At 54.7% G+C, this 57,671-nt stretch carries 38 protein-coding genes (1 of these 38 running past the window's edge); 34 read left to right on the top strand and 4 right to left on the bottom strand.

The features are described 5' to 3' along the window. From ACFFK0_RS29895 to ACFFK0_RS29875, 5 genes are all read left to right on the top strand, one after another. Positions 1-676: the final stretch of a YncE family protein gene (locus ACFFK0_RS29895; RefSeq protein WP_377474965.1), read on the top strand. It extends 905 nt beyond the left edge of the window; only the last 676 of its 1,581 coding nucleotides appear in the window; its start codon lies beyond the left edge, outside the window; the stop codon is at positions 674-676. Further along, positions 673-4,161, top strand: coding sequence for an S-layer homology domain-containing protein (locus ACFFK0_RS29890; RefSeq protein WP_377474996.1), 3,489 nt, complete (start codon positions 673-675; stop codon positions 4,159-4,161). Before ACFFK0_RS29895 ends, ACFFK0_RS29890 begins: the two co-directional genes overlap by 4 nt. Positions 4,162-4,517: 356 nt before the next feature. After that, positions 4,518-5,384 (top strand): hypothetical protein, encoded by an 867-nt coding sequence (locus tag ACFFK0_RS29885; RefSeq protein ID WP_377474963.1) that lies wholly within the window; start codon positions 4,518-4,520, stop codon positions 5,382-5,384. Between the two features lie 22 nt (positions 5,385-5,406). Then, entirely contained in the window at positions 5,407-6,579 is a 1,173-nt protein-coding gene (locus tag ACFFK0_RS29880; protein WP_377474961.1) for a hypothetical protein, read from the top strand. A gap of 487 nt (positions 6,580-7,066) precedes the next feature. Continuing rightward, entirely contained in the window at positions 7,067-7,738 is a 672-nt protein-coding gene (locus ACFFK0_RS29875; RefSeq protein ID WP_377474959.1) for a Crp/Fnr family transcriptional regulator, read from the top strand. Between the two features lie 331 nt (positions 7,739-8,069). Here the strand turns inward: ACFFK0_RS29875 and ACFFK0_RS29870 are convergent, their stop codons facing one another. Beyond that, the gene (locus ACFFK0_RS29870) at positions 8,070-9,377 is read right to left on the bottom strand and encodes an S-adenosylmethionine decarboxylase related protein (protein WP_377474994.1); all 1,308 of its coding nucleotides are present in this window, start codon (positions 9,375-9,377) and stop codon (positions 8,070-8,072) included. Between the two features lie 198 nt (positions 9,378-9,575). Between ACFFK0_RS29870 and ACFFK0_RS29865 the strand changes: the two genes are divergently transcribed. From ACFFK0_RS29865 to ACFFK0_RS29795, 15 genes are all read left to right on the top strand, one after another. Beyond that, positions 9,576-10,097, top strand: a complete 522-nt coding sequence (locus tag ACFFK0_RS29865) for a DinB family protein (RefSeq protein WP_377474992.1) — start codon at positions 9,576-9,578, stop codon at positions 10,095-10,097. Between the two features lie 148 nt (positions 10,098-10,245). Then, positions 10,246-10,809 (top strand): PadR family transcriptional regulator, encoded by a 564-nt coding sequence (locus ACFFK0_RS29860; RefSeq protein WP_377474957.1) that lies wholly within the window; start codon positions 10,246-10,248, stop codon positions 10,807-10,809. 25 nt (positions 10,810-10,834) lie between these two features. Next, entirely contained in the window at positions 10,835-11,992 is a 1,158-nt protein-coding gene (locus tag ACFFK0_RS29855; RefSeq protein WP_377474955.1) for an MFS transporter, read from the top strand. A gap of 375 nt (positions 11,993-12,367) precedes the next feature. Further along, on the top strand, positions 12,368-13,069 hold the full coding sequence (locus tag ACFFK0_RS29850; RefSeq protein WP_377474953.1) for an HAD family hydrolase: 702 nt from the start codon (positions 12,368-12,370) through the stop codon (positions 13,067-13,069). Between the two features lie 50 nt (positions 13,070-13,119). Further along, a complete protein-coding gene (locus ACFFK0_RS29845) occupies positions 13,120-13,620 on the top strand; it encodes a GNAT family N-acetyltransferase (RefSeq protein WP_377474951.1) in 501 nt (166 codons plus the stop codon). A 561-nt stretch (positions 13,621-14,181) separates the two neighbouring features. Next, a complete protein-coding gene (locus ACFFK0_RS29840; protein WP_377474949.1) occupies positions 14,182-18,795 on the top strand; it encodes an endo-1,4-beta-xylanase in 4,614 nt (1,537 codons plus the stop codon). Between the two features lie 138 nt (positions 18,796-18,933). Then, on the top strand, positions 18,934-19,656 hold the full coding sequence (locus ACFFK0_RS29835; protein ID WP_377474947.1) for a DsbA family oxidoreductase: 723 nt from the start codon (positions 18,934-18,936) through the stop codon (positions 19,654-19,656). Between the two features lie 87 nt (positions 19,657-19,743). Continuing rightward, positions 19,744-20,679 carry a cysteine synthase A gene (cysK, locus tag ACFFK0_RS29830; protein WP_377474945.1) on the top strand — a complete coding sequence of 312 codons (936 nt, stop codon included), beginning with the start codon at positions 19,744-19,746 and terminating at the stop codon, positions 20,677-20,679. 178 nt (positions 20,680-20,857) lie between these two features. Continuing rightward, on the top strand, positions 20,858-22,003 hold the full coding sequence (locus ACFFK0_RS29825; protein ID WP_377474943.1) for an ABC transporter substrate-binding protein: 1,146 nt from the start codon (positions 20,858-20,860) through the stop codon (positions 22,001-22,003). A 173-nt stretch (positions 22,004-22,176) separates the two neighbouring features. Then, on the top strand, positions 22,177-23,031 hold the full coding sequence (locus ACFFK0_RS29820; RefSeq protein WP_377474941.1) for an ABC transporter permease: 855 nt from the start codon (positions 22,177-22,179) through the stop codon (positions 23,029-23,031). Then, positions 23,028-23,834 (top strand): ABC transporter permease, encoded by an 807-nt coding sequence (locus ACFFK0_RS29815; RefSeq protein ID WP_377474939.1) that lies wholly within the window; start codon positions 23,028-23,030, stop codon positions 23,832-23,834. Before ACFFK0_RS29820 ends, ACFFK0_RS29815 begins: the two co-directional genes overlap by 4 nt. Then, positions 23,831-24,970 carry an ABC transporter ATP-binding protein gene (locus ACFFK0_RS29810; protein ID WP_377474937.1) on the top strand — a complete coding sequence of 380 codons (1,140 nt, stop codon included), beginning with the start codon at positions 23,831-23,833 and terminating at the stop codon, positions 24,968-24,970. The genes ACFFK0_RS29815 and ACFFK0_RS29810 overlap by 4 nt, the downstream gene beginning before the upstream one ends. Next, positions 24,967-25,773: a DeoR/GlpR family DNA-binding transcription regulator gene (locus ACFFK0_RS29805; protein ID WP_377474935.1), complete on the top strand. Its 807-nt coding sequence runs from the start codon at positions 24,967-24,969 to the stop codon at positions 25,771-25,773. Before ACFFK0_RS29810 ends, ACFFK0_RS29805 begins: the two co-directional genes overlap by 4 nt. After that, positions 25,770-26,627, top strand: a complete 858-nt coding sequence (locus ACFFK0_RS29800; protein ID WP_377474933.1) for an alkaline phosphatase family protein — start codon at positions 25,770-25,772, stop codon at positions 26,625-26,627. Before ACFFK0_RS29805 ends, ACFFK0_RS29800 begins: the two co-directional genes overlap by 4 nt. Then, positions 26,624-27,646, top strand: a complete 1,023-nt coding sequence (locus tag ACFFK0_RS29795) for a PHP domain-containing protein (protein WP_377474931.1) — start codon at positions 26,624-26,626, stop codon at positions 27,644-27,646. The genes ACFFK0_RS29800 and ACFFK0_RS29795 overlap by 4 nt, the downstream gene beginning before the upstream one ends. A 300-nt stretch (positions 27,647-27,946) precedes the next feature. Here the strand turns inward: ACFFK0_RS29795 and ACFFK0_RS29790 are convergent, their stop codons facing one another. After that, positions 27,947-32,242 carry a galactose-binding domain-containing protein gene (locus ACFFK0_RS29790; protein WP_377474929.1) on the bottom strand — a complete coding sequence of 1,432 codons (4,296 nt, stop codon included), beginning with the start codon at positions 32,240-32,242 and terminating at the stop codon, positions 27,947-27,949. 542 nt (positions 32,243-32,784) lie between these two features. Between ACFFK0_RS29790 and ACFFK0_RS29785 the strand changes: the two genes are divergently transcribed. The 12 genes from ACFFK0_RS29785 (at position 32,785) to ACFFK0_RS29730 (ending at position 49,822) form a co-directional block, all read left to right on the top strand. Further along, positions 32,785-33,660, top strand: a complete 876-nt coding sequence (locus ACFFK0_RS29785) for an ABC transporter permease (RefSeq protein WP_377474990.1) — start codon at positions 32,785-32,787, stop codon at positions 33,658-33,660. Positions 33,661-33,684: 24 nt separating this feature from the next. After that, positions 33,685-34,572 (top strand): carbohydrate ABC transporter permease, encoded by an 888-nt coding sequence (locus ACFFK0_RS29780; RefSeq protein WP_377474927.1) that lies wholly within the window; start codon positions 33,685-33,687, stop codon positions 34,570-34,572. An 85-nt stretch (positions 34,573-34,657) separates the two neighbouring features. Then, positions 34,658-36,358: an extracellular solute-binding protein gene (locus tag ACFFK0_RS29775; RefSeq protein ID WP_377474925.1), complete on the top strand. Its 1,701-nt coding sequence runs from the start codon at positions 34,658-34,660 to the stop codon at positions 36,356-36,358. 329 nt (positions 36,359-36,687) lie between these two features. Then, positions 36,688-38,391 (top strand): extracellular solute-binding protein, encoded by a 1,704-nt coding sequence (locus ACFFK0_RS29770; RefSeq protein ID WP_377474923.1) that lies wholly within the window; start codon positions 36,688-36,690, stop codon positions 38,389-38,391. Between the two features lie 5 nt (positions 38,392-38,396). Continuing rightward, positions 38,397-39,971 (top strand): response regulator transcription factor, encoded by a 1,575-nt coding sequence (locus ACFFK0_RS29765; RefSeq protein WP_377474921.1) that lies wholly within the window; start codon positions 38,397-38,399, stop codon positions 39,969-39,971. A gap of 8 nt (positions 39,972-39,979) precedes the next feature. After that, positions 39,980-41,752 carry a cache domain-containing sensor histidine kinase gene (locus ACFFK0_RS29760; protein WP_377474919.1) on the top strand — a complete coding sequence of 591 codons (1,773 nt, stop codon included), beginning with the start codon at positions 39,980-39,982 and terminating at the stop codon, positions 41,750-41,752. Positions 41,753-42,087: 335 nt separating this feature from the next. Next, entirely contained in the window at positions 42,088-43,779 is a 1,692-nt protein-coding gene (locus ACFFK0_RS29755; RefSeq protein WP_377474917.1) for an S-layer homology domain-containing protein, read from the top strand. Positions 43,780-43,969: 190 nt separating this feature from the next. Beyond that, on the top strand, positions 43,970-44,419 hold the full coding sequence (locus ACFFK0_RS29750) for a MarR family winged helix-turn-helix transcriptional regulator (RefSeq protein WP_377474915.1): 450 nt from the start codon (positions 43,970-43,972) through the stop codon (positions 44,417-44,419). After that, positions 44,416-45,075 carry an efflux RND transporter periplasmic adaptor subunit gene (locus ACFFK0_RS29745; protein ID WP_377474913.1) on the top strand — a complete coding sequence of 220 codons (660 nt, stop codon included), beginning with the start codon at positions 44,416-44,418 and terminating at the stop codon, positions 45,073-45,075. The genes ACFFK0_RS29750 and ACFFK0_RS29745 overlap by 4 nt, the downstream gene beginning before the upstream one ends. Positions 45,076-45,097: 22 nt before the next feature. After that, entirely contained in the window at positions 45,098-46,435 is a 1,338-nt protein-coding gene (locus ACFFK0_RS29740; protein WP_377474988.1) for an efflux RND transporter periplasmic adaptor subunit, read from the top strand. 15 nt (positions 46,436-46,450) lie between these two features. Further along, positions 46,451-48,064: a DHA2 family efflux MFS transporter permease subunit gene (locus tag ACFFK0_RS29735; RefSeq protein ID WP_377474911.1), complete on the top strand. Its 1,614-nt coding sequence runs from the start codon at positions 46,451-46,453 to the stop codon at positions 48,062-48,064. 21 nt (positions 48,065-48,085) lie between these two features. Continuing rightward, positions 48,086-49,822: a hypothetical protein gene (locus ACFFK0_RS29730; RefSeq protein ID WP_377474909.1), complete on the top strand. Its 1,737-nt coding sequence runs from the start codon at positions 48,086-48,088 to the stop codon at positions 49,820-49,822. Positions 49,823-50,970: 1,148 nt separating this feature from the next. Here the strand turns inward: ACFFK0_RS29730 and ACFFK0_RS29725 are convergent. Both ACFFK0_RS29725 and ACFFK0_RS29720 read right to left on the bottom strand, forming a co-directional pair. Further along, a complete protein-coding gene (locus ACFFK0_RS29725; protein WP_377474907.1) occupies positions 50,971-54,009 on the bottom strand; it encodes a DEAD/DEAH box helicase in 3,039 nt (1,012 codons plus the stop codon). After that, a complete protein-coding gene (locus tag ACFFK0_RS29720) occupies positions 54,006-55,541 on the bottom strand; it encodes an SWIM zinc finger family protein (protein ID WP_377474905.1) in 1,536 nt (511 codons plus the stop codon). Before ACFFK0_RS29720 ends, ACFFK0_RS29725 begins: the two co-directional genes overlap by 4 nt. Positions 55,542-55,896: 355 nt before the next feature. Between ACFFK0_RS29720 and ACFFK0_RS29715 the strand changes: the two genes are divergently transcribed. Next, positions 55,897-56,904: an SDR family oxidoreductase gene (locus tag ACFFK0_RS29715; RefSeq protein ID WP_377474903.1), complete on the top strand. Its 1,008-nt coding sequence runs from the start codon at positions 55,897-55,899 to the stop codon at positions 56,902-56,904. Positions 56,905-56,919: 15 nt separating this feature from the next. After that, positions 56,920-57,222 carry a Dabb family protein gene (locus tag ACFFK0_RS29710; RefSeq protein ID WP_377474902.1) on the top strand — a complete coding sequence of 101 codons (303 nt, stop codon included), beginning with the start codon at positions 56,920-56,922 and terminating at the stop codon, positions 57,220-57,222. Positions 57,223-57,671: the final 449 nt, after the last annotated feature.

The following is a 57,671-nucleotide window of genomic DNA, read 5'->3' as shown; positions in this document are numbered from 1 at the left end:
AATGGATAGCCATAATCATATTTACTCCTATACGGGATCGGATCCTTGGAACTCTAGTATTCCGAATGTGATTCAAATGATCAGTGTGGCTCCGGATACCTCGAATCCTCCAGTATCTGACGGGCAAAAGCTGGTACTGGATAAATCGGTGACGGATCTTGTATACAGCAGCGACGGTACGAATCTGTTTGCCATTTCTTCGGAAAGCAATCAGCTCCTGAGAATTCGTACAAGCGATATGACGGTTCAAGAAACGCGAACGATAGGATCCAACCCTAATTCCATATACATAGATCAAGACAAGCTCTATATCGGCTTCGCTTCAGCAACACAGATTACAAGAGTGGATACCCTCTCCGGAACCAGTGTCAGTGGGGCGGTATACTCTTGGGAAGTTGGCAACTTTGTCACTCAAGTTGTATATGGCAATCAAAAGCTGTACTATACCCCGTTGAATATAAGTGTCTTTGGATATCCTGGAATTCATGCGATTGATACGGTTACTGGAACCAGGATTAAGAACAATATTTCTACTCCAGGCCGTATGCTTCTCAGTGTCGGGGACAATACGTTGTACTATGGTACAACTACGGGATACTCTAACTCAGATCAGGTATATAAATTCAACCTAACCGATCTTTCGCAGGCGAAAGTTTCACAAGCGTGCTGGCGATGAACGGAAACGATCTGTATTACGCAAGTAATCGTTTGGACAAAACAACACTGAATCCAATCAAGCTGCACCCAGGTTATTTCGGGGCTGCAATCATTGCCGCTAACGGAGGTAACGTATTTGCCAAAGACTCGGTGTGGGATCGGGATTCCTATACGCTGCAATACCATTTGCCATTCGTCGCGAAGAATGTGCTGACTTTGCCTGGCGGTCAAATTGTCGTTGTCTCCGATGATGGTAAAACCATTGAGAAATTCAACTCTATGCAGGCACTTCATGATCGTGCACCGGAATTCCATCCGCCGGCACTACAAGTTGCTAATGTTAGCTTTTACGATACCGATGCTGCCGCAGGGAAAATCGGCGGTAACATCAATTGGTACGGTACATCGGGCACTTCCATCATCAACAGCTACACCATTTATTTCTTAGACCAAAACAAGAATAAAATCGGCAATATCATTGCTGAGGTGCCTTTCACGACAAACAGCTCGTATTTTTACTACAATATTCCGCAAACGAGTATAGCTGATGGGGCTAAGTATCTTGGTGTTTATACAAAGAATACATTCGGTGAAAGCTCTTCAGCCGCTGCTATAGTGCTGACGGATTATGTCTCTACTCCAGGAGGCGGGGGTGGCGGCGGTACGGCATACATGAGTTATACGGTTGAAGATCAGAATCCCGTTCGGGGACAAATTCGTCCGCTGGTATCTTGGTATACGTATGACGAAACGAACTATTCCGGCTACCAATTGTCTTTTGCCGACGCTTCCGGCGCTGCGCTTGGCAGTACCCATAACGTTACGAAGAATGCGACATCCGGTTTAACTTATCTTGTGAACATCGCCGAATCTGTTGTGCCTCCTGGAGCGGTCTATCTCGATTTGCGTCCAAAGGACTTGTCCGGGAATACAGGTACGGCCTTGTACCGCATGCAAATTTTCGATAATACAACAAGCAGTCCAATCATTTCGGGCACAAATTCAGCAATTCCGGCTCCGAACATCAATGTTATAACTAGCTTTGACAACGACTATTCCCGCGGAAGCTTCGGCGGGTCGATCAGTTGGGTGGATTTTCCTTCAGATGGAGCTGCGACAAGCTATAACCTTTACTTTGTCGATGGAAACAACGTGAAGCTGCAGCCTATCGCGGAAATCCCTCGAAGCAATCTTCTTCGGCCGAGTCAATCGCTTCCGACCTATGAAATTACTTTAGCTAGTGGTACTGCTATTCCGGCCGGGGCCCAGAGGATCGGGATCTTTGGCAAAAACAATCAAGGCGAAGGTACAAGCGGAGCCTATATTGCGCTATGGGACAACATTAGTTACGATCTCGGCAGTATATATTTCGAAGACAGGGACCCTCGCGCTCAGAGTATCGATGGTGTATTGCATTGGGTTCCCCGAGTGGATGAAGCCAGTGTGCAATCCTATGTAGTAGAATTTGCCGATGAAGGGCTACTTCCTTTAGGCAATCCGTTTGCGGTAATCAACAAAGGACAGCAGCAGTACAATATACCTATCACACATACGCAAATACCTGCAGGCGCCGCGTTCTTGAAGCTGACGGCAATCAATTCGGCCAAGGATGAGGCCACTTTGGGAATCTATAATTTGGCGGATAACATTGCGAGCGAACCTGTATCTACTTTGCCTGCCGATAATCAAAGCCCTGTCGAATCTATCTCGCAGTTAGATTATGACGGTGATGCAGGGGAAGTGGGGGGCAACTTATATTTTTATGCTAATGATTTTAACTTAAGTAGTTCGTTGCGTTACGAGGTTTACTTTGTTAACGATCAACTGCAAAGGCTCAGTCCTATTCTGAGCGTGCCAAAAAGTATATTCTATCAAACCAGTATTCCAATGAATACCAAAGTCCCAGCCGGTGCAACCAAGATTGCTGTATATGTTGTTTCCGAAACAGGGATGAGTATTCCGGCTACTGTCGATATTATGGATAGGACGTACAGTCCTTCGCTGACATCCGATCAAATACAAATTACGAATAACAAGTCCGGAACCTCTGATACCATTAACATCTCTGGTTTAAGTTCCTATGATGTCGTTCAAGTATACAACGATTCCAATTCAAGCAATTCCTTCCTTATTCAAATGGTTGAGAAGCATGGAACTTCGGTCAGCTTCACAATCCAGCAGTTAGGAACCGGGGCGGGAACGTTATATTTCACTTTGCAGCGTCATGACGGTCTTCCCAGCTTGAAAGTCGCAAAAGCATATAATGCCGAACCAACTCCTCCCGCCGGTGGCGGCGTTGGTGGTGGCGGAGGCGGAGGCGGAGGAGGCGGCGGAATAAGCCTCCCGGTTCGTGATGCTAAGGGTAAAATGACTTACGACGTGCAGCCGTCCCATGTCGATATGCTGATTGATCTCGCCAACCCTGCGAAGAAGGAACTTACGCTGGACGCTACAGCTAAAGAACAAATTGATATTACTACGGTTAGCTTCGGTGCCGACATTGTGCAAAAAGCAGCGGATAAGGGCAAGCCGATCGTTATCAAGGCGAACGAGGTTCAACTCAAATTCCCTGTTAATGCACTACCTGTAGCCAACCAGGACAACAAGGTGACGTTCAAAGTGACGTCCATGGATGCAATGGGATTGAATGAGTTCAACGCTGTGTCTCCGGTATTCGATTTCTCTTTAACTGAGAAGGATACGGCTATTACGACCTTTAAGGCGCCGATTGAGGCTACATTCCAATACGATCCTGCCAAAGTGAAGGATGCGGCGAAGCTAGGTGTTTACTGGCTGGATGAAACCACGAACACTTGGACCTACATGGGAGGTACGGTGAATAGTGACGGTACGATTACGGCTGCACTGCCTCACTTCTCGAAGTTTGCCGTGCTGGAGAAGTCTGCGGCGGCCGGCGGACCGAATACTTCTAACGGTGTGAAACCGTTCGTCGATATTCAAGGACATTGGGCGCAGAAAGATATCGAGCAACTAACGGGGATGCAGATTATCGACGGGATGAGCGAGCACTCCTTCCAACCGGATACCAATATGACCAGAGCGCAGTTGGTCACGATCCTCAAGAAGGCTCTGAACTTGCCGGCTCAAGAAGCTTCTAAGTCGTTCTCGGATGTAGCGGCCGATTCGTGGTATAAGGCGGCCGTAGATGCTGCATATGCTTCGAATATCGTAGCCGGTACAAGCGATAATACGTTTTCTCCGGAAGCGAATGTTACACGCGAGCAGCTTTCGGTCATGATGGTCAACGCTTACTTGCACGCTACCGGTAAGAAATTAAGCGATATTGCTGCGGCACAGCCGTTCGATTATGCAGACTCCATCAGTATCAGCGATTGGGCTCAGCCCTACGTGGCAGCCGCTGCCGCTCTTGGATTACTGAACGGCGTAGATGACGCGCATTTTGCCCCGGCTCAAAACAGTACACGGGCACAGGTGGCCGCCGTTGTAGTGCGAATGCTGAACCAAATCCAAGCCGTAAAATAATCTTGATAAATCCCTGCGTCAATTATGATGCAGGGATTTATTTGTGGGAAAGGAAGAGAAGCCGGCCGCCGCGGCAGAAGGTAACCTTGCTTTTGCCTGACAAGAATAGGGCCGTGTAATAACACACTCGAGGGCTGTACCGAAAGTCATCGTAGATGACGAAGGGAAGCCCTATTTTTCTTCGGAAGAAACTCTTTACGAGACAAAAGGCCGAAAGTCCTCTTCATTTAGACTTATTTAACAAGGAATGTGTCGCTTCATGTAGTATATTTTCATTATTAATCTTTGTTGAGGAACAGGGAGCAAGCGGAGAAGCGATGGGCAATTCCGGGCCTATACATGGGAGGAAAGCATCAATGGATAAAAACAGACGGCTTCGCGATTTAAGCTTCGGGTCCATAAGATCAGCTGATCAGACTTTAATCATAGGAGCGGGAAGCGCCCCGCTGGGCGACCCGCTCTCAAGCTTGCTGGCGAAGGAGTTTAATCATAACTTCGACGAATATGATCAGGCAATTGATGCCGTTTACAATCAAACGCACATCGGGGGCTCAGGTCTGCATCACTTACTTGACGGTCAGCATACGGTTTGGGGGGCTTTCGAAGCGGTACGGGATGTTCGTACCGACGATACCTTCGTAACGGAGATGCTGCAGGCCGGGGAGCATTTGCTAAGGGATATGTTATCCAAGTCGGGAATCAACCCGCTGTTCTCCTTGTCTAAGGAGCAGTTTGACCAATTAGGTAATATGGTAAGCCATCTAGGGGTGTCAAAAACCTTCTTGGCGGATGCGCTAACCTTTAACGGGCCGGAGCTCCTCGGGGGAATGGGAGGACTTGCTGCTGCTCTTCTTCTGGGCAATCAGCCGGATCCTTCTCGGCTATCCCGATTGTCGGGGGGACTGCTCGTCTCGTCACTGGTTACGGCTAACCCTATTTTGTTTCCTATTGCCGCCGGAGGGATGGTATACGCTGCGGTCAAGAGCGGGGATCCGATTCGGGCTATCAAGCAGAGCGGCAAGGGTGCTTTCGTCTCGGGCAGCGCACTGCTGGCTTCGACTCTGGTTGGAGGGCCGGTATGGATCGGTTGTCTTGCCGGTGTGGCAACGGCCTTGCTTGTCTCTTATGCGATAACCAACCCGAGCGATGCGTTCCGGAGAGTGCAAACACTTATCCAGTCGGCGACGCAGTTATACCGCAAAGTATCGCTGCGTCTATCATAATCAAGCGGAGGTGCGGACCGGAATGAACCACGAGCTCTTTACGAAAATAACCGAATTCGAAGCTTTCGGAATCGCATACCGGAAGATGTCCGAAGTAAATCCGGATACAGCGGATAATGTGATGAACGCACTGAGGAATGCTCTAGTGGAGACAAGAACAGCTTTGTCTGCTGCAAACAATAATGATCAGAAACGCATTGCCCTAATGCAAGAGCAGCTGATCGTGCAGGCGCAGGCCGGCCAATATTTGAGCATTACGGATGAATTTACGGAGCGCCATAAAAACCTATGGAAATTTAACTCTCGTGCACCGGAACTATTTTTCCAGACGGCTTACGACAATCTTGCGGTTTATTTTCAGAGAAAGAAAAAGGTCATGCACGACAGGCTGGAGAAGGATAGTTCCTGGTACACCGGGATCAAGGACTCCGCCAAAAAGATGGGTTCCTTGGTCAACATCGCAATCAAAGGTGCAAACCAGCTTTCCGAAAAGTATCGCGGTCAAAAGTTAACGGAGCATGAGAACGTCATTGACGACAAATCGATTGTGGAAAAGCTGATGGAGGAGCATCTCAGCCCGAAGGACGTTTCCCGGGATATCGGACGCATTCTTGATCATTGCAATAAGGTGTACGAGGAAGCATGGAAGAAGGAAATCACGGCGCAGCAGCCGGATCTGCAGCGTATCGTTCCGCACATGCTAGTCAACAAAGCCCGCGAAAATGTGGATCTGCAATTCCAAGTCGGGGCGGCCGAGCAAATCCTGATGGTTTCGATTGGAACGACCGTGGCTAGCGTCCTTGCACTGGCAGCCGGGTGGCATACGCTCACATGGGCGATATTGAACGTGTTTCCCCCTATGGCTATTTTTGTCGCCGCGCTTACGGTTGTCACCGGCCTATTGACGAAGGAAAGCGCGTTGAAGCAGCGGAAGAAACAAATCGACGATTCCGTGAATCAGTATTATCATTACTTTTTGACGTATTTGGATGTCATGAAGCTGAAGGAGCTCGGTAACAGATCGTTAAGGGAACAGATCGTGCAAGCCGGGGAGACCATTATCGAGAAGACGATCGGACAATGGGAATTAACGTTGCTGGGCGGCCTGACGATCGAGCATTATCGACTGCTCAATGCCGCTTTCTCCAGACATCTCTTATACATTCAGGAGACACTAGATGAACTGAGGCAGTGAGACGGACTTGCCGCCTTCATCGTAGTAAAAAGAGCCCGGTACGGCAAGGAGGATGCTCCTTACCGGACTGGGTTGTTATTTTGACAGCGGCGGAGTATTTTTTCGTATAAACGATGTTGATGCTGGACATATTCCGTCAAAACCTCTTCCAATAGTTCGAAAGTTCTGATATAATAATCCAAAATACCTACTATTATGTTAAACGAATTTCCATAAATATACCCTAGATACTAGGAATCTTGTTATAGTCGAGTATTCAAGGGGATACGAGAATGCCTCGTTGCACGATCTCCTTCTTCCACGCTTGGTATTCGTTCCAGTTAATTCCTAGCTGTTTTATTATTAAATCTGCAGACAAAACTTTCTTATCCATATAACGAAACCTCCCGAAGTTGTAAAAGTACCCTCGTTCAAATACAAAATCAAATTCATCTCTCCCCCTACATACGTCAACGTGAACGGCAGAGAAGGCGGCGAAGTGAGTAACATGAGTACATTTGAAAGATTATTCCGAAATTCCCCTTTGTTTGAGGGGTATAAACAGGAAGATTTTCGATTATTGACGGGGCTGATAAGGGAACGGCGGTATCCCCAAGGAACTATTTTGTTTTTAGAAGGCGACCTTGGAGATGAGTGCTTCTTGATCAAAAGCGGCACGGTGAAAATCTATCGGTTTGACGAATCCAAAGAGGTCATTCTTGCTCTGCTGCGCAAAGGCGATTACTTCGGTGAAATGGCCATGATGCAGGAGGGACTCACACGTTCAGCTTCAGCGGAAATTCTGGAAACGAGTTATTTATATTCCATCCATCGGCGTGATTTTCTAGCCTTCCTTGAGCAAAATCCTAAGCTATGCATAAGGCTCTTAGAAGCGACGATGAATCGATTGCGCAAAGCGAACGAACAAATTTATGATTTGACCTTGCTCGATCTGAAACCAAGGATTCTCAAAACCATGAAGCGTCTTTCCCTGGAGCATGGTGACCGGACCGCTGACGGCTCCATCGTGGTTCCTATTAAATTAACGCATCAGCAGTTAGCCTCCATGGTCGGTGCAACACGGGTAGCGGTAACCAGGATCATCAATTCGTTGCAAAAGGAACAGATCATCAAGTTTGATAAAAAGCTGCTAGTCATTTTAAGGCCGGATCTGTTGTGACGAGATGTATTGTAATATAAAATTAACATATAATTGGAAGAGAAATTGTATCCTAGGATACAAAATTTATTAAAAAATACTTTATAAATAATGCATTTCGCTGAACCGAAACCAAGCGTAAAATCCCTAAGCCATTTACACGAACAGGAAGCCGGACGCCCGCCAACCATATATTTTTAGCTGCAGCCCTAAAGGGATACCGTTCCCAGATCGAGGTACCCCATTCAACCGAAGCGAGGCTGGTCCATTCGCAGCGTCGGGGCAAGCTTCCTTCCGTTCATGGACGAAGATCCGAAGACATACGCGATCAAATAAGACGCTAGGAGAGAGCCTAGCGTCTTGCTTTCAAAGGCTGTCGTTTGCTCATTACCGGCTTTCTGCCAAACCTTCTGGCACGATGGTGCAGCAGCCCTTCCGCACGGTCGTTGTAACCGAGCACGAAGTGTTTCATATGATAGGAGACATATTTACCGTAGTTGCTTTTGGTTTTCTTCAGAAGGCTGTCGACATAGAACACGCCTTTCGGCAGACGATCCAGCAGAATGCTGGACACGGCGCCGTATATACCGCAGGCTACCTGGAGGTAGGTGGCGTTAGTTTTATATTTGGCGTAAGTGGTCTTGTTGCTCATAGCGTTATACATGTAGGTTTCTATATCGTCGTAAACGAGGAGTACCCCGACCAAATCACGCCCCGTTAATGCGGCGTCGGCCGGATCCAGCACCTTCTGCCTCCAGTCCCATAAATCATCGACATCACTCAGGTTGTCCCGGATCAATTTGGTGGTATGATCGTTGATTTTGTAAAGAAATCCGACCTCCACACCTAGCATTTTGCCTAACGTTATGGACTCTTCGTGGGGCATGAGGCATCCGTAAAAGCGTTTGTTTCCCAAAGTGACTTTGTATTCTTTAGCATAGACGTCGTCATACAGGAATAGCGGCGTTTTGTTCCTGACGAGCATCGGGTAGCTTAAGATCGCTTCATCCAGGAAGCATTCGACGGACCAGGTGGTGTAGAGCGTATCTTTTCGCGCTTTGGCTTTATTGGCGTAGAAGGTGTTGTCATGCTCGACGATATAGAGGCCTATCGGCTTCTTGTTCGGTCGTGCTTTCATCAAAGTCAGGGCCATCCACTGCACGACTCCGGGGTTCATGCCGGAGCAGACGATCGCCGTCGTGTTCGTGCAGGCTTTGCGGACGGGCTCAAATCGTTCGTACCGTTCAATGAGCGTAAAGCCTTCCAGATCTTCATCTTCATCGACTCTCGTGTTCTCTAGGGCTGAGTTTACATAACGGACGCCTAACCGATTGCAGCAGCGGAGCATCTTATTCGTATCCGCCCAGGATACGTCGATGACCAGCCGGGTCCTCGTGCGGCGGAGGTGATGCATAAAGAGATTCCCGCGCATGAGATCAAACTCGTGCAGTACGAGTTTACCGGCGAGATTAGGGCAATATTTGCGATAATAGGCGAGCTTCTTTTGTTTAATATCGATCAAATGGATGATGGCATGCTTAATCTTGGAATGGATCGGGTCGTTGACGTCCGCCGCCGATTTATTGAGTATGGCAAGTACTGCCTTAGCTACACCGCCGCCGCTTCCCAATATGGTAATAACCGTCTTTTTTGATGCAATCAAAGAGCGCCCCTCCCATACAAAATGTACTGTTATACTATGCAAGGTTCGGAGGAGGGTATGGACAGATCGTTACCTATTTTTAGACGACGGAGATAGGTGACTACATTAGGTGCTCTAAATTGAGTAAATTGGGTGAACCTGCTAAAATAGGTATTTATAGAGGGGGGCTTGTCTATGAATGCCGAGAGCAGTCTGATTCATTTTCATCTTCAGGAAGCGATTGAGGTTCTGGAACGAACGCCGCAAGCGTTGGCGCTGTTTTTGTCCGGGTTGTCGGCTGGATGGCTGCAAAGCAATGAAGGCGAGGGCACATGGACCGTCACTCAAGTGGTGGATCACTTCATCGAGGCGGAGCGGACGAATTGGATTCCGCGCCTGGAATTTATTTTGCAGGAAGGCGAGGGCAAGCCGTTTCCTCCTTTCGACCGGTTCGCTCATCTGGGGAAGAAGGATGACGCGTCTGTAGAGCGGAAGCTGGAGCAATTCAAGGAGCTGCGCGCGCTGAGCATCGCAAAGCTTCTCGAGCGGATGAGCGAGGAGAAGCTGCTGGAATGTACGGGATATCACCCGGCTTTCGGAGTTGTAAAGGCGAGGGAGCTGATCTCCACTTGGGTCGCTCACGACTTGACGCATATCGCGCAGATCGCGAGGATCATGGCGAAGAGGTACAGCGCCGACGTCGGACCGTGGAAAGCGTATTTAGGTATTTTAAAATAGTTCGTGTCATACGATCTCAACAAGCTTTGTTCGCCACAGTCGTGCGGATGGAGCTTTTTTTATATGCAATATTCTATGGAAATATATGTCGATCCGATATATATTAAATATGTCGGTCCGATATATGGAAAGCGGTGGTGAACTTGGATTGTTTGAATTGTTTGTGCTGGGAGAGCTGATGACCGGCGAGAAGCATGGCTATATGCTGCAGGATGTACTGAGCAATTCGGTTGGGCTCGGGCGGAAGATCAGCTCGGGAACGCTGTATCCGCTTCTTGCCCGTCTGGTGGAGGGAGGGTGGATTCAACTCCGAACGGAGGAGGAGACGAAGGGAGGGCGGACAAGGAAAATTTACGAAATCACGGAAGCCGGACGCGAGCGATTCCTGGAGCTGATGAAGAAGCCGCTGGAATCGGTCGGGGAAGCGGAGACGGAGCTGATCTTCCGGTTCAAAATGGTGTATTTCCAATATGTCCCCAAGGACGTGCGTATCGATTGTTTGAAGCAGTATTTGCAACTGGTTGAGCGGAATGTCAAGTTTGTATCGGACTTCGAGTCGTACCTCGCCGAGCAGAAGCCGGAGCCTGCCAGGCAGCGTGTGCAGCTGCTGCGGGTGCTGGAGCTGCGCAAACGGCTCGGAGAGGTTGAGGTCCGCTGGGTTCAGGAAGAGCTGAAACGGGTCCAAGAGCAGGAAGACGAATGGCCGGAATGAAAACCAAGGTTCATTGGAGGGAAATATGGAGCGGCTGTGGACGAAAAATTTTATCATGATGACGCTGGGAATGCTCTTGTTATTTACGGGCTTTTATTTGCTGCTGCCGGCGATGCCGCTTTTCATTAAGCAGCTGGGCGGGAACGAGTCGCAGGTCGGGCTGGCGGCGGGGGCGTTCACGCTGACGGCGGTGGTGTTCCGTCCTATCGTCGGCGGGCTGCTGGACCGGTATGGCCGCAGGCCGTTTATGCTATGGGGACTTCTTTTCTTTACGCTGTCGATGTATGTGTATGACTGGATCGGCGGAATCTTGCTTCTCCTTGTTCTGCGGGTGCTGCATGGTGCCAGCTGGGCTCTATCGACGACAGCTGTGAGCACGGCGGTCACGGATATGATTCCGGCGAAGCGCCGGGGGGAGGGCATGGGATGGTTCGGCATGGCGATGACGATCGCGATGGCGATCGGTCCGATGCTGGGGACGCAGGTGGTGCAGAGCGGCTCGTTCCACAGCTTGTTTTGGCTGGCGACGGGGCTATCGGCGGCTGCATTCCTGCTCGTGTTTACGATCAAGCTCCCCTTTCAGCCGACCGCGGCGAAGGGGAGAATGGACATTTTCGATAAATCGGTGCTTCCCGTCACGACTTCGCTGTTCTTCCTGGCTGTCGCTTACGGGGGGATCACAACGTTCCTGCCCCTGTTCGCGGAATCGATCAGGGTCAACGCCGGCACGTTCTTCCTTGTATATGCCATAGCGCTTACGGCGGCAAGGCCTTTCGCCGGCAAGCTGTCCGACCAGCTGGGCGAGTCCTACGTCATTGTACCGGCCCTTCTGCTTACGGTCGCATCATTAATTGTATTAAGCTTTACCAGCGGTCTGCTCGGCATCATTGCCGCCGCGGTGATGTACGGGTTCGGATTCGGCTCGGCGCAGCCGGCGCTTCAAGCGGCGAATTTACGGCTGGCGCCTACGGATAAGAGGGGCGTAGCCAACGCGTCCTTCCTGACTGCGTTCGACCTCGGCATCGGGCTGGGCTCGATCACGCTGGGGTGGGTGTCGCAATACACCGGCTATGAAGCGATGTTTGCCGTGTGCGCGGGCTCGGTAGCTGTATCGGCTCTGCTGTTTGTTTTGATCGCGAGACGGAGATTGTCACAGCATATGGTCGGTCAGTCTGAGGGATAAGGACGGATGCAGGAGCGAAGCGATGGAGCCGATCCATCGCTTTTCCTGCGTTTCGCAGGGATACGCCGCTAACGGACAAATTCCAAAAAGGAAAATGTTTACATAAGAACAAATGTTCTTTATAATAGGGGGAAGGGAACATACCAAAAGTGAAGGTGGATTTCCAATGGGGGAACAAAGCGTTTTGTTGTGAAGAATGCCGATGAAGTTAGGGGCCAGACTCGAGCGAGCCGGAGTTAAAGTGTCCAGCATAAGAAGCGGCGAACCTAGACGGTTTGATCTTACGGATAATAACGGGAATAAGATTAGCGTCATTCAAATATAGATGTTGCTTTGAACCGGCAGGGTGCGATCTATGTAGAGGGGGAATGGCTCATGACGGAGTTAGGTGACGTGCTATTCGATCAGACAGCCGCGGATAGAAAGGTGAAAGGTGCGTTTATCTTTGATATGGACGGCGTTATCATTGATAGCGAGCCGTTGCATTTTGAAGCAGACAGGTTAACGATGGAACGGTTCGGCCAGCAGGTTGAACAAGAAGATTTGGAAAAGTATGTGGGGATGACGAATCCTGAAATGTGGCAGCTCATTCGGGAAGCGTACGGTATGATGGGCGTTGAGCTGGAAGAACTCCTCGCTTGTCAGAAGAGCATCAAGTTAGAGAGGCTGTTTCATGATGCCTGGGAACCGATTGAAGGGATTATGGAACTTCTTGTTTCATTGCACGATACCGGTGTACCGATGGCAGTAGCATCTTCGTCACCGCGTTGGTTTATAGAAGGGGTTCTCACTCGCTTGGGGATCGCCAGTTATTTTACATATATCATTAGTGGCGAGGAAGTGGAAAGAGGCAAGCCTTCACCGGACATTTATTTGGAAGCCGCCCGTTTCCTCGGCGTGAAACCGGAGCATTGTATGGTTCTGGAGGACTCCAGGAATGGCGTAATAGCTGCGAAAACCGCAGGTATGTCTTGCATCGGATTTGTTAACCCGAACTCGGGGCAGCAAGATTTGTCTCTCGCCGATTACACAGTTCGCAAAATAATAGAGGTCCGTAAGGTAATATTGGAGGGTTAGAATTTGCAGCCGCACTTGTCATTTGCCTACTATAAATCGAGGTGTATACATTGATCCGATTATGCGATAAGAACGATGAGAACTCGATTTGGGACATCATTAATGATGCGGCTCGTGCCTACCGGGGTGTTATTCCGGAGGATCGATATCATGATCCCTATATGAGTATGGAGGAACTGGTTCAAGAGATTGAGGACGGCGTTACCTTTTGGGGATTTGAAGAGGATGGGGAGCTTTGTGGGGTTATGGGAATCCAGGATAAAGGGGAGGTCGCTCTAGTTCGGCACGCATACGTACGAAATGCTCGACGCCAAGGCGGCATCGGTACCAAACTGTTGCTGCATATTACGAAAATAACGGAGAAGCCGATACTAATCGGTACATGGGAAGCTGCAAATTGGGCCATTTCGTTTTATTTGAAAAACGGATTTACGCTTGTTGATGCAAACGAGAAGGGCGATTTATTGCGAAAATATTGGAGCGTACCGGAGAGGCAAATCGAGACTTCAGTTGTTCTTTGCGATGCTAAATTTCGAAGAAATGCCCGTTAACGGAGAACTAGAGTTCAAAGAACGACGTAATGAAGCTGCCGACTAATCGGCAACTTCATGCCGGTCGCGACATAGTGGGATGATGTGGTTGCGATTTAAGTCAGAAGGGGAACTTGGGCAAATAGATATTAAGAAGAGGCAGCCGGCGATCCGGGTGCCTCTTTCCCGTTAACTGCCCAGTTCGACGCAATCGTCAATAACGCCGGAACGCAGCCGTAGTGCCAAAATCGCCGATAATCGTACGCATGCTGAGAGTCGTACTCAAGCAGACCACGATTTCCGAAGTGGACAGCGCTTCCACCATATTAATTTTTTAAAGCAAGCACTATACTTTTTAGGGTACCGACCTGCCGCGCGGCGACTCATAATAAGGAATGCGGAAGAAGCTGGTAAACGCTTACAACAATTGCGGCCGCCGAAATCGGAGCGGTGCTTCTTCTCTCACTTACCTTGCAAGGGAGGACAATGAGGAAAATGGAAAGCGCTTACTCAAACCGGGGCTCAGCACAGCGGCTTCGCAACACGGATTTCACCAAACCTATGGCTGGAGGAATGTGATCAATGAGTAGATTGCTCAAGCGAGTCCTCTCGATTTTGCTGGCAGCCGCTTTACTTCCGTCAGGGTTGCTTGTGCCGAATGCAAAAGCGGCAGTGCCGGAAATCCCTGTTCTGTTATATCACCGGATTGTCTCTGCCCCGACGAACGATTGGACCGACACCAGCGTGGACAAATTTCGCAGCACCATGAAATATCTTCATGACAACGGTTACACGACACTGACTTCGGAACAATACGTGAACATCATGAATGGCACCGCGACGACGGTTCCGGCCAAACCGATTCTGCTCACTTTCGACGACGGGACGCCCGATTTGGTCACCAATGCGCTTCCGATATTGAATGAATACAACATGAACGCAGTGGCGTTCATCGTCACCGGCTGGATCGGCGGCGACTACAGCATGTCGCTCCCGCAATTGCAGGATATCGCGGCCAATCACCCGAATATCAGTCTTGAAAATCATACGGTTAACCACGCTAACAATACGTGGAACAGCATGACACAGGAAGCCGCTTCGGCCGAGCTGGCCCAAGCGAACGCATATTTGAAACAAATTACAGGGAAAGCTCCTGTTCTCCTGGCTTACCCTTACGGCCATTATCATGCGGATGTCAAAGCGGCGGCGGAAGCTAACGGCATGAAATATGCCTTCAAGGTAGGCTACCCGAATGAGGACAGCTACGCGATGGGACGCCACTATGTACGTATGGGTACGACCTTAAACGAAATCGCCGGCTGGCTTGGCGGACCTGCGCCAACACCGGAAGACACAGTAACGGTGTATCACGAATCGTTCACAAGCGGCAAGGGCGCGGCCACGCAATCCGGCGGCGCTAATCTGGCGGCTGTCACCGGCAGCGTGTATGACGATACGGACGGAGCGGCCCTTTATGTGAGCAATAGAACAAACAACTGGGACGGCGCAGATTTCAAATTCGCCGGCATCGGCCTGCAGAACGGCAAGACGTATACGGTTACCGTGAAGGGCTACGTGTACAGCGGCGAGGCTGTGCCGGCGGGTGCGCAGGCTTACTTGCAGACGGTGAACAGCTATGCATTCTTGGCCGGTGCCGATTTGGCAGCCGGAAATGCGTTCACGCTGACGAAGGAATTTACGGTGGATACGAGCAAAGATACGGCGCTGCGCGTGCAGTCGAACGATGCCGGGGCCTCCGTGCCATTTTACATCAGAGATGTCCTGATCACCGAGAAAGCGGCTGCAGGCGGCGGGGATGATAACCGGCCTCCGGCAATTCCGTTTGCCGCAATCACCTTTGAGGATCAGCAGGCTGGCGGCTTTGCAGGCAGGGCCGGCACGGAAACGCTCACTATCACCAATGAAGCCAATCACACGGCCGGCGGTTCGTACGCGTTGAAGGTGGAGAACAGAACGAACACCTGGCATGGGCCGGTGCTGCGCGTGGAGAAGTATGTGGACAAAGGCTTCGAGTACAAGGTTTCGGTCTGGGTCAAGCTGATCTCGCCGGCCAGCTCACAGCTTCAGCTGTCCACGCAGGTCGGCGATGGAAGCAGCGCCAACTATGTGAACCTCGCGCCCAAAACGATCAGCACTAGCGACGGCTGGGTTCTATTCGAGGGAACGTACCGGTATAACAACGTAAGCGGCGAGTATTTGACCATTTATGTGGAAAGCTCGAACAACAGCACCGCTTCGTTCTATATCGACGATATCAGCTTTGCCAGCACGGGCTCGGGCCCGGTTTCCATTCAGAAGGATCTGACTCCGATCAAGACCGCCTATCGGAACGAATTCCTGATCGGCAACGCGATATCGGCGGAGGATCTGGAGGGCGTCCGGCTGGAGCTTCTGAAGCTGCATCACAATGCCGCTACGGCCGGCAACGCCATGAAGCCGGATGCGCTGCAGCCTGCGAAGGGCGATTTTACTTTCGATGCGGCGGATGCGATGGTGAACAAGGTTTTGGCGGAAGGCATGAACATGCACGGACACGTGCTCGTATGGCATCAGCAGTCGCCCGCGTGGATGAATACGGCGAAGGATGCGCAGAACAACACGATCCCGCTCGGCCGGGAGGAAGCGCTCGTTAATTTGAGGACCCATATCCGGACGGTCATGGAGCATTTTGGCGGCAGGGTGATTTCCTGGGACGTCGTCAACGAAGCGATGAACGATAACCCGTCGAACCCGGCGGACTGGAAGGCGGCGCTGCGCCGGTCCCCGTGGTATCAAGCGATCGGACCCGACTATGTCGAGCAGGCGTTTCTGGCGGCGAGAGAAGTGCTGGATGAGCATCCGGACTGGAATATCAAGCTGTATTACAACGACTACAACGAGGACAATCAAAATAAGGCCCAAGCCATATACAGCATGGTCAAGGAGCTCAACGAAAGGTACGCGCGGACGCACCCCGGCAAGCTTCTCATCGACGGCGTCGGGATGCAGGCACACTACAATGTCAACACGAATCCGGAAAATGTGAAGCTGTCCCTGGAGAAGTTTATTTCCTTGGGCGTTACCGTCAGCATTACCGAGCTGGATATTCAGGCGGGAAGCAATTATCAGCTGTCCGAGAAGCTGGCGATTGCCCAGGGCTACTTGTACGCGCAATTGCTCGATATTTTTAAGGCGCATGCAGCCCATATCGAACGCGTTACGTTCTGGGGAATGGATGACAATACGAGCTGGAGAGCTTCTGCCAATCCGCTGCTGTTCGATAAGAACCTGCAGGCGAAACCGGCGTACTACGGCGTCATTGATCCGGATAAGTTTATGGCGGAGCATCAGCCTGACACGGCCCATGCAAACCAGTCCACAGCGAAATATGGTACCCCCGTTATAGACGGTACGGTGGACTCGGTTTGGAGCGATACCTACGCGATGCCGGTGAATCGCTATCAGATGGCGTGGCAGGGCGCAAGCGGAGTGGCGAAGGCGCTCTGGGACGACCGACATCTGTATGTGCTGATCCAGGTTAGCGACGCGCAGCTGGACAAGAGCAGCCCCAATGCATGGGAGCAGGATTCCGTTGAAATCTTCGTCGACCGGAACAATGCCAAAACATCGTTCTACCAAGATGACGACGGACAATACCGGGTGAACTTCGCCGGCGATACCTCGTTCAATCCGGCCGCGATCGAGGAAGGCTTCGTATCGGCAGCGAAAGTAACCGGAACGAACTACACGATTGAAGCGAAAATACCGCTGAAGGACGTAACGCCGGCTAACGGCAAGAAGATCGGCTTTGACGTACAGATCAACGACGGCAAGGACGGTTCCCGTCAAAGCGTTGCCGCCTGGAACGATACGACCGGCAACGGCTATATGGACACATCCGTTTACGGCGTGCTTACCTTGGTCGGCAAGGCCGCAAGCCCCGATCCGGACTCCGATTCGGGCACCGGCACCGAGACTGGAACGGGCGGCGGCAATCCCGGCACGGGCGGCTCCGGCACGGCTCCGGGTCAAGTGCCGGCCCTTCCGGCCAATGAAGTAAAGGCCACTGTCGATGCCAGCGGGAAAGCGACGGCCGACATAGGGGAGCAAGCTTTTGCCGAGGCATTGAAGAGAGTCAAAGCGGGCCGCATTGCGTTTGAGATCGTAACGCCCGGTGAGGTCAAGGCCGTCGCTGCCAAGCTGCCGGCCGATCGGGTGAAGGCTGCCGCGGACGCCGGTGTAAAGCGGATTCTGGTCGATACGGGCTTTGCCAAGCTGGAGCTTCCCAGCTCGCTCTTAACAGGCTCGGATCACGCAGCCGAGGTTGAACTGAGCGTGAGCAAAGTGGAACCCGCCGATTTGCCGGAACCGATTCGCAGCCGAGTTGGAAGCAATGCGGTGTTTGACTTCAACTTAAGCGTAGGCGGTGAGCGTATTCGCGAATTCGGCGCCGGTCAGACGGTTCAAGTGTCCATTCCGTACACCCTGAAGGCGGGAGAGAATCCGGGGCAAGTCGTCATCTGCTATATTTCGGATAACGGCACCCTCGAAGTGGTGAAGAACGGCCGTTACAATCCGGCTTCCGGTACGGTCGAATTCAAAGCCAAGCACTTCAGCAAATACGCGGCTGTTCCGGTAGAAGTGCGCTTCTCCGATCTGGCCCGGATGGAATGGGCCGCGGGCAGCATCTCCGCGCTGGCCGCCCGCGGGATCGTGGACGGCGTGTCGGACGCAAGCTTCGCGCCGGAGAAGGACGTAACGAGAGCCGAATTCGTACAGCTGCTGGTTCGGACGCTGGATCTTCACGCGAACGGAGCGAACGGAGGAGGCAATCCTTTCAGCGATGTGGAGCAAGGCGAATGGTATTACGAAGCCGTGCTGACGGCCCATCGGCTCGGAATCGTTAACGGCGTGAAAGAAGGATTTTTCGGTGTCCAAGACCTGATCAGCCGCGAGGATATGGCGGTCATGATTTATCGGGCAATGGCCGCGGCGCGGCTGACACTGGAGCCGGTTAAAGCTCCAGAGGCGTTCGCCGACGGGGCCGATATCGCCGGTTATGCGCAAGAAGCGGTAGCGGCTTTGCAGCAAGCCGGTATGATTAACGGCATGAATGAAGGCGAATTTGCACCGAAGGCTGCGGCCAATCGGGCGCAGGCAGCCGCCATGCTCCATCAACTGCTGTATCAAACCTAATTTTCGGTAAAGAGGGTCGTCATCCTCGCTTGACCGTTTGGTCGAGAGGGGGGCGGCCTTTTTTGACGGATTTGAAGTATGGGTCCTACAGGCGTACAATGGCAGAAGAGCGTCAACGACGTCTAAGGAGGGTTTGCTGTGAAAGTTGAAGTTTGGTCGGATTTTGCCTGTCCGTTCTGTTATATCGGCAAACGCCGCTTTGAAGCTGCACTGGAGCAGTTTCCTCAGCGTGCGGAGGTAGAGATCGTGTATCGCAGCTTCGAGCTGGATCCGAACGCGCCTCGTAAAGTGGAGTACGATGTTCATCAAATGCTGGCCAATAAATACGGTATGCCGCGCGAACGGGCCGTCGAGATGAACCGCAACATGACGGAGCAAGCCGCTGACGTCGGTCTTACGTACAACATGGACACGATCGCGGTAACGAACACGTTCGACGCGCATCGGCTGACCCACTATGCCGCCGCGTACAGCAAGCGCAACGCGATGACGGAACGGCTGCTGAAAGCGTATTTCACCGACTCGCTGAACCTGAGCGATCACGAGACGCTCGCCGGCCTCGCGGCGGAAATCGGGCTTGACCGGGATGAGGTGCTGCGGATGCTGGCGGAGGGCGAGTATGGGAGCGAGGTCCGCGCCGATGAGCAGGAAGCTGCGCAGCTCGGCATACGCGGCGTTCCTTTCTTTGTCATTGACCGCAAATTCGGCGTCTCGGGAGCCCAGCCCAGCGAAGTTTTCGTTCAAGCGCTGCAGCAGGCCTGGGAGGAATCGCGCCCGCTCACGATGCTGAATGAACAGGGCGGGGAGCTGGCGGACGAGGCATGTGCAGACGGGGTGTGCACTCCGCCTGCCAAGAAGTAAGCGGCTGTCGGAAGACTCGTTTGGCCGCCGGGCCGGGCGGGTCTTTCTTTCTGTTGTTTGGTAAAAAACTCAAACGGAGGGACACCCATGACCAGAATCTCGAGCAATCTTACTGAACTTATAGGAAACACGCCGCTCTTGCGATTAACCAACTTCATTCAGAAACACGGCGTCAATGCGGATATCATCGCGAAGCTGGAATATTTCAATCCGGCCGGCAGCGTGAAGGACCGGATCGGCTATGCGATGATCAAGGATGCGGAAAAGCGCGGCTTGCTCCATAAGGACTCGGTCATTATCGAGCCGACCAGCGGGAATACGGGAGTCGGCCTTGCCTTCGCCGCCGCGGCGCTAGGATATCGGCTGATCATTACGCTTCCGGAGAGCTTCAGCCTGGAGCGCCGGAAGCTGCTCATCGCGCTCGGTGCCGAATTGGTGCTGACGCCTGCTGCGGAAGGAATGGGCGGAGCCATTAGGAAAGCGGAAGAGCTGGCCGCCGAGATCCCTCATTCGTTCGTCCCTCAGCAATTCACCAATCCGGCCAACCCCAGCATTCATAAGCAAACGACGGCGGAAGAGATTTGGCGGGATACGGACGGCGAGGTGGATATGTTTGTCGGCGGTGTCGGTACGGGAGGCACCATCTCAGGGGTAGGGGAAGTGCTGAAGGAGCGGAAGCCGTCCGTATCCATCGTCGCTGTGGAGCCGCACGATTCCCCGGTGCTTTCCGGCGGGAAGCGCGGACCGCATCTCATTCAGGGGATCGGCGCCGGGTTTGTCCCGGATAATTTCAATCGGTCGGTTGTCGATGAAATCGTGCAGGTGAGGAATGAAGAAGCGATCGGGACGGCGCGGGAGCTGGCCCGCTGCGAAGGGCTGCTGGTCGGCATTTCGTCCGGGGCGGCGGTGTTTGCGGCACTGCAGATTGCGAAGAGACCGGAAAATCGCAGCAAAAAGATCGTGGTGCTGCTGCCGGATACGGGCGAGCGGTATTTGTCGACGGATCTGTATCCGGAAGCGTAACTGCATCAGAATGAAGGTCGCGGCTTAGAGGCTGCGGCCTTTTTTGCATGGCATTTACAATAAATTCACGGCACATTGAACTTCCGATAATAATTGGCTTGTATGATGAATTCAGTCGAAAAACAACAAGAAAACACAACATATCACATTTACTGAAAAGTGGAGGGAGCACGGAACGATGAAACCGAAAGCAATGCGCTTACTGGTTGTACCCGTCCTGATGGCGGCGTTGTCCGCATGCGGTACGACCGAAACGAAGCCGGCTTCGAGCTCGGCGGGCACGCCGGCGCCGGCACCGGCGGCTGCAAACACAACGAAGGAAGCGGACGCGAACAAGCCTTTAACCCTGGAGCAAATTACCGAGAAGGCGAAGCAGGAAGGAACGGTCGTCAGCGTCGGTATGCCGGATACCTGGGCGAACTGGAAGGACACCTGGGCGGACATCTTGAGCAAATACGGCATCAAGCACACCGACACGGACATGTCCTCGGCCGAAGAGATCGCCAAGTTCGAAGCTGAGAAGGACAAGCCTACGGCCGATATCGGCGACGTCGGCATGGCGTTCACTTCTGTTGCGGTGGAGAAGGGCGTCGTGCAGCCGCACAAGGTGTCGACGTGGGACAAGATTCCGGACTGGGCCAAGGATAAGGACGGCAACTGGGTCGTCGGCTACACCGGTACGATTGCGTTCATGACGAATACGAAGCTGGTGCCGAACCCGCCAAAGAGCTTCGACGATATTTTGAAGGGTAACTATAAGGTAGCGATCGGCGATGTGGCGAAAGCTTCGCAGGCGCAGAACGCGATCTTGGCGGCGGCGATGGCGTATGGCGGCGACGAGAAGAACATTCAGCCGGGCATCGATTTCTTCGAGAAGCTGTCGAAGCAGAAGCGCATTTCTCTCGCGGACGTCAAGGTGGCGAACTTCGAGAAGGGCGAGATTGAAGTGGCTCTCGTGTGGGACTTCAACGCACTTGGGTACAAGGATCAGCTGAAATCGGCCGACTATGATATCTCCATTCCGAAGGAAGCGAGCGTCATCGGCGCTTACGCGACGATTATCAACAAGTATGCGCCGCATCCGAATGCAGCGAAGCTGGCTCAGGAGTACATCCTCAGCGATGCCGGTCAAATCAATCTGGCGAAGGGCTTCGCCCGTCCGATCCGCGACGATGTGAAGCTGCCGGCCGACGTGGCGAGCAAGCTGGTACCTAGCGAGCAATACAAGAACGCCAAGCCGATCAAGGACTTCAAGGCGTGGGACGCAACCTCGAAGGCGATCCCGCAGCTGTGGGAAGAGAAGGTATTGGTTAACCTGAACTAACCCTGTTGGCCGAGGATAAACGGTTTACGCCGTCCTCAAGGACGGGCGCGTTACCGTAGCGGAATCAGCCAATTTATAGACGAAATTTTGTACTCTCTGATGCAGGAACATAAACAGTTACCTTCTTTGTTGAGAAGAGGGTAACTGTTTTTAACAAGGAGCACCGATCCGTCATGAACCTTAGGAAAATCAATCCGCTCACGCTCATCGCCGCGCTTCTCCCGCTGATGCTGCTCATTGTATTGTTCGAGCTGCTGCCGACGGCCGCCATGGTGATGAACAGCTTCTTGTCGGACGACGGCAAGCAGGTGACGCTGCAGCAGTATGTGACGGCTGTCACGAATGCGTTCTACGTGAAGGCAATTACGAACAGCCTGTTGATCTCTTTCTATTCCAGCGTCGTGGGCATCGTGTTATCTCTGGCGCTGGCTTATGCGATAACCCGCACCTCCGAGGCGACCCGGACGGCGGTGCTGACGGTTTCCAATATGACCTCGAATTTTGCCGGTTTGCCGCTCGCGTTCGCTTATATTATTTTATTGGGCAACAACGGGGTATTTACGATTTTGCTAAAATCCTGGGGCTGGTCCTTGTTTGACGGTTTTAACTTGTACTCGTGGACGGGACTGGCGCTGGTGTACGTATATTTTCAGGTGCCGCTCGGGGCGCTGCTGCTGTATCCAACGTTCCACGGCATCCGGGAGCAGTGGCGGGAGGCGGCTGCGCTGCTTGGAGCGGGTACGCTCCATTTCTGGCGGCGCATCGCGCTGCCGGTGCTGCTGCCCGGTATTGCCGGGACGTTCACGATCCTGTTCGCCAATGCGATGGGGGCGTACGCGACCGGCTATGCGCTTGTCGGCGGCAATTACAACCTGCTGGCGATCCGCATCGGCGCGCTCGTCGCCGGCAACGTCGTCACGAGGCCGCAGCTCGGCTGCGCGCTGGCGGTGCTGCTCGGCCTGATGATGGTGCTCGCGATGTGGGTGAATGAGCGGCTGATGCGCAAGGTGAGGAGGGATTTGCAGTGAAGCGGTCCAAGGCGCTGCCTCGATCGATTTTGGCGATTGTTATCGTGTATCTGCTCATTCCGCTGCTGGCGACGCTGCTGTATTCGCTGTCCCGGACGTGGCAGGCGACCGTGCTTCCCGAGGTGTGGACGCTGCAGTGGTACGTCGATCTGTGGCGCGACGCCCGCTTTGGGGATGCGCTGCTGCGGACGATTTGGACGAGCGCGGTGACGATCGGGCTGTGCCTCGTTGTCATGCTGCCGGCTGTGTTCGTCGTGACCGTGTATGTCCCGAAGTGGGAGAAATGGCTGCAAATGCTCATGCTGATGCCCTATGCGGTGCCGGGGGTCGTAGCCGCCGTCGGCTTGATCCGGATGTACTCCTCCGGGCCGCTTGCGATCTCCGGTACCGTTTGGATTTTGATCGGCGCCTACTTCGTAGCGATTCTGCCTTATATGTACCAAGGCATCCGCAACAGCCTGCGGACGGTGCACAGCCTGGAGCTGATGGAAGCGGCGGAGCTGCTCGGATCTGGGAAAATGACGGCGTTCCGGCGCGTTATCGCGCCCGCCATTTTGCCGGGGATTACGGTGTCGTCATTGCTCTCGCTGTCGGTGCTGTTCGGGGAGTTCGTGCTGGCGAATTTGCTCGTTGGCGGGCATTTCGAGACGATTCAAATCTATTTGTACCGCCGGCTGAACGAGAGCGGCCATCTGGCGAGCGCTATCGTGATGGCGTATTTCGTTATCATTCTGGTGCTGTCCCTCATATGGATGCGCCTTAGCAAGCGGTTGTTCGGAGCGAACGGGAGGACGGGAGTATGAGTTACTTGGAGCTGGAGGGCATTACGCAGCGGTTCAAGGAGACGACGGTGCTGCACGGGCTCAGCCTGGAGGTGGAGCGGGGCGAGCTATTGACGCTGCTCGGGGCGAGCGGCTGCGGGAAGAGCACGCTGCTGCGCTGTATTTCGGGCTTGCTGCCGCTGGATCAAGGCGAGATTACGCTGGACGGAAACCGCATTACGAAGCTGCTGCCGAAGCAGCGCGGGATCGGCATGGTGTTTCAGTCGTACGCGCTGTTTCCGACGATGACGGTGGCGGACAATATTGCTTTCGGGCTTACGGTGAAGAAGATGAGCAAGCCGGACATTCGGCAGCGTGTCGAGCGGCTGACGGCCATGGTCGGGCTGGAGGACAAGCTCGGCGCGTATCCGCATGAGCTGTCCGGCGGTCAGCAGCAGCGGGTGGCGCTGGCGCGCTCGCTGGCCGTCGAGCCGAAGCTGATGCTCATGGACGAGCCGTTCTCGGCGCTCGACGCGCAGATCCGCAAGCAGGTGCGGTCGGAGTTTCGCCGGCTGCAGAAGGAGCTTGGCATGACCACGATTTTCGTGACGCACGATCAGGAGGAGGCGCTGACAGTGTCCGACCGGGTGTGCGTCATGAATCAGGGGCGGATCGAGCAGCTGGGCACGCCGGAGGACGTTTATACGAAGCCGAAGACGGAGTTTGTAGCCAGGTTTATCGGCAACTACAACTTGTTCCGGGCGGAGCAGCTTGCCGCCTGGGGCTGGACGGATGCGGCGGGAACGTATGCGCTGCGGCCGGAGGCGATTCGGATGACGCCATATGGTTCGGACGAGCGGATCGGCGCTGCTGAAGTGGCGGCTAATGGTGTTGCGGCCGATGGTGTTGCTGCGGCAGCGACAGCGGCGGGGGCAACAAGTGCGGCAGTGGCAACAAGGGCAGCAGCTGCAGCGGAAAGACTCGTGCGGATCAACGGTCAAATCAAGGAAGCGGCGGTGCTCGGCAATATCATTCGGTATGTCGTGGAGGCCGGAGCCGGCAGCGTGACGGTTGATGCGCTGAACCGCAGCGGCGAGGCGCTGCTGCAGCCGGGAACGAACGTAACGCTGGAGTGGGATCATACAGATTGCAAATACTTGGAGTCTGGCGGTGGATGAGCTTGTCGGTGTTGGCGGAAGAACGCAAGATGTGCATTTTGGAATGGCTCGAGCGGGAAGGAAAGGTGATGGTCGTGCCTTTGGCGGCGCACCTGGACGTTTCGACGGAGACGGTCCGGCGCGATATGGCGGCGCTGGAGAAGGAAGGGCTGCTGAAGCGGGTCTACGGCGGGGCGATCAAGCCGACGTTCCGGACGGACGAAGCGCCGTATTCGATGCGGCAAAAGGTGAACTTCGAGGAAAAGCGGGCGATCGGCCGGATGGCGGCGGAGATGATTCAGGACGGCAGCACGATCGCGATCGATGAAGGGACGACGCCGCTGGAACTGGCCCGTGCCATTCAGGGCCGGAAGCGGCTGACGGTGCTGACGAATTCCCTGCCGGCGGCGGTCTGCCTGCTGGAGTCGCTTAGTCAAGACAAGTTCAGCGGGAAAGTCATCCTGCTCGGCGGGGAAGTCAACCCGGAGCAGCAGGCGGCGAACGGTCCGCTGAGCGAGCGCATCGCCCGCGAGTTCCGCGTGGATCAAGCGTTCCTGTCGGTCGGAGGCATCACATTAACGCACGGCATTACGGATTATGACCTGAACGAAGCGTCAATGTCCCGCACTCTCGCCGAGGCTGCGCAGGAGGTCATTGTGCTGGCGGACCGATCCAAGATCGGCATCTCCACCTTTGCGCATATGCTGCCGATTGAGCAAGCGGATGTCATTGTGACGGATGCGCCGTGCCCGGCGGATTGGACGGCCGCATTGGAAGAAAAGGGCGTGCTGTGGGTGCAGGCGCCGGTGAAGGAGGACTCATGAGCATCATATCCGGGAAAGTGATTATGGTCGTGCTGGACGGCCTTCGTTACGACACGGCGCGCACGCAGATGGGGTATATGAATCATATGGTCGAAGCCGGGAAGGCGGCGTGCTGCCGCGTATGGTCGGAGCTGCCGAGCTTGTCGCGGCCCTTGTACGAGGTGCTGCTGACCGGAACGCCAAGCTCGGTGAACGGCATTACGAGCAATCAGACGGTACGGCTCAGCACGCAGACAAGCGTATTTCATTTGGCGCGCGAGCAGGGGCTTCGTACGGCGGCGGCGGCGTACTATTGGGTCAGCGAGCTGTACAACCGGGCGCCGTTCGATCCGATTGAGGACCGGGAGCAGCATGACGAGTCGCGGGCGATTCAGCACGGGAAGTTTTATTATGACGACAGCTATCCCGATTCGCACTTGTTTGCGGACGCGGAGCTGCTGCGCCGGCGGGAGAATCCGGATTTCCTGTACATCCATCCGATGGGGATCGACGATGCGGGCCACCGGTACGGGGCGGATTCGAAGGAATACCGCGGCAAAGCGATTATGGCCGACGCGCTGCTGGCGAATTTGGCGCCTGGCTGGCTGGAGCTCGGCTACCGGGTCATCGTCACGTCCGATCACGGCATGAACGCGGACGGTCAGCATGGAGGCACCGGAGTAGAGGAGCGGGAAGTGCCGCTGTATATCATGGGCACAGCCGGAGTGAAGCCGGGCTACTACGAAGAGCGTGTGCCGCAGCTGGCGGTGGCGCCGCTCGCTTGCCGCCTGCTCGGTCTGCAGCCGTCCGCTGCGATGGCCGCTTTGCGGTTTCCCGGCGTTGCATACGATGAGGAATCGGAGGGGGACGCGTGAAGGTTGATTTCCATTTTCATCTGGAGGAGGGGCCTTATTCGCTGCAGTGGCTGATGCGCACGGCACGGGCCTTGCAAGAGACTTCGCCTGCTGTCGCCGGAGCCGCGGCCGGCGGGTCCTCCGGCCCCGGCACATTGCCATGGATCCGGCAGGCGGTCGATCAGCTGAAGCTGCGGACGGAGAGCGGCTGTTTCAGCTACGAATGGCTGGAGCGGTACATCCGGACGGGACGGGCGAGAGGGATCGAGCAGTTCGGCGTCGTCGACCATTTGTACAGGTTCACGGAGTTCAAAGGCTATTATGAGCGGCATATGCTGCTGGACGACAGTCCGCTTGGACGGCTGCAGCGCGAATGGCTGGACCGGGTGTGCGTCTATTCGGCCGAGCAGTATCTGGAAGGAATGCGTGCGGCGGCCCGGCGCGAGCCGGATCTGGCGGTCGGTGTGGAGGCAGACTATTTTCCCGGCGGGGAAGATGAGCTGCGCGGTCTGCTGGCCGGATTGGAGCTGGACTACGTGATCGGCTCGGTGCATTTCTACGAGGGCTGGGGCTTTGACAATCCCGATGTGCAGGAGCGGTTCCGCGACTATTCGCTGCCGGAGCTGTACGCCGGACATTATGCCAATGTGATTCGGGCGGCGGGGAGCGGGCTGTTTGACTGGATCGCCCATTTGGATAATCTGAAGGTGTTCGGCTACCGGCCGGAGGAGAGCGGGCTGCTGCCGATGTACCGTGAAGTGGCGGCGGCACTGCAGGCGAACGGCATCGGTACCGAGATCAACACGGGCCTTCGCTACCGGTATCCCGTCAAGGAGATGTGCCCGAGTCCGTCGCTGCTGCGCGTGCTGTTCGAGCATAACGTGCCGATTACGCTGAGCTCGGATGCGCATTTTCCCGACGACATCGGCATGCATCTGGATGAAGCGGTACAGGCGGCGCGCGAGGCCGGGTACCGTGAGGTTATGTATTACCGCGGGAGGGTGCGGCATATGGCGCCCATCGGGGAGCATGGAGCATAGAGAAAACCGCCTGAGCCATGACGCTGCAATAAAACCCGAGCCTCCCGACTGAGGGGGCCGGGTTTTTGTGCGCGATTCGGGGTGAGCAAGAATCACAACGCATAATAAGGGCTACGGCAGAAAATGTAAAACGCTTACATTGGAGTATTTTTCGTGGAGCGCTAGTTACCTGCACATTGTCCGAGCTTCGCTGCCTGAAGGCTTCGGTCCGGAGGCGGAGGCAAAAGGGGCTGTCACCCTCAAGTAGAGTTTTTCTACTTGTGGGGACAGCCCTTCTGCGTTACTTCCACCCGGTTTGCGTTACGGGTACACGGACAGCTCCCATAAGGAGTAGCCGTACGGTGTGCCGCGCTGCGTTCCGGTCAATCGTACGTATCTGGCGCTTGTCGGCGCAAACGTAATATCGTCGATGTTGCCGTCGCCCGTTGTTGTCGAATATACCTGCGTCCAAGTCGTTCCGTTCGTGGAAACTTCAATAAGATAGCTTTTGCCGTATGCCGCTTCCCAATTAAGAACGATATGGCTGATGGAAGCTGCCGCGCCTAGATCGACTTGCATCCACTGCGGATCGCTGAAGGCGGATTCCCATCTCGTACCGGCATTGCCGTCCACCGCGTTCGAAGCCGGCTGCAGCGGGCTCGCCGACGACGTGGCCGTTTGGTTCAGCGCCAGATTCACGGCGGTTTGAGCTGCTGTGATTGGCTGCTGAACCGAAGCGTCCGTGTAGCCTGCCGCCGATATCGTGACGGTATAGGTTTTCTCCGTCGGGAACAAGGCGGCGTTCAGGGTGATTTTGCCTGCGGACAGCGTGTATTGGGATGCGCTCGCCGCGGTGCCGTCCACCTTCACCGCATTGATCGCGCCGCGCCATGCCGCGTTATCGGCGAACGTCACGTCGATCGGCTGGCCGGCCGTATTCTGCGTCGTATCCGCCGTAAGCGCAGGAGGGGTGAGCGTTGACGAAGAGCTGCCGTACACTTCGAACTCCCACAGCGAGTAGCCGTACTGCGTGCCGCGCTGCGTACCGTTCATTTTCACATAGCGCGCATTCACAGCCGCAAAGGTAATATCGTCGATAGCGCCGTCGCCCGTCGTCGTCGAATAGGCGGTCGTCCAGGTCTTACCGTCCGTAGACGTTTCAATCGAATACGCTTTGCCGTATGCGCCTTCCCAGTTCAGGAGGACGCGATTGACCGAATAAACCGCTCCCAGATCGATCTGAATCCACTGCGGATCGCTGAAGGCGGATTCCCATCTCGTACCGGCATTGCCGTCCACCGCGTTCACAGCCGGCTGCAGCGGGCTTGCCGACGACGTGGCGGTTTTGTTCAGCGCCAGGTTGGAGCCCCCGCTGCCGCCGCCGTTCGTCAACGGATTGACTTTCGCCAGCGATTTGGCAGCCACGGTTGCGGAGCCCGTTACACCTGCAGCGTTCCGGAACGTTACCGTTACGGGGGCGCTTGTCGGATTCCAGACGAGCGCGCTGTAGCCGGCGCCGTTTTTATAAACGGTTGCGCTGGACCAGCCGGATGCCCAAATATCTTTAGTGCGCTGTCCGAGGGTCGCCATGTTGTGTATGAACCAATAGGTGTTGAACACTTCGTTTTGCTGCATGATGGATGGATTCCATTTGTTCAGCACGGCTTGCGGATCGTTCAGCGATTGAATCGGCCACACGATGTGATACCAATCCGTCTCCGGACCGCCGTTATCCGTCACAAAGCCGTTATACAGCGCAGCTGCCTTTGCCTTATCGAAGCCGTAGCTCGTTAAATATTCGGCCGTCGGCAGCCAGTGAATGCCGTACACGTACACCGGATTCCCGTTAAAGAACGTTCCGAAGAAGTTCGAGCTGCCGTACACTTGACCTACGGATTTATGCGTGTAAGCCGGAAGCCAATTGTCTTGGTCGTAGTTGAACCAGTATTCCTCGACCGCCTTCAATTCGGTTGTGAAGCCGAAGATGGAAGCGTCGCGGTAAGCCTGATTGCCCGTCAGCATGCTCCACATATATTGGCCGACCCAGCCGAATAGCGCTTCGCCGGCCGCTTCCTGATTGTTGCCGTCGTTGTTGTCGCCGTAGCCGCCTGCCCACGAGTGGCCTTCATACGGATCGAAATTCCGGAAAAATGGGAACATCGTGTCGGTCCGCGAAGGATTCGCATAATCCCGGATCAAATGCTCGACCATGCCGCCGTATTTGTCCTTGAAATCCTGATCGTACGTGGCCAGAATCGCGGACGCGAACACGTAATACCCGTAAGTGAAATGGTGATCGGTAATGCCCGAATTGGCACCGAAGCCGCTGTCCTTATAGATCATCGTGCCCCAGTCCGAGTTATAAGAGAAGTAATAGTTCGGCTCGCCGGAGGTGTAGGTGTACCAGTCGCTCAAAATCGTTTTCATGCGGCCGAGGAACAGGCTCTTGTAATTGGCGTCGCCGATCTGATCTGCAATCAACGCACCCATGGCGAGCGGATGAAGCCTCTTCCCCTGCCAATAGGCGTCGGTTTGCATCAGATTCGTGGCCGTGTCCGCATCCAGCAGCGCCAAATACTGCAGCAGCGACTGGCGGGAATAGCCGGCATCGCCAGGCTCCGTAAACTGCGGAACGATACCGTAAAACTTGTCGACGGTCGTGAAGCTATTGCCCTCCGTCAGCTTCAGAACGCCGCGGATCGAAGGATACGCCAAGGCGGTAAGAGGCGTCGTCGTAATTTTCCATTGGTGCGGCAGCTGCGCCATCAGCGTCGTATTCGCAAAGCCTGCGCGTTTCAGCGACGTCGCGACATTGAACGTGGTCGTGACGTTCGAAGTCGTTTCGTTGAAATTGTAAGATACCTTCGTGTCGGTTACATATGCGTAAGCATGCTGATAAAAATAATTCAGATTCGCCGCCGCCGGCATGGCAGCAAGCGATAAATAGGTAAGTCCGCCGCCCAGTTTGATTTTCAGCTTGGAGCCTACCTTCTGGAACGTCGTGCCCGCCGGAGCGAACAGGCCGTAGGTTCTCGTGACGGGCGCCGGTGTCGGTGCGGCGTCGGTCGTCGTAATTTCCAGGCCGATGTGGTCTGCGTTGACCACAGCCCCATCGGTCGTCAGAAGCGTCGTGTTGTTATCATCAAAATAACGGACGGTGCCGGGGATGTACACCTCGGGCGACATCGGATCGCTGAATTGGTTGAACAAATACGGCGAGCCTTTGACGAAGGTCGTTTTCATTTTGTCGGTTGTCCCGTCGCTCAATACGGCGTCGGCCGACCAATCGCCGTATGCCGTAATCCGGTTCGACATATTCGACGTGTTGATATTGTTCGCCATCAGGAACAGGTCGGACGGGCCGGTAGCCGCCTGCGTTTTGCCGTCCGTGCTGACGAATCCGGCGCCCGGCGTCAGCACGCCCAAGCCCTGCTGCGTGTATTTGCTTTTGAGCGGAAGCGTTACAATGCCGTCGCCGAGCCTGTTGATCATAATAGATTGCCACCAGTCGTTGGATGGCAGCGGAGCATGGAGCGAATCGGCTCTGTATTTCGGATATTTCGGCTGCGGAATGGTCAGGTCGTTCGTATCGTAGCTCCCTTGTCCGACTGGAACCGCGGACGTTGGGGGAATGCTCGGGATCGGATACGTCGTCTGCGGATCGCCTGCGACGTAATCGTACACCTTGAACTCAAATAGCGAGAAGCCGAAGCTGGTCGCTCTGCTGATACCTTTCATTCGCACATAGCGGCCGTTCGCGTAAACGGGCAAGTTGAGCGTGCCGCCGTCGCCGTGCATTTCCCTGTAAATCGTCGTCCAATTCGTGCTGTCATCCGAAACCTGCAGGTCGTAGATTCTGCCGGCGGCTGCTTCCCAAGCCAAAATAATTCGGCCTATCGTATGGCTGCTGCCAAGGTCGACATAAATCCATTCGTTATCCGTCGCGTTCGAAGACCAGCGGGTCGTATCGTTGCCGTCGACAGCATTTTGCGGCAGCGTCGATCCGGGCGGGAGATAGTCCGATTGCTCGTAGGAGGATGAAACTACGGGCTTATTGAGAGCAATGTTCGGACCGAGCACCGGCGGCGGCGGATTGACTCCGCCCGTTCCGTACACCTCGAATTCGAACAAGGAAACGCCGTATTGAGCCATTGCGCGCTGGGTCGCGTATAACCGGACATAGCGGCCTGTGCCGCTGAGCGCGAGGTCTTCTATGCCGCCGTTACTCGCAGTCGTAGAATATACATCCGTCCAATTCAATTCATCGCTGGACACTTGAATCTTATAAGACTTCGCATAAGCGCCTTCCCAGTTGAGCTTGACGCGGTCAATCGCGGCGCTCGCTCCCAAATCGACATAAATCCATTGCGGGTCGACTCCCCACACGCTGCCCCAACGCGAACCGGTATTTCCGTCAAACGCCAGATCGGGCGTGTTGTTGCCCTCCGAGCTGGAAGCGTAAGCCGGCCGATTCAAGGATAGCAGGTAAGAGGCGGCGGCGCTCGCCTTTGTGAGCGGAATGATATTGAGCGTGCTGAGCACCATCGAGATGAGGATGGTTATCGTCGTAAGTAATTTCATTTTTAAGCGAATACTACCCCAAATTTGGTACAACATGAACGATTTCCTCCTTAATAGTTTTGACGAGCAAAAACGACAGTATCACTCCTTTTCTTGGTTTCGACATTTCAACACGAGGTGTATTTGCGTCTATGGTGATAACTTCACGATATTCCGATTTCCCATCGTATTCAATTCAACGATTCAACGATTTTGCATACGAATCCACGGTTTTTGATGATCGATACCCCGTTATTTCGTCGCTATTAAAGGAAGCGATTGTTTCCACGGAGACGGAGCGTTTCAGAACGGGTCGAATCTCCATATTTTCAGGGCGATCCGTCGCAAGGATTTGCCGAAGCAATTCGTTTCCTTAATGTCATTGATTAAGTAAAACAATCGTTAATTGGTGTTCTAGAATGCCAAGGATCGTTACGTTACCATAAACACATAAAGAGGAGAAGAGAGGGTGGTGCGATATGAGAAGCGAAGCGCAAACCGAATCGACGGAAGTAGAGCGGCTTGCGCCCACTAGTGCGGTTGTCCGCAAAGAGGAAAACCTATGGAGGCGTTTCTTCCGGCAATGGGAATACCAATCCATGGTTTTGCCGTCCATCTTGTTCATCTTGGTTTTCAGTTATATTCCCATGTGGGGGGTACTGATCGCCTTTAAGGAGTACAACCTGTTCAAAGGGTTTGCGGCAAGCCCCTGGGTGGGAATGACCCACTTCAGGATGTTCTTCGAATCGCCGGAATTCTGGGACATTATACGCAATACGTTTTGTATCAGCCTGCTGAAGCTTGCCGTCGGCTTTCCGGCTCCGATCATCCTGGCTCTTATGCTGAATGAAATCGGCAATATGGTCTTCAAACGGACGGTTCAGACGATTACGTATATCCCGCACTTCATTTCGTGGGTGGTGGTATCCGGGCTGGTCTTCTCCATGCTGGCGGTCGATAACGGACCGGTTAACGAAGTGCTGTTGAAGTTCTCCCTGGTTCGCGAACCGGTGAACTGGATGTCCATTCCCGAATATTTCTGGGGAATCCTCGTATCCGTCGGGGTTTGGAAAGAAATCGGATTCGGCTCCATCGTTTATTTGGCGGCTATCGCCGGCATCGATCCGGCTTTGTACGAGGCATCCGCGCTGGACGGCGCGAACCGCTTTAAGCAAATTTTCCTGGTAACGCTTCCGGGTATCTCGCCGGTGATTGTGATTTTCCTGATACTTGGCATCGGCAACATCTTGAATGCAGGGTTCGAGGACATCCTGTTGCTGACCAAAAATATGAACAACGGCATTCTGACGCCGATTGCGGAAGTCATCGACACCTATGTGTACCAGATGGGTATCCTTAACCAACGGTACTCTTACGCTACGGCGGCAGGGCTCTTCAAATCGATCCTGAGCATCATCCTGCTGTTCCTGGCCAACACCATCGCCAAGAGATTAGGCAAGGCAAGCTTATGGTAGATAACGGGATAAGGGGAAACAGTTATGAAATTGAGTGCTTCGGATAGAACGCTGCGCGCAATCATCTACTTGCTGCTGTTGGTCCTTTCGTTCGTGACCTTTTATCCGTTCTGGAATTCGCTGGTCATTTCGTTTAACTCCGGCAGCGATACTTCATTGGGCGGCGTAACCTTTTGGCCCAGGGAGTTCACGGTTGAGAACTACATGATCGTTTTCAAGGAAAAGAACATTTTCAATGCATACTTGATCACCATCCTAAGAACGGTTATCGGCACCGTCTTATCGATCTTTTTCACGGCAATGTTCGCTTACGGGCTATCCAAGAAGGGGCTTGTTTTCAAAAAAATGTACATGATCATCTGTGTCGTTACGCTCTATTTCAGCGGTGGGCTCATTCCGTACTTCGTTCTGATCCACTCCATCAAGCTTTACGATACGTTTGCCTTTCTTGTCATTAACGGTATGGTCAATGTCTACAACATGATCATTTTCCGAACCTTCTTTGCGGAGCTGCCGGACGGCTTGGAGGAATCGGCGCGCATGGACGGATGCTCCAACTACGGGGTGTTTTTCCGGATCGTGCTGCCCATCTCCGGTCCAGTCCTGGCTACATTGTCATTGTTCACCGCTGTCGGACTCTGGAACGACTGGTTCACTCCGGCGGTTTTCATCAACAGTCAAGAGCTGATTCCGCTCCAGACGCTGTTGGTTCAAATTATCAATGCAGGCACAACGGCGACCTTGATCGCCAATCTGAATACCCATGCACAGAGCATGGTTCAGAATACGGTCACGGTTAAAGCTCTGCAAATGGCAACAATGATGGTGGCAACGCTCCCCATTCTGGCGGTATATCCGTTCCTTCAGAAATATTTTGTCAAGGGAGCGCTCGTCGGCTCATTGAAGGAGTAGCCTCCGGCTGCTGCCAGTCGCATTCGGATATCGGCGGTTTTCCGCTTGTATCATTTGAAATGAAATTTCGAGAGGGGTAATACAGATGATCGGGAAAAGAAACTTGATGCTGGTCATGATCGGCGCTCTCAGCACGAGCGTTATGCTGACGGCTTGCTCCCAGGGCAGCAAGGATGCAGGCAGCCCGGCCAACGCATCGGAATCGGCGACGAATGCACCTGTAGCGGCTAAGGCGGACGCCAACGATATCCAGGCGAAAGTAAAGCCGGTGGACTTCAGCCTGTTCGTCAACTATGACTGGTACACGTCTCCGAACTGGCTCGAGCGGCCTCAAGGAAAGTGGATCACCGACAATTTGAAGGTGACAATCGATCCGGTGCAGTCCAACGGGGCTGCGGCACAGAAGCTGAACGCCATGATCGTCGCCAACAAGCTGCCGGATGTCATCGTGCTGGATCGCGGCAAGGATGTGGAGCGTCTGCAACAGGCCGGCAAGCTCGTAGCGCTGGATCCGTATCTGGAGAAGTATCCGGAATTCGTCAAGACCGTTGGCGAGAAGACGCTGAACATGCTGCGCAGCTCCGACGGTAAGCTGTACCAGATTCCAAACTGGTATATTAGCGGCACTCAAGGCAACGGCAACGGCGCATACTTGGTGGAGAAGAAAATTTACAAAGCGCTGGGCTCCCCCAAGCTGGAAACGTGGGAGGATCTGCAGGCTTACACGAAACGGGTAAAGGACAAATTCCCGGATGTGGTGCCGCTTGATTTCGGTGAAATTCGCGACGGAGCAGATGTGCAAATGTTGGGTATGCTGTACAGCGGTGCGGAAAACGATCGTACCCCTGCCTTCATTTCTCCGGGATCCGGGCAAGTTTTCGGGGTGCCGAACGGCAAAGAGTTGACTTCCATCTATAAGGACCCTGCTTTCAAGGATGCAGCGATGTTCAGCAGCCGGCTGTTCCGTGATGGAATGACCTCGAAAGATCTGTTTACCCAAACCCGGGATCAAATCCTCGAGAAATTGAAGAAAGGCAAAATCGCCGTGTTCGGCGCTTACGACGCCGTCGTCGAAGGCATCGGCCGAGAAGCCAACAACATGCTGAAGGCTGCGGATCCGGAGGATGGCTACGATGTCATTTGGCCGGTGCATAAATCCGGTGTGGACAAAAACAAGGTGTTCCCATCCGGCTATAACACGCTGGGCTGGAACGTTAACGTCATCACGACCTCCGCCAAAAATCCGGAGGCCATCTTCTCTTACATGAACTGGGCTACAAGCCCGCAGGGCCAACAGGTTCTGTTCTTCGGTCCGCAAGGACTGTTCTACGACAAGGTGGAAAATGGGGTTCCGGTTCCAAACGAAGCTTATATCAAACGCGATCCCAAGAAATATGACGAGCTCAAGATCGGCGAGTTCAACTGGTACGGCAATACCTCCTACGTGGACAGCACCAAGGCGCAGCGCGAGAAGCTGCTGCCGCAGGAGGTTCAAGATTGGACGACGCAGGCGCAAGCCAATGTTACATTCAAGACCTCCAAGAACATGACGGAATTCTCCAATCTGGATCCGGCGCCGAATTCCGAGGAAGGCATCATTCTGCAGCGGTTGAAGGACCAATTCAGACAAGTCGTGCCGAAGATTTTCTTCGCCAAGAGCGATGAAGAAGTCAATTCGCTTATTGCCCAAGCCGACCAAGAGGCGACGAAGCTCGGCTACGACAAGGTGCTGAAATGGAAGACGACGCAGTGGCAGGAAAACTTGAAGAAAATTTCAGGCCAATAAACGAAAATCATTCGGGAAGAGAAAGTATGGAAGCATACTTTCTTTTCCTGCAGCATTCATGAAAGCGATTATGAATTGCGTGGGGTGCGAGGAACGGCAGATTTATCCGGGTACGGCACCAAACGAAATGCGCCTTAGGGATATTCCATCTATGATTTCCAGGTTTACACGGATGGGAAATAACGCTTGAATGCGTAGAGCCGTAGGTAGGCCTGCGGCTCTTTCTTTGTTCGACGTTGCAGGATTTTTGTCGGAGAATGGTGAATACGATAATAATGGGATGGAAACGTTTACAAGAACTCTCGCATATATAGGCTGGGGGAATGTTCATGAAGCTGAAAATAGGACGGAAACGGCAGCTCGCTGGCATTCTGGTTGTTTGTTTACTGCACGCCGCCTGTTCGAGAGTCGGCCCGAGTTCATCTTCACCCGATAGCAGCATGACCGGAGGGGAATCGGCAGTCTCCTTTCCCCCAACTCTAGCTGCGGGGTCGGTTCAAGGAAAACTCCAGCCGGTGACCTTCAGCCTTTTCGTGAATTACGACTGGTATTCCGCGCCGATGTGGAGTGAACGCCCTCAGGCCAAATGGATTTCGGACAATTTCAAAGTCTCGGTGGTTCCCATCCAATCCAATGGAGCTGCCTCACAGAAGCTGAATACGATGATCGTTTCCGGCGAATTGCCCGAAGTGATCGTAACGGATCGCGGCAAGGATGTGGAACGGCTGCAGAAGATGGGCAAGCTGGTTGCGCTGGATCCGTATTTGGAGAAATATCCCGAATTTGTCCGGACGGTCGGTGAGAAAAATCTGAACATGCTCCGAAGCGAAGACGGGAAGCTTTACCAAATCCCCAACTGGTTCATCAACGGAAATAACGGAACCGGCAACGCCGCCTTCCTGGTACAGAAGAAGGTTTACCAGGAGCTGGGGTCGCCGAAGCTGGAAACCTGGGATGATTTGGAGGCCTATGCGAAGCTGGTGAAAAGCAACTACCCGGACATGCAGCCGCTCGAATTCGGAGAAATCCGTGACGCGGCCGAAGTCCAAATGTTTGGATTTCTTTACAGCGGAGCTGCGGAAGGGAGGACACCCGCTTTCATTTCTCCAGGCGCAGGACAAGTGTTTGGCGTGCCGATCGGAGACAGATTGACTTCCATCTACCAGGACCCGGCTTTCCGCGATGCGGCTTTGGAGGCCAATCGGCTGTATCGCGCCGGTGTGGCGCCGGAGGATTTGTTCACCGAAACCCGGGACCAGATTCTCGAGAAGCTCATGTCCGGCAAAATCGCCGTATTCGGCGCTTACGACGCCGTTGTCGAGAGGATCGGCCGGGAGGCAAACAACCTGCTTCAGTCCAAGGATGCGGATAACGGCTATCAGGTCATCCCGCCTTTGCACAAGGCTGGCGTGGACGGAAGCAAAATCTATCCATCCGGCTACTACACGACCGGCTGGAACGTGAACGTGATCACAACTTCCGCAAAAAATCCGGAGGCGATCTTTGCCTATATGAACTGGGCGTCAAGCCCCGAGGGGCAGCGGATCCTGTTTTTCGGTCCGCCCGGCCTATTTTACGACAAAGTGGAGAATGGGGTGCCTATTCCGAATGAAGCGTACCTCAACAGGGATTCCAAGAAGTATGACGAGCTTCGGCTGGGCGAATTCAATTGGAACGGGAACACCACTTATATAGACAGCGTAAAAACCGCAAGGGAGAAGCTGCTGCCAAGAAAAGCGCAGGATTGGACAACGATGGCTCAAGCGGAGGTGTCCTTCAAGACTTCGATGAATCTAACCGCCTTCTCCAATTTGGATCCGGCTCCCGGCTCCGAGGAAGGCATTATCCTGCAGCATTTGAAGGAGCAATTCAAGCGGCTTGTGCCCAAGCTTTTTTTTGCGTCCGGCGAGAACGAGGTGTTGTCGTTGATCCAACAGGCCGATCAGGAGGCCGCGAGACTGGGGTATGACAAGGTGCTGAAATGGAAGGAAGCCAAGTGGCACGATAATGAAAGAAAGCTCTCCGGGAGGTGAACGGGGTGTACAGGGCTGTTTTGGTGGATGATGAAATCTACGATTTGGAGGGCCTTCGGGTTTTGATCCCATGGGAGGAGCTTGGCGTCCAGGTCGTATTCAGCGGAGAGAAACCGCTGGCGGCTCTGCAGTATATGGAAAATCACGACATCGATATTCTGGTAACGGATATCAAGATGCCGGTGCTGACCGGGTTGGACTTGTCCCGTAAGGCTCTGGAGAAAAACCCGAATGTGAAAACGGTGTTTATCAGCGGGTATTCGGACTTTGAATACGCCAAGCAAGCGATGCATCTGAAGGCGGACGGGTACATCTTGAAGCCTGTGGACGATAACGAAATCATCGAGGTAATGCAAAAGGTCGTACAAGAGCTCGAAGCGCAGGAGGACCAGAAGACTCTGGCCGCGGCCAGGCTGGTGGAGTCCTATGATTTTATCAAGAACGGTTTCGTCCAGCATCTATTGGAAGGAGATGTGGAGCCGCAGAAGCTGCGCGCTTTCCTGGCCGAATACCCGCTCGAAGTGCAGGGAGGCAAGGCCATCGCGGCACTGGTGGAGATCGACGATGCGCTTTGGAGATACGGGCAGGAAGAGGATGGAGGCATTCAAGGCGCGGAGGCGGAGCTTCAGTCCATCGGTTCGATCATCGAAGCCCGAGGCCTGGGATTATGGTGCAAGTATACGCATTCCCAGCTGGGACTTCTATATACGGCGGATCCATCCCTTGCGGAAGCGGAACTGCAGGAGCTGATCCATGAGATCAGGAGCAGGCACGCTTTTACGGTGACGGTGAGCTTCGGGGAGCCGGCCGATTTTCCGGAGGGGATCCCGCATTCCTTCCGCCAGGTGAAAGAACGGATCGGCTACAAGATGTTTATCGGCAAAAACAGGCTGATCCCGCCAAGCGCCAGCAAGCTGAAGATGGCGGAGGACGCGAAGGATATTCAGACCATTCTGGAAGCTACCTTTAAGGCGATGACGAATTATGGGCTGGTGGCGATTTGCGACTGTGTGGACGATTTGTTCGAGACGGTATCGGCCTTCGAAAATCCGGTCAAGGTGCACAACTTCTCCATCCACATCGCCTCCAAGCTGGAAACCTATCTCAACCAGTTAAACGAATCGTTCGCCAGTCTGTTGGGCTGGAAAATGGAGCATCTGGACCTCATCCGGCGCTTCGAGACGATTGAGGACATTAAATCATGGTTCCGCAGGACGCTGTTCGAAATCGCGGAACGGCTTTTCATACGCCGCAACGGTAAAAACCGCCGTTTAATCGAGCAGATCGAGAAGTATGTCCAGGAGCACTTGGCGGAGGAGATCACGCTGAAGGAGGTGGCCAACTACTTTTCGTATTCCCCAAACCATTTGGGCTACCTGTTCCGAGAGCACAGCGGGGAAACCTTTAACGATTATGTAGTGAAAATGCGCATGGAGATGGCCATGAAGCTTCTGAAGGACCCGCGATACAAAATTTATGAGGTATCCGAGCGTGTCGGGTATAAGTCGCTTGCCTATTTCAGCAGACTGTTCCGCGAGCATATGGGCATGACGCCCGGCGACTTTCGGAAGCAGGGATGAGGCGGCGGATGATGTTCAAGAAGAGGGCAAGGATGGCGGGGAAGGACCGCCGGAGCAAGGATTGGTACTTGCCGCTCCGCTATAAGATCCTTCTTTCCTACATGTTTCTGGTCTTGGTCCCGGTTATTCTGATCGGGAGCTATGCCTATAAATCCTCGGAGAGCGCCATCAGCGAAAATACGAGAAGCAATCTGGAGATCGCCGTAAAGCAGATCGGCAGCAACGTCAACTATAGGGTCGACGATCTGATGCGGGCCGCCGAGGTTCTGTTCGCAGATCAGAGCTTATCCCGGTATTTGTCCGGATATTTTCTGGACTATGAGAAATTTTCGGTAACGACGCAGTATATTTTGCCGCGGCTCGAGTCGGCGGCCAATTTGCCCAATATGAATGCGCAAGTATATATGTATTTGGATAACAGCCGGATCAGCGAGTTTTATTACAATTATAGCCTTACGGAAACGAAGACCGCCGTTCCAGCCGGCAGGCAGTATTCCATCTTTCATACGGACCGCATTGTCGGAGAGGAGTGGTACCGTTCCCTCCAGCTGAATGTTGACACCAAGGTATGGAAGCAGGTGGGGGATGACGCCGCACTTCAGCAAATTTCCTACATTCGTCCGTTGATGAATTACGACACGCTGACTACCATAGGGCTGATCAAGATTACCGTCAAGCTTACGGATATTTTCTATGATATCGATTTGACTCAGCTCGGAACAGGCAGCCGGCTGTTTGTTATGGACAGCCGGAACGAGCTGCTGTTCACAGGCTCCAAGAGCAAGCCGCAGCTTGCCGGCGACTTGTCCAAGGAGCACGGAGAGCAATATTTGCAGATCAGGCAGCCGATTCCGTCGATGCCGGCCAGCATCGAAGCTTGGATCCCTTATGCTTCGTTCCAGGACAATTCAAGAAAGGTCCGGAATCTGACGATCCTGATCTGCTGCCTGAGCCTGCTAGTGCTAACGGCCATCAGCGTCATTATGTCCCGTTATTTGCTGCGGCGGTTCCACAAGCTGATCGAATTGCTGCGCGCGTTTCAGGAGGGAGATTTTCACAAGCGGATGCCCTTATTGGGCAAGGATGAGTTCGCTCAGATCGGAAGCGCGTTTAACGAGATGGCGACCACCATTGAGAAGCTGATTGACGAGGTATATGTAGGGAAGCTGGAAAAAAAAGAAGCCGAGCTTCAGGTGCTGCATGCGCAGATGAATCCGCATTTTTTGTATAATACGTTTTCGTCCATCAGCAGAATGGCCAAGCTCGGGGAAATCGATAAGCTTCATGAGATGATTCGGAGTCTGGCAAAGTTTTACCGCTTGAGCCTGAACAAAGGGGAGATGCTCATTCCCGTCGGGAAGGAGCTGCAGATCGTCCAGTCCTACCTCGACATCCAGCGGATCAAATTTGCGGACCGGATCGAGGCGGTGTTTGAGGTGGATGACAAGCTGACCGAATATACGACGGTGAAGTTTATCCTGCAGCCCTTCGTGGAGAACGTGCTGGAGCATGCCTGGTACGACGATCGGATCGTCATTACAGTCCGGGTGTATTCGGATGGGGACATCATCTGCATGGAGGTAGAGGATAACGGACTCGGGATGAAGCAGGAGGTGATCGATTCCGTATTGGACCCTTCCGGCCATGGACTCGGTTACGGCATTCGCAATGTGGATCAGCGGATTAAGCTGCATTTCGGCAAGCGGTACGGCGTCACCATAATGAGCACATTGGGGGAGGGGACGATCGTCAGGATTAGATTCCCTCTTTGCGCAGCTTGAACGCAATTGTTGCAAAATCTCCGGCAGTTTTTTATTTGGCAGTAGGCGGACCCGCCTGCATAAAAATGTTCCTTTTACGTCGGTGCCGCTTCAGGCACAAAGGCAAAGGGATCGCCGGCGCTGTGCTGCTCATGCTCAGTAGGCTGCTGTTCGTCCCCGCAAGAGAAGGCATAACCCGGATGGCCTCGAGCAATCCGGGTTCTTTGCCTTTGTACATGTTTCCTAATAAAAAATTAAGATTGGTTTGCTATGATAGAGAGAAGCAGGATTCACAAGGAAGCAGAAAGGCGGTTATCACCATAAAAAAGCTCCGTATCCTTGCATCCCTGATCAGTTTGCTTAGTCTCTCTCATGCCGGTCCGGCTTCCGCAGATACCTTCACCGACGTTTCGACTACAAGCTCCTACGCATCTTATATTGACGATTTAGTGCAGCTGGGTGTTACGGACGGCGTAGAGCCCGGAAAATTCGGGCCGACCCAAACGTTAACTCGCGCCCAGTTCGCCAAATTCGTGACGGTCGCCTTCCAGCTGAAGGACGACGGCTCGTCGCCGCCGTTCAACGACATTCAGGGACATTGGGCGGCCTCCCCGATCCGTGCGGCCTATCAGGCAGGCGTCGTAAACGGTACGGGACCCGACCGGTTCAGTCCCGATCTGCCCGTGAAGCGGGAGGAGGCGGCCGCTATGATATGGCGCCTCGCCGTAAGTAAAGGGGTCGTCCCGGCCCCGGCTGATCTTCTGTTCCGAGACGCTCCCGATACATGGGCGACCGAGGCAGTGAGCGGTGTGCTGTCCAAGGAATGGTACGGGGAGGATGTGACCCGGTCGGGAAGCGCATGGTCGTATCGCCCGCGCGATCCGATGACGAGGCAGGAAATGGCTGCGCTATTGGATCGTTCGATCCGCAGCTTGCCCGGAACGGTTGCAGCCACGATGCCGGTCACGGCGGCTGCAACTGCGGCTGCAACTGCGGCTGTGAAAAAGCCGAACGAGAACACTCCAACGTCCGCTCCCGTCCTTCCGTCTTGGCAGCAATCGCTAAAGTCCCATCTGCTGAATCAAGATACGGAGTTCGACGTCACGTTGGACAATTCGGAGCAGTTCCAGGAGATTAAGCCGTTCATCGAGCAGGTGATGGCGGACAACGATTATTTGCATTATGTGTACAAGGGCATGCAATATGAATATGACGGGCGTTCGACCGTCTCCTTTCAAGTGAGCTACTTGGAGTCCAAGGCGCAGACCGACGAAGTGGCCAAGCAGGCGAAGCAGATCGTAAGCTCGATCATTCGCCCCGGCATGAATGACTTCGAGAAGGAAAAGGCGGTCCACGATTATGTGATTACCCGTCTGGCCTATGACCAAACGCTGAGCGACCATACGGCATACGGCGGGCTGACGAAGGGGACGACCGTATGCCAAGGCTATGCGCTGCTGACTTACCGGCTGTTGACGGAGGCAGGTATTCCGAACCGGATTGTGGAGGGACATGCGGGAGGTCAACTGCATACGTGGAATCTCGTCCAATTGAACGGCAGCTGGTACCATCTCGACACGACGTGGGATGACCCGGTTCCTGATGAGAAGGGCAGACTGACCTACAACTACTTTAATTTAACGGATGCGCAGATGCGCCAAGACCATTCGTGGACCGGAAACTATCCGGCGGCGGATCAAGACTTCCTTCAAACCATTCGGCAACTGGCTCAATCGGGGGAGATCAGTCAAAATTCAGCTCGGACGCTATTGAGTGACACAGGCTTGACGAGTGACTCCGGCGGCAATGCGGCGGATACGCTGCCGTCATTGCAGGCTGCCATCGAGCGCGGTGTATCGGCTGGACAGGACCAGTTTACCGTCCGGTACAAAAACACGCTCGGCGCTGCGCCCGCGGTTATGAAGAAGGCGCTGACCGACAGTATGATGAGGAAATACGAGGTTAAACAGTTCAAATATTCATACGGCGAAGATACCCGTGTGCCGGGTTACATGGTAATAACGGTAACCGTCACGTACTTTTCATAGGCTGCCCGCTGCGAACACAGCTAAATAACACCATCCGGATCCACATGCGGATGGCGTTATTTTTTTACAAAAAATTTGCTTACCATGTATTCACAAGGAAATATGTTCATGGTATGATATTTCGCGTTCGAATATTTCGTGTGCGAAATATTTAGTAAGTAAACAATTCGTGGGGGGAGGCGCATAACGGTTGGAGAGAGGCACGGGCAACGACCTCAATGCACTGTTCAGAAGATTAAACAAGCTGCGCAATACGATGATGTTCTCGGATTTGAAGGAGCTTGGACTCACCGGGCCGCAAATTCTCGTGCTCCGCGAGCTGTTCGTAGGCCAGCAGCGGACGATCGGCGAGCTGTCGAAGGCGCTGGAGCTGAGCAACAGCACGATTACCGGCATTGTGGATCGGCTGGAGCGAAACGGATTAGTCGAGCGGAAGCGGGACGAGAAGGACCGCCGGGTTGTGTTTGTCAGCATCACGCCGCGCTGCGAACAGCTGAAGACGGAGCGGTTCGCACAGATGGATGCGAAGATGGATGAGATGCTGCGGGAGGCCTTCACTCCGGAGCAGTTCGAGCTGCTGCACGATGTTCTTATCAAATTGATTAGCCATTTAGAGAATCAGCTGGAGGGATTCAAGTGAAGAGGAAACTGATATTGTACGTTATTTTGATCGTTATGGTCCTTAGCGGCGCCGGAATCGGTACCTACTATTGGTATGAGAATGCAAATTATGTGTCGACGGAAGACGCGCGGGTCACGGGCGATATTTATCGGGTTATGCCGAGAATCTCCGGCAAAATCAATTCGCTCGGCGTCAAGATCGGCGATACGGTCGTGGCCGATCAAATCGTCGGTCAGCAGGACATTACGAACTTGCCTGGCAGTCTCCTGGATCAAGCTTCGCTGCGCGCTCCGATCGGCGGCACCGTCATTCAGACGTCGGCGAAGCCGGGCGAAGTCGTGTCGCCGGGGCAGGCTGTGGCGATGATCGTCGACAAGAGCAAATTGTATGTGTCCGCGGACATAGAAGAGACGGAAATCATGAAGGTGAAGCTGGGGCAGACCGTCGATATCGAGCTTGACACGTATCCGGGCCGGAAGTTTACGGGCAAAGTGTTCGAGATCGGCCAAGCGGCCGCCTCGACGTTCTCGCTTATGCCGACGACGAGTACGAGCGGAAGCTTCACGAAGGTGACGCAGCGCATTTCCGTGAAAATCTCCATCGACGACCAGCAAGGTCTCGAGCTCGCTCCGGGCATGAACGCCGTGATCAAAGTACATATCAAAGGGAACTAAGGGGAGGCCGGACATCGTGAAAATGAAGCGTTATTTGCAAGTGATTTCCGTCGTTACGGTATTGTCGGCATCGGCCGTAGCCGTTAGCGGCTGCGGGACGGCGCCTGCGGGGCAAGCCGCTGCGGCATCGATTCCGAGTGTAAAGGTGATTACGCTCAGCGGAGCCGGAACGCCGGGAGCGAGCGGGAAAATCGCGCCTCTGCAAACCGTCCACATCTATTCGAAGCTCCCCGGCCGCGTTGCCGACGTGCTGGTGGATGAGGGCTCCAAGGTGAAGAAGGGCGATGTCCTCGTTCAGCTGGAAACGAACGACCTGACGCAGCAGCTGAATCAGGCGCAGGCTAACGTCGATGCGGCGCAAGCGAAGCTGAACGATACGCTGAACGGGGCAAGACCGCAGGATCTGCAGGCGGCCGAAGCCGCTGTCGCCCAGGCGAAGGGCGGCTTGGATACGGCCGCAGCTTCGGTGGAGCAGGCGAAAGCGGCGCTCGATCTCATGACCAAGACCTATAATCAGGTGAAGAACCGCTACGATGAAGGATCGGTCTCCAAGAGCGAGCTGGACGCGACAACGTTGAATTATGAGAAGGCGAAGACCGGCTACGATCAAGCGGTCGCGGCGCAAAGCTCGGCTCAGGCGGCCTTGACGGCGGCGTCCGCGAAGCTGGATCTCGCCCGCACCGGAGCGACGGCCGATACGATCGCAGCCTTGAAGGCGCAGGTAAGCTTGGCTCAGGCTCAGCTGGAGCTGGCCAAGAATGCGCTCGATAACGCAGCGATCAAGGCGCCTTCGGACGGCATTATTGTAAAGCGCACCGTGCAGCCTGGGGAAATGGCGTTCACGTCGATGCCATCCGGGACGGAGCTGCTGACGATGATCAGCATGGATACGGTGAAGGTCGAAGCGAGCGTCCCGGAAGGCATGGTTAACAGCATTAAGGAAGGCGCTCCGGTAAAGGTTCAGCTGCCGAGCATCCCGGGGCGCACGTTTGACGGTGTGGTCAGCTTCGTCTCGCCGATATCCGACGTGAACAACAACACGTTCCCGATCAAGGTGACGGTGAAGAATGAGGACGGCTTGCTCCGCGCCGGCGCCGTTGCCACGGTATCGTTCGGAGCGGGAGCCGGCGGCGCGGAGGCTAGGCTGGAGCTGCCGAAGAGCGCGCTGGTGAAGGGAACCGACGGAAGCACGTCGGTGTTCCGGGTCGAAGGTGAAACCGCCCGCAAGGTGACCGTTCAGGTCGAAGAGAAAAATCAGGACTGGGTCTTCGTCAAGGGCGACAGCTTGAAGGCCAATGACCGAATCGTACTGACGCCAAGCAGTGACCTCGCTGACGGTGCCAAAATTCATGCCGAATAAAGGAGGAGATGCTTCATGTCGCAAGCTGCCTCCACAGAAATAAAGGTAAGCGCCGATGAGACGCTTCAGCCGAAGGAAGGCTATTGGCTGCCCGTCATCGTCCTGATTATCGGTACATTCATGGCCATTCTCGACAGCAGTCTCATGAACGTTGCCATACCGAAGCTGATGTCCGTGTTCGGCGTTTCGCAGAACGAGGTCGAGTGGGTCATCACGGGCTACATGCTCGCCTCGGCGGTCGTAGTGCCGATGGGCGGATTTCTGGCCGACCGCTTCGGGTATAAGACAACCTTTTTGACAACATTGATCGCTTTCGTTATCGGCTCCGCCTTATGCGGCATGGCCTGGGACAACTCGAGCCTCGTCGCGTTCCGTATTATCCAGGGCTTGGGCGGGGGCTTCATCATGCCGATCGGCATGGCGATGCTGTACCAGATCGTTCCCCGCGACAAAGTGCAGGTAGCCATGGGCGTATGGGGTATCTCCGCGATGGCGGCCCCGGCGATGGGGCCGACGCTGAGCGGCTACCTGGTCGATAATTTTAGCTGGCGTTACTTGTTTTACATTAACCTGCCGATCGGCTTCGTGGCGATTGCGCTTGGATTTATTTTGCTCAAGGAAACGCCGAAGCAGACCGGTCTCAAGTTCGATTACCTCGGCACGTTCTTGTCGATGCTTATGTTTGGCAGCCTGCTGCTGGCCTTGACCGACGGGCAGAAGGAAGGCTGGACGTCGCTGTATATCGTCGGATTGTTTTTCATTTCTTTCTTCAGCTTTGTGCTGCTGCTCTGGGTTGAGCTCGGCAAAGACAATCCGGTTATGGATTTCCGGCTGTTCAAAAACTCCATGTTTACGATCAGCCTGATTGCATCCAGCTTCGTTATGATTGCGATGCAGGGCGGGGTTTACCTCATGCCGGTGTATATCCAGAACGTTCTGGGGCTGACCCCGATGCAGACCGGCATCCTGATGATGCCGCAGTCGATCGCAATGGCGTTCATGATGCCGATCGCCGGCAAGCTCACTTCCAAGTTCGGGCCGGCGCCGCTCGGCATCGTAGGCCTGGCGATCGTCGGGTTAGTAACGGTCGAGCTGCACAATATCGCGCAAAATACCCCGCACCACTGGATTACGTGGATGCTCGTCATCCGCGGCATCGGCATCGGGCTGTGTATGATGCCGCTCTCGGCGGCGGGGATGAACACGCTGCCGAATCATATGATCGGGCGGGCGTCCTCGCTCTCCAACGTCGTCCGGAACGTGATGGCTTCGTTCGGCATCGCCGTTCTGACGAGCATCATGACGAGAAGCACGTCGACGTACGCAACGCATATCGCTGAGAAAATGGATACGACGTCGCCGGCGTTTACGGAGTTTCAGACGAACGTCACGCACCGGTATATGGAGCTCGGCGTTGACCCGGCTTCGGCGGCCGGCGGCGTGAGCGGCGTACTGGCGGCGATGATCCAGAAGGAAGCGCTGACTCGCGGCATTGCGGAGACGCTGCTCATTTCCGCGATACCGGCCTTTTTCTCGCTGTTTATCGTATTTTTCATGATTCGTCGGAAGAAGGCTGCGGCCGCAGGCGCCGACAGCGCCGGCCAGCAGCATGTAATGATTGAGATGTAATGACCAAGGAGGCGTAACAACGTGAAACGATCACTGACCTATTTTGCCGCAACCATGATGCTTGGTTCTTCCTTACTGGCGGCGGCTCCGGCCTACGCCGATGAGGCTGCGCCGGCTGCAGCGGCCGTTACGGCGGTTCCAGCCGCATGGTACGCTTTGACCGACAGCTTGCAGGTGCAGGTGCTTGGCGTTCTGAACGAGAAGAGCGGTTCCGGCGTCCGGCTGGGTGCTGCTGTCCGCATCGTCAACAACGGCTCCACTACGCTGCGGATTCCCGACCACGAGCTGCGCCTTAAGGCTGCCGACGGCACCGTCTACACGCTTGCGCCGAGCGCTTCCAACGCGCATGGCGTTCCGGCCATGTCGGAGGTCGAGCTCGTCTATATGAAACAGCTTGACCGCTCGAAGGAGCTCAAAGTGACGGACCTGTCGCTCGTTGATGTGAACTATGATGTATATCCGAAGCAGGAGACGGTGCTCGCCTCCGTACCGGTTGGAGCGCAGGTGTGGACGGGAAGCCACAGCGCCTTGTCCGATGCGGCGGCACAGCTGAAGTGGGGGCAGCCGTTCGCTATTCCGACGCTCAAATCGCCGCTTGCTTACAAGCCGGTATCCGTTGCGCAATCGATGACGGCGCAGGGCTCGGCATATGTCGTCAAGCTGCTGGTCACGAATGATTCGGAGCAGACGGAGACGGTGCCGCAGTTCGGAATCGACGGTAAATCGAAGACGAACGTCTACCACGGTACGCGCATCGAAACCGGTGCGGTATCGCTGGAGCCGGGCGAAAGCACGTATATCCATTATTCGATTCCTGCGGATGCCGATACGGTGCTGGAGAGCCTGAACGTGCTCGTTCTGGAGCCGTTCGCAGCCGCCGATTCAGCCGGACAAACCAAGGTGAGCGCATTCGGCCTGGGCAAGCTGAATATTAGTCTGGCGGGCTCGGAGGAGGCTGTTCCGTCAGCGGCTTATGTGTTCGGTACGCCAATCGCGTTGGAAGCGAACAATTCGTTCGTGAATGCCGATCTGCAGGTATCCTTGCAGGAGCTTCACGCTTCCCCGAGCGAGGAGAACGGGTCCCGCACCGTATTCGCCAAGATGAAGCTGGAAAATAAGGGAGAGAAGCCGATTCCCGTACCGGCCCTGCAGACCGAATTGGTAAATGGAGGCGGGGGCGCGTATAGCGGCATCCGCCAGTCCGCTGTGCCGGCCTCGGTTCAGCCGGGAACAAGCGTGATCGTTTCTTACGGATTCGTGCTTCCTCTATCCGACACGAGCACAAGCTTCAAGCTCAAGCTGCAGGGAGCCCTGCAGGGCGACGGCGCCGCAGCGTACCGTTCGACGATAGCCGTTGTACCGGTAGAGCTGGAGTCGGACAACGACCGCAATGCGGTGAAGCTGTATCCGTACACGCTGAATTTCAAAACCTGGTTTGTCATCCCGGTCTACCAGGGGCCTTCCACCTATACGTACAGCGTGAAGCTGGACATGGATCTCGTTCGGGAGCCGCAGGTGATGCTCGACAACAATTTCTCTACGCTGAAGATCGAGCTCATCGACGAGCTGGGCCGCTCCATCGGCGCCAAATCGTTCCCGTTCGTCGGCACGAACCGACTGGTCAGCGGCTACCAGACGCTGTCGTTCTCCGGGCTGTCGCTCCAGCAGGCGGAAAGCAATTTGACGCTCCGTATTTCGGAGTCGATCGCTACGCCTAACGGAGAAATGAACCGGATCGTCGCGGAGCTGAAAAATTAAGTTCGAAGCAGGCGCTTAAACAGTCTGGAAAGCAATTATGGGGCTTTCCCGTCAAGGTGGTCGGTTCACCTGCGGGAAAGCTTTTTGTGTTTGCTGTTGAAAAACCGCCAGAGGAAACAGGTTTGTCTATTTGGAAGAGATTCCGCCTTACCAATTGCATCAAACGGAGTTTGAAAAGCAATAGGGGTGGGAGTATGCTGTGTGCAAGCTGCTCCCTTTTTTGTTGGCGCATTTGATCGGAGGATCCATGCGAACGTGCAGCCATTTTGCTCATTCATCGGCTATCAGCAGTAAATGCCTGCATAAGTAAGTACAGGCACCTTTGCCTCGAAGGGGCAGCTATGGCGCTTTGCCTTCCAATGCCTGCATTTTCGCGGTAATCAAAATCATGCAATCTAGCTATTCAAGTGATTCCTGTATATGCAGGTTTTTATGGCTTTCCGCGTTTCTTCTTGCGAACCCTTTCAAGCAAAACCGTCAAAACTTCCTGATAAGCGGAAAACCTTGTGAACTTAACGGGTTACGAAACCGTTATTTGGCTCGAGACTGGATGACTTACAAGTTTAGCGGATTTTGATGGCGTTATTTTCCAGAAATCAGGAAAAATCAAGCCCAATCTCATCAATTGATACTCGATAGCTCCGCCAAAGTCCGCTATTCTGAAGGAAAAGTGCGTTAGCGGTAATATAAGACCCTCAAAAACCTTTAATGAACCGCATCAGCCACGTCAAGCCCCTTAGAAAAAAGACGAGTTCATCCCTTGAACGGGAGGCCCGGTTTATATGTAAATATCCTTTATCCGCTGAGCTCAATAAGTCGGCTTATATTGCACCGGGAAACACATGCGTCTGGAAGACGGCGGAAGCCGTGTCTTCAAGTTACGATTGGGCGGTTTCGTGCAACATTTCAATCGAATATTTTCTTAACAACGAACGGCAATATCATCGGAATAGCGGCAGTAGCGCCAATCACCGGCTTCTGCGCGGGTGTTTTCCTTGCTTCTTTATTCTGGAGCCTGGCCGGGCATCGGGTAAAATAAGCGGTCGAATCCAATTGTGCGGATAAGTACGGGGGCAATCAAAATGTATGAATGGTAAAAAACCTGGAGCCCCTTCCATAACAAGGGGCTCCAGGATTTTCGCATGGCTTCAATACGTTTGCCGAAGGGTGAACAGCTCCTTGAGCTCCTCGTTCGAGAGCTCGGTGATCCAGTTCTCCGAGGTGGAGATGACGTTCTCGCTCAGGCTCATTTTGCTTTCCAGCATCTCGTCGATTTTCTCTTCCAGCGTGCCGAGAGAGATAAACTTGTGCACCTGCACGTTGCGCTTCTGTCCCATCCGGTAGGCGCGGTCGGTCGCTTGATTCTCGACAGCGGGGTTCCACCAGCGGTCGAAGTGGAACACGTGATTGGCCGCGGTCAAGTTGAGGCCGACGCCTCCCGCTTTGAGCGACAGGACGAAGATGCCCGGCGCGGCAGAGCTTCCGGCCCCCGATCCGCCCGCGGCTTGGAACTCGTCGATCATCCGATCGCGTTCCGCCTTGGGCGTGCTGCCGTTCAAATACAGCACCGGCTCGCCGCGCAGCGCCTGCAGCACGTCGGCCAGCATGCGGCCCATGCCGACATACTGCGTGAAGATGAGGCACGAATCGCCCTCATCCCGCAGCTCGCCGACCATGGCGACGAGCCTCTCGAGCTTGGCGGAGCGGGCGATGAACGCTTCCAGCAGCTCCTCCGAGCGGAGCGTCTCCTCCGGCAGCGCGGCTTCCTTCGTCAGCAGCACGGGATGGTCGCACAGCTGCTTCAGCTGAGTCAGAGCGGACAGAATCGCGCCCTTGCGCTCGATGCCTTCCAGCTGCTGCATCCGCTCCAGCAAATCCTTCACGGCCTGCTCGTACAGCGCGACCTGCTCGGCGGTCAAGTTCAAGTACAGCTTCGTCTCCAGCTTCTCCGGCAGATCTAGCTGAATTGACGGATCGTTCTTCTTGCGGCGGAGCATGAACGGCTTGACGAGCTTCTGGAGCTGAACGGTGCGTTCTTCATCGTGATGCTTCTCGATCGGATTTGCAAACCGATGCTGAAACCCGCGCTGGCTGCCCAAATATCCGGGGTTGAGAAAATCATAAATGGACCACAGCTCCGACAGCCGGTTCTCGATCGGCGTTCCCGTCAGCGCGATGCGGTGCCGGGCCTTGAACGACCGGACGGCGGCGGACTGCTTGTTCTGTGCGTTCTTGATGTTCTGCGCCTCGTCCAGGCAGAGTGAGCTCCATTCATACGTTTGCAAAATCTCCTGGTCCAGCAGCGCCGTCGTATAAGAGGTAATCACCACATCCATATGGCCCAGAGCTTCGGTGAGAGCTTCGCCGCTAAGCCGGCCTTTGCCGTAATGCAGCATCACCTTCAAGTCGGGCGCGAACCGGGCCAGCTCCTTCTGCCAGTTGCCGAGCACCGACGTCGGGCAGACGAGCAGGGCGGGACAGCCCGATTCGGGCTGATGCTGCAGCAAATACGTAATGAATTGGACCGTCTTGCCGAGTCCCATGTCATCCGCGAGGCATGCGCCGAGTCCGAACCTCCGCAAATAGCTGAGCCACGTGAAGCCTTCCTGCTGATAACTTCTGAGCTGGGCGCGAAGTCCGCCAGGGACCGGCAGCGGCGGCAAATCGGCCGGCTGGCTTAGCTGGCGCAGCAGCGCCGTCAAATGCGAATTGAGCTCCACTTCCATCTGAATGCGCTCTTCATCGCCGCGATTGTCTTCGGGACCGGCTTCCTTCCCGGCTCCGGCTGCAGGCTCGGCGCCTTCCTGAAGCAGGTGCAGCTGCAGCACATCCTGGAGCGACAGCCCTTCCTCGGGATTGACGCTTTCCATCAGTCTGCGGATTTGTTCCAGCAAGGCAGGATCGAGAACGACCCATTCCCCGCGAAAACGGATGAGCCGTCGCTTCCGGCTCAGCAGCTCGGCGAATTCCGCCTCGGAGAGATCGGATTCGCCGATGGCGATCCGCCAGTCGAAGCTGACCAGGGCGTTCAGTCCGAACAGCGACTGGCCGCGGCCCCCGCCGGCACCGGAACCGCCGCCGGCTTCCGGCGCGACCCTCGCGCGCAGCCGCGGCTTGCGCCTGGACGCCGCCTCCCACCAGCCCGGCAGCATGACGTTCCAGCCGTCCTGCAGCAGCTCGCGGCTGTGCGTCGTCAAGAATTGCCAAGCCGCATCATCGCTTAACGGCTCGGCAAACAGCCGTCCGCCGCCGCTTAAAGCGCCGGGCAGCGCCGCAGCGAGCCGGGCCGCCCAGCCGGGTGCGCGCTCGCGAATCAACGGGCTCCATGCTTCGCTCCAGGTGCCCGAGGCGTGTCCGTCCGCTGTCAGTCGAACCGCAACAAGCGCCGAGCTGTCGGCCTTATCCTGCAGCACGAAGCGCAGCCGCCACTCGTCGTGGCGCTCGTCCGGCTCGAGCAGCTGCAGCGCCGGCCGGAACGGAGCCAGGTCCGGCTTCCAGCCGAGCGATACGAGCCATTCCTCCTCGGTCATCCGCGCTTGCTCCTGCGCTTGCTCCTGTGCGGCGGCATTCGTACCGGCAGCCTCCGGCCGGGCAGACTCCAGCCCTGCGGCATGCGGCCTCGGCCGCTGAAACAGCACCGGATAGCTCCGGCGCAGCTCGGCGACCGACGCTTCATCGCCATAATGCTCGGCGGTGACGGCGGCGGAGAAAGCGGCGCGGAGTCCGGACATGTTCATGTTCAAGCCGTCCGCCGGATTCGCCGTCGCCTCGTTGAACGGCTTCAGCGCCGCCGAGCCGGCATCCCAGCTCCAGGCCAGCATTCCGCTGCGGAAGGCGGCGAAGCTGGGCACGAAGCGTCCTGCACGAATTTCCTCAACGAAGAGAGGGGCCCATTCCAGCAGCAGCCGCACGGCTTCGCTTCCGCTTTCCCAGCGGATGACGCTTGCGAAATTCGGCGAGGCGAAGAACGGCAGCACCATTTCGGATGGAAGGACGATCACCGTTATGTCACCGGCTTGCCTCAGCTCGAGCTCGGTACCGTAGCAGGAAGGCTCGTGCCATGCAAACAACACATTGCGAAGTGACATCCCCGGCATCTCGGATCCGTTCTGCATGCCCCATAGCAAGGCATCCCCGCTGTCGGTCAGCAGCGCATGTAACGTGATCGTTCGAATTGTAAGGCTCATTCCAGCAGCTTCCCTTTCCTCATTTCCTCTTGAAGCGCCCGCAGGCGGCCGTAGCGTTCCGTGAATCCGGTCAAATAGCGCTGCCACCGCTCCGTCTGCTTCATTTTCTTATACACCTTCTCCAGCCGCTTCATCAGCTTGACCGCCGATTTGTACTCGTGCCGGTTTTTGAGGCCGACATAATGCTCGATCGCTTGATGATAGTACGGCAGCAGCAGCTCCGGCGCCTCCTTCTCGATCGGCTGAAGCACGCTGACCCGGTGGGACAGCGGTCCGTGGCCCTGCACCAGCTGCAGCTCCAGCCACATTTTCCAGCTGTGGCGCTCATACAGCAGGTCCTCGATAAGTCCGAGGGAGTGTGGGAGCATGTCCTCGAGCACGCTCCACATTCGCGGCTCCGCCTCCGGCCTCTGTTCGACAGCTTCCTTCCAAAGCCCGGTATACGTGTCAAGCTCATGCTGGCGGGAGAGGTGAAAATAAGCGGCGGTCCGCTGCAGCCAGTCGACGAGAAGCTCCCAGCTGCCGTTTCGGCGGATACGATCCAGGAAGGTGAGGAGCAAGCTCTTGGGCGCTTGCTTCAGCGTCGGCTCCAGTGCCGACCATGCTTCCGCCGGCTGACCCAAGCAGAGATGCAGGTAGGCCTGCGCCGTCCTGAGGGATGTGCTCGGAGCCTCCGGCTTCTCCATAGACGCCAATTCTTCGGCTGCCAAGAGACCGGATTCCGGGCGGGGGGCAACCCATTCGTTCCAAAGCTCGGTATAAACGCTGAAATCGAACATTTTCGGATCGGGCGTCAGCCTCATCTGTTCCCGCATATAATTCAGCGTTTGCCGGATTCGTTCTTGAGAGGCCGTCATATCGATGAGATTCGCTTGCTTCCGAATCCACTCATAGATATGGTCGTACAGCCGATAGATCGAGAACGACGTGTAGTATGGAACGCTGCCCTGAGCGGACTGCTCTTTCATTTTGCGGGCGACGAACAGCATCCGGTGCAGCTCGAAGAACAGCCGGTCCGTTTCGGTAAAAGGCACCGGCGCATCAGCGATTCGCTGCAGCTGGACTGACAGATCGTTCATATATTGGCTTTGGTCGTAGGCAGGCTTCACATGCTGGGTTGCACGCTGGAAGAAGACGTGCCATTCGGCAGCCGATTGGATCGGCAGCAGCTGCAGCTCGTCCTCCTTCGGCATCGGTATTGCGGCGCGGCGGAGATGCTGCTTGGCATTCACGACTTGTGCGGCAGGATAGCCGAACCGGTCTCCGAGCTCCATAATGACAGCGGCGATATGCTTGCAGGAACGCTGTACCGGACACGTACACGAGCTGGAGCCGAGCTGGTCCAAGCGCAGCTCCACCCTGTATGAGTCGGTTCCAGCTACCTCCGCGTGAATGACATGCTCATCGGTAATCTGCATGTCGACGACGAATTTTTGCTTGAAATAGGTAAAACCCCGGCTTAGGGTCACTTCATTAAAGCTTTCGGCAACATGCTTGAGCAGCCTGCTCCAAAGCTCATCGGTAACAATCATGGGAAAGCTCCTTGTACGAAAATCAACGGTTGGAACACATTTATTATAGAGCGGTGCAGGCGTAAATTCGACTTTTATTTCAGCTGGCTTATCGGCGTCGGAGGCGATGCGCATCGTTCCTTTAAGGAGGCCGCACCCGCTTACTTCCAGGTAACTAGGTTAGCATAGGGCAACTCCTTACCAAAAGCTGGATTTACCTCTATAATAAATGGGGGTGGGGACAGCGGGCTTTGAACACGATGCCGGTCCTGATTCTGCGTCGCCGATCCCGCAATTTTGGCTGGCGATATGCACGGTTTAAATGGTGAACAGCAGTTGGTTGGGCCGCACAAAAAGCAGGTGGAGGGTGAATGGCATGAACGTGTTATTTATCGGAGGAACTGGCCATATCAGCGAGGCTGTGACCGAGCTTGCCGCCCGCAGAGGCATCGAGCTCTACTTGCTGAACAGGGGATTACGCGAAGCTTCCGTACCGGACGGTGTACACGTCGTCACGGGCGATATCAGAGACGCGGCGTCCGCCGCGAAGCTGCTCGCGCCGTATCGTTTTGACGTCGTCGTGGATTGGATTTCGTTTACGCCGGAGCATGTGCGAAGCAATATCGAGCTGTTCCGGGGCAGCATCCGTCAGTACATTTTCATCAGCTCGGCATCCGCCTATCAGAAGCCTCTCACGCACTACCTGGTCACCGAGTCGACGCCGCTTGCCAATCCCTATTGGCAGTACTCCAGGGATAAGATCGCTTGCGAGGAAGTGCTGATGAACGCTTACCGCGAGGACGGGTTTCCTATTACGATCGTTCGTCCTTCCTATACATACGGCAGTAAAATGATTCCGGCATCGCTGAACAGCTCGTCGCATCCGTGGTCGCTCGTCGACCGCATGCGCCGGGGCAAGCCGATTGTTGTCCATGGCGACGGGACTTCCCTTTGGACAATGACCCATAACAGCGATTTTGCCAAAGGCTTTGTCGGGTTGCTGGGCTTGGACCAAGCCGTCGGCCATGCTTTCCATATTACGTCCGATGAGGTTCTGAGCTGGAATCAGATTTACCGGGCGATCGGCAGAGCTGCCGGCGTTGACGAGCCGAGAATGATTCACATCTCATCGGAATTCATCGCCTCCGCGGCTCCTGAGCTGGGCGGCGGGCTGTTGGGCGACAAGGCGGTCAGCTGCGTTTTCGATAACAGTAAAATCAAGCGTTTCGTCCCGGACTATACGGCGACGGTTCCGTTCCAGCAGGGGATAGCCCGTTCGATCGAGTGGTTCGAGGCGCATCCCGACAACCAAACGATCGATGATGAATGGAACGTCCTCATGGACCGGATCATTGAAGCGAGTCAAGCGGGACTGCGCCGATAGAGAGGAGGTGTGCTCATGACCCAAGGGATTCGGCATATGGTTATTTTCAATTTGAAGCATCCGGAAGGATCTCCTGAAGCCGAGAAGTTTCTTCGCGACGGCGAGGAGATTCTGACGTCGATTCCGGTGGTTCGCAATTTCGGCGTTTACCGGCAATGCAGCGTCAAGAATGATTATGATTACGGCTTCTCCATGGAGTTTGCCTCGCAGGAGGAGTATGACCTTTACAACAACCATCCGCTGCATACGGCTTTTGTGCAGGAGCGTTGGCTTGTTGAAGTGGAGCGATTCTTGGAAATCGATTTTGAACGCATGTAACCATGGAACGGATAACCGTGTGCCCGTCTCCGCGATGTGCGGGGGCGGGCTGTTCGCTTTGGTGCTTGCAATCGGCAGGCTTGTTGTGGTATATTTCTTTTCACCGTCTCCGGGCGGCAGATGCTTCGGGAACAACTTCGGGATTATGAAAATAATGCTGTCGCTACGACTTGAGCATCGTGCTATGATGTGCTTCCTGCTTACGAGGCAGGCGGAATTAGCTTCTGTCGATCTGAACTTGTTGATTCGCACTTCAAGATTGGAAAAACAAAGCACTTGCAATGGGCATTGCGAATATGATAAGATGTTCCTCGTTGTCGCTTTGACAGCGGCGAGCATGAAGCAACATTGCTCCTTGAAAACTGAACAACGAGTGAAGAACAGTAATACAACACGCAAGTGTTATCAATGAGCAAGTCGAACTACCTTTATTGGAGAGTTTGATCCTG

The sequence above is a fragment of the Paenibacillus chartarius genome, from assembly GCF_042432825.1.
Classification (GTDB): Bacteria; Bacillota; Bacilli; order Paenibacillales; family NBRC-103111; genus Gordoniibacillus; species Gordoniibacillus chartarius.
This window is presented reverse-complemented; position numbering and strand designations above follow the sequence as displayed.

Bases quoted from the DNA above. Each gene is read 5' to 3' on its own strand.
- ACFFK0_RS29890 (WP_377474996.1), top strand. From the start codon at position 673: ATGAACGGAAACGATCTGTATTACGCAAGTAATCGTTTGGACAAAACA.
- ACFFK0_RS29885 (WP_377474963.1), top strand. From the start codon at position 4,518: ATGGATAAAAACAGACGGCTTCGCGATTTAAGCTTCGGGTCCATAAGA.
- ACFFK0_RS29880 (WP_377474961.1), top strand. From the start codon at position 5,407: ATGAACCACGAGCTCTTTACGAAAATAACCGAATTCGAAGCTTTCGGA.
- ACFFK0_RS29875 (WP_377474959.1), top strand. From the start codon at position 7,067: ATGAGTACATTTGAAAGATTATTCCGAAATTCCCCTTTGTTTGAGGGG.
- ACFFK0_RS29855 (WP_377474955.1), top strand. From the start codon at position 10,835: ATGGAGCGGCTGTGGACGAAAAATTTTATCATGATGACGCTGGGAATG.
- ACFFK0_RS29850 (WP_377474953.1), top strand. From the start codon at position 12,368: ATGACGGAGTTAGGTGACGTGCTATTCGATCAGACAGCCGCGGATAGA.
- ACFFK0_RS29840 (WP_377474949.1), top strand. From the start codon at position 14,182: ATGAGTAGATTGCTCAAGCGAGTCCTCTCGATTTTGCTGGCAGCCGCT.
- cysK (WP_377474945.1), top strand. From the start codon at position 19,744: ATGACCAGAATCTCGAGCAATCTTACTGAACTTATAGGAAACACGCCG.
- ACFFK0_RS29825 (WP_377474943.1), top strand. From the start codon at position 20,858: ATGAAACCGAAAGCAATGCGCTTACTGGTTGTACCCGTCCTGATGGCG.
- ACFFK0_RS29820 (WP_377474941.1), top strand. From the start codon at position 22,177: ATGAACCTTAGGAAAATCAATCCGCTCACGCTCATCGCCGCGCTTCTC.
- ACFFK0_RS29810 (WP_377474937.1), top strand. From the start codon at position 23,831: ATGAGTTACTTGGAGCTGGAGGGCATTACGCAGCGGTTCAAGGAGACG.
- ACFFK0_RS29805 (WP_377474935.1), top strand. From the start codon at position 24,967: ATGAGCTTGTCGGTGTTGGCGGAAGAACGCAAGATGTGCATTTTGGAA.
- ACFFK0_RS29800 (WP_377474933.1), top strand. From the start codon at position 25,770: ATGAGCATCATATCCGGGAAAGTGATTATGGTCGTGCTGGACGGCCTT.
- ACFFK0_RS29790 (WP_377474929.1), bottom strand. From the start codon at position 32,242: ATGTTGTACCAAATTTGGGGTAGTATTCGCTTAAAAATGAAATTACTT.
- ACFFK0_RS29785 (WP_377474990.1), top strand. From the start codon at position 32,785: ATGGTTTTGCCGTCCATCTTGTTCATCTTGGTTTTCAGTTATATTCCC.
- ACFFK0_RS29780 (WP_377474927.1), top strand. From the start codon at position 33,685: ATGAAATTGAGTGCTTCGGATAGAACGCTGCGCGCAATCATCTACTTG.
- ACFFK0_RS29775 (WP_377474925.1), top strand. From the start codon at position 34,658: ATGATCGGGAAAAGAAACTTGATGCTGGTCATGATCGGCGCTCTCAGC.
- ACFFK0_RS29770 (WP_377474923.1), top strand. From the start codon at position 36,688: ATGAAGCTGAAAATAGGACGGAAACGGCAGCTCGCTGGCATTCTGGTT.
- ACFFK0_RS29760 (WP_377474919.1), top strand. From the start codon at position 39,980: ATGATGTTCAAGAAGAGGGCAAGGATGGCGGGGAAGGACCGCCGGAGC.
- ACFFK0_RS29740 (WP_377474988.1), top strand. From the start codon at position 45,098: ATGAAGCGTTATTTGCAAGTGATTTCCGTCGTTACGGTATTGTCGGCA.
- ACFFK0_RS29735 (WP_377474911.1), top strand. From the start codon at position 46,451: ATGTCGCAAGCTGCCTCCACAGAAATAAAGGTAAGCGCCGATGAGACG.
- ACFFK0_RS29725 (WP_377474907.1), bottom strand. From the start codon at position 54,009: ATGAGCCTTACAATTCGAACGATCACGTTACATGCGCTGCTGACCGAC.
- ACFFK0_RS29720 (WP_377474905.1), bottom strand. From the start codon at position 55,541: ATGATTGTTACCGATGAGCTTTGGAGCAGGCTGCTCAAGCATGTTGCC.
- ACFFK0_RS29715 (WP_377474903.1), top strand. From the start codon at position 55,897: ATGAACGTGTTATTTATCGGAGGAACTGGCCATATCAGCGAGGCTGTG.
- ACFFK0_RS29710 (WP_377474902.1), top strand. From the start codon at position 56,920: ATGACCCAAGGGATTCGGCATATGGTTATTTTCAATTTGAAGCATCCG.